Genomic DNA, 56,147 nt, shown 5'->3' on the forward strand with positions numbered 1-56,147 from the left:
TGAACTGAACCCTAAATGGTGGACACTTGATAAAAGACCCCATTCGGGGTTTTTTGTGTTCAGAGATATCGATATACTATATCTATTCAATTCATACGGGAGGACTATTTATGAACAGACGTACCTTTAATCCAGATCAAATCAGACAACTTGAAGCGAATCCCCACGTAGCCTCGGTATCGGATCGCACCATCCAATACAAGGGAGAATTCAAGATTTACGCTGTACATGAGAATTTAGCTGGGAAACGACCAATACAAATCTTTGAGGAGAGCGGCTTCGACTTGGTCATGATCGGTAAGCAAACGACGAACGAAGCGTTGAAGCGATGGCGGAAGACATATCGTATTTATGGGGAAGAAGGACTCCTGAATGAGAGACGTGGAAAATCAAATCTTGGTGGTCGACCGAAAAAAGACGATTCCATCGAACGACTTCTTGCGAAAGCTGAAGCACGGATCAAGTACCTCACGGCGGAGAACGAATTACTAAAAAAGCTAGAAGCTCTCGAAAGAGAGGCGAAGCACCGAAGCTAACAGCGTCTGAGCGCTATCAGGCAATTAATATTGTTGTAAGAAAATTATCGACGAGTCGGTTCGTCACAGATCTCTGCACGCTCGCTGAGGTGAGTCGCAGTGGTTATTACGCCTGGCTTGCGCGTACGGACAGTGACTCCCTTCGGGAAGAACGCGACTATGCGGACTACCTTCTTCTAAAACGTGTTCACGACCGTCACGACAAGAAGATTGGCTATCGTGGTCTTTACATGGAAATGCTTGATCTTATGGGGGGGCCGATGAATCATAAGCGTATTCTTCGTATCATGAGAAAGTTTGGGATCGTGACGAAAATCCGCAGGCAGAACCCCTACCGTAAAATCGCCAAAGCGACATATGAACATAAGACTGTGCCGAACCACTTGAACCGCCGGTTCAAGCAAGTAGAGCCAGGTAAAGTGTTCGTCACAGACATCACCTATCTCCGAATTGGGTCTGGTCAAACTGCCTATCTCTCTTGCGTGAAGGATGTCGCTACACGTGAAATTGTGGCACATCATGTATCAATGAGCCTCCGGATGGAACTCGTCCTTCATACGACGAATAAACTCGCAGAACGACTTCAAGGGAATACACATCCGGAAGCCATGATACACTCCGATCAAGGTTTCCATTATACGCATCCTGCTTATCAAGCACGGATTCGTGAGATGGGGATGGTTCAATCCATGTCACGTCGAGGAAACTGCCTGGATAATGCCCCGATGGAATCATTCTTTGGGCACTTGAAAGATTATGTCGATTATCAATTAGCATCTGACCTCGATGAGGTCTGCGCTATGGTCGATGTATACATTGACTATTACAATAGCGAACGAAGACAATGGAAACTACAAAAGATGACTCCGGCACAATACCGAAGCCATCTCATAGCAGCTTAAACAATAAAGGTGCTTTTATTAAATTGTCCAAACTATAGGGCGCAGTTCAGCTGACCTTCGAACTTCCTTGTTTTTTGATGATTACGATTTGTTTACTTATTCTTTCTTACCGCGTCACACAAGGTAAAATTTCAGGACGACGCTTTAGTTACTGGATGTTACTTTCCGTTTATCTTGCCGGCGTCGTGTCACTTACGTTATTCCCATTACCCGTTCAACGAAGTTTGATTGATGAAGTAATTCGTGAACAGCATGGGGAACATCATAACTTCCTTCCGTTCAAACTGCTGCTTGATACGGTAAATTCAGGACAAGGCGAAGCTTTTTTGATCCAGGTCATGGGAAATGTTCTTTTGTTTGTACCGTTAGGAATCTTTTTGTTAGTTCTCTATCCGATGATGAAGCGACGGAACGTCATCATGCTGGGCTTTATGATGAGTATAGGCATTGAATCGACTCAAGCGATAATAGGTCTGTTCATCGGCTACAACTACCGTAGTTTTGACGTCGATGATGTGTGGTTGAACACATTAGGAACGGCGTTCGGTGTGCTAATCATATCTGGAATATTGAAAAGGATCCGTGCCGCTAACCAGAAAAATAGAAACACCGACGATTCAAGAAAGGTCATTGACAACTCCTCTTCCTGACCAGTATAGTGAGTAAGTCGAAATAATAAGTAGTGCAACTATTTATCGGAAAGAAGGGGAAGCATGTGAAGGAAGTCGATTGGTCGCTTGGCATGCAGCTGTCGCGCAGCTATCATTCATTTAAACGGGCGGCGACGAAGCGGATGGACGTGCACGGTCTGACACCGGAACAACTCTCTGTCTTAAGTGAATTGCATAAGCAAGAAGGTGTTTCCCAAAAACAGTTAGCGCTCGTGACGGAACGGGATCAAACGACAGTTGGGAAGATTCTTGATAAGCTTGTCAAAAAAGGGTTCGTCATGCGAACGTCTGATCCGAGAGATCGCCGTGCGTTCATTCTTTTGACAACAAAAGAGGGTGTCCACGTGCTTGAATTGCTTGAACCGACGCTTGATGCGTTGCAAGAACAAGCGTTTCAAGGGCTGACGAAAGCGGAGATTGAACAGTTCATTCGGACGCTTGAAACCATTCACAAAAATGTGACGTGAGTGGTTTTCTTTTTTGGTTTAATAGTTGCACATGCTATTATAAGCAATGCACATAAAAAGGGGATACAAAAATGAAGACAATGAAAGACGTATTTGCAATCACACAAACGAAAGTCGGGCTCATGTTCGCCCTCGTCGTACCGGTTCTCTTCCTCGTCGTCTGGATGACAGGGTACCAGGGTGCGACGGAACGACTGGATCAATTACGCGTCGCGGTCGTGGCGGATCAAGGCTCGGCAGATTTCTATCAACAGTTCAAAGCTGAAAGTCCATTTACCGTCTCGCAAGTCAATTCAACAGAAACCGGACTGAAGCAACTTGACCAGGGTGATGTCGAAATGGTCCTCGTCGCGGATTTGACGAATGAACAGCGCTTGACGTTCCATGTCAACCAAGCCAATGCAGAGTTTGCTAATGGAATCTTGAAACAGGGAGCGGGACAAATCGTCAATCAACTGAATGGAGACGTCCCGTTCACATCCGATATCATCATCGAACATCACGTGTCAGAATTCTCGACGTCGATGTTACCGATCATCCTTGGCTTCGTCATTTACATCGCTGTCATGACGATGGGGATTCAGTTTAATCTCGTGACACAAACTCTTCAGAAGCAACATCAAAAGTGGTCGCTCTTTTGGAGTAAACAATTGTTGCATGGCATCGTTCTTGTCGTCGTGCCACTTGTCATGGTGACGATTGCCTTCTTGTTCTCGGATAGTGCAGCATCCTTTTTAAAAGTCTGGGGATTCCAAGTCTTATTAACAGCAGCCTGTATCAGTGTCACGCAAATGAACTTTGCGATATTCGGACCAATCGCACCGCTCGTCAACGTCGCGTTGATTCCGTTCCAGTTGATGACGGCAGGAAATATCGTGCCACCATCGATGCTCGCACCGTTCTATCAGTCGCTCGGTCAGTTTCTTCCCGTCCCGAATGCAGTCGCAGGACTGACACGATTAATTTACTTTGATGGAGATATCTCGCAGTATGCCTTTAACCTGGTAATGATCTTAATTGTGACGTTAGGCGTTACGTTGATTGTAACGGCAATCCGTCGCGAACAAGCACACATCGTTGAAGTGAAACAAGCGTCATGAAAAAACGAGTGACCTCCGGAATCGGGGTCGCTCGTTTTTCGTTTTATGCAAATACGTCAGCGATGGGTGTATCGCCTTCGAGGAGTGTAATTGTTTGACGGGATGCCGTTTCTTGTCCGATTGAAGCAACGATGACGGCTGCGACATCTTCACGGGCAATCGATTTTGTATCCGCATCAGACGGGTCGGTCGTGACGGCACCTGTTCCGGCATCGTCTGATAAACCGCCGGGACGCAAAATCGTATAGTTGAGTTTGCTGTCACGTAACAACCGGTCGGCATAGTGTTTTGCGACATAATACGGTTTCATGCTGTCAGACCAAGTTTCCGGCGAGTCGGCGTTCAAGGCACTGACCATGATGAATTGTTTCGCTTCTTGTTGCTCTGCTGCCGCGATTGATTTAGCGGCACCGTCTAAGTCAATCAACATCGTCTTATCGGCACCGGTGTGTCCGCCGGATCCCGCTGTGAAGATGACGACGTCGCTATCTCCGAGTGCGTCCTGGATCGATGCCATGTTCTGCTCGAGATCAAGCAGGACAGGAGTCAGTCCGAGTGCTTCAAAGTCAGAAAACTGGTCAGGTGACCGCAGACCGACGCGGACTTCATGAGTTGAGTCACTCAATTGTTTGGCGACGTGCCGTCCTACTTTCCCGTTCGCTCCAATAATGAATACTTTACTCATCTTACATTCCTCCATTTCGCTAATCGATTCTTTCCTATTATGAAAGAAACGCATCGTCAAATGCAATCGAGAGGGCTTCGCACGAAAAAACGTTGAAACACGATTTGACGAAATAATCAAAAAAATCTTTTAGAACGGACAGGGATGTGATACTCTTTTGAGTACTATACAAAATAGAACGAGATAGAGAGAGGATGCGAGCTAGGTGAATAAACTGCAGGGAGTCGTGCTTGGAGGAAGTCTTGTTATTTCGAGTTTGTTCGCGGTGACGCGGTTGCGAGAGTTTGTTTCCCCAAAGAAAGAGGAACGGACACGTGATGTCTTTTCCGATAAAAAAATCATCGTCGGGACGACGGGGGATTATAAACCGTTCACCTACTTGAACCGTCAGACGAATGACTATGAAGGGTTCGATATCGAGGTCATCCGCTCGTTTGCAAAAACAGCAGGACTTGAAGTCGAATTCGTCCCGACGACGTGGCCGACGTTGACGCGCGACTTACGTGCCGGTAAATTCGATATGGTTGTCGGCGGCGTGACAAAAAACATCGAACGCGAAATCATTGGTGACTTCACGAAAAGTTACTTGTCTTTCCAAAAGACACCACTCGTCCGCAAAAGTGACTTAAACCGTTTGACATCAATTGCTGCCATCAATCGTCCGGACATTACAATCGGTCTGAATCCGGGGGGAACGAACGAGCAGTTCGTCCGTCAGACGTTCGATCGTGCCCGTATCGTCATGTACACGGATAACTTAGCCATTCCGGCAGCCGTCGCGACGGGTGAAGTCGATGTCATGATTACCGATACGGTCGAGGCTGTTCACTATGCTTCACTCGACGAACGACTCGGGGCACCGAAAATCACGGAAAAATGGATCCCTGCTGAAAAAAGTTATCTCGTCCGGGAACGGCAACCGGACGTTCTCGATGTGATGAACTTGTGGATGAATTCTTATGAAGGCAGCCAGGAAATCGATGCCTTGAAGGAAAAATGGTTAGTCGCATCGTAACTACAATAGAATGATTTTTTCAGACTGCACTGTTCTCTTTTAAAAAGAGCGGTGCAGTTTTTTTCGCTTCATTGTCATCAAAACAGGGGAAATAAATTAAAATCGCTTCTTTTTAGGTGGAGAGGATGGATGACGATGATCGATGTGCAGGATTTGACGAAGGAATACGACGGGAAAAAGGTTGTCGATGCAATTTCCTTTCATGTGGACAAGGGCGAAATCTTTGCTTTTTTAGGACCGAACGGCGCTGGGAAGTCGACGATGGTCCAAATGTTGACGACACTGATTACGGCGAGTTCAGGCAGTGCGACGATTAATCAATTTGACATTAAGCGGGATGAAAAGAAAGTTCGGCTCCAAATCGGTGTTGCACTCCAGGACACAGGGATTGATGAAGATTTGACCGGATACGAATTACTCGTCCTCCAAGGTAAGCTGTTTGGTTTTGAAGCGAAGGAAGCGGAACGGCGTGCGACAGAGCTGCTTGAACTCGTCGGGTTAAGTGGCGACGGCAAGCGACGATCCGGTACTTACTCCGGCGGAATGAAGCGACGGCTCGACTTAGCGTTGACGTTAGTCCATCGTCCACCCGTCCTGTTTCTCGATGAGCCGACGACCGGTCTTGATCCGTCCAGTCGCCTCCAGATTTGGACGGAAGTCCGACGCTTGAATGAAGAATACGGAACGACGATTTTCCTGACGACACAGTATCTCGAAGAAGCCGATCAATTGGCCGACCGGATTGCCATTATCAATGAAGGAAAACTGATCGCAGAAGGGACAGCTGCTGAGCTGAAAGCGACGAGTGGGGAAGAGCGGATCGAAGTCGTCCTCGACGATGAACACGCGATGCGTCGGCTCAGTGAGAACTTCGACGGTCGGGTCGAAAAGGCGACGGTCATCTTACCGTCGAGCGGGACGGAAAGCTTAAAAAATGTCGTCCGTTATTTGGATGAACACCAACTGACGGCGAAATCATTACTCGTCAAGCAACCGTCGCTCGACGACGTCTTCATTCAGTTGACCGGTCAAGTCTATAAGGAGCGTGATTGAGATGTGGCGTGAAACCTTGATTTTGACGAAACGGAGTTTGCTCGTGACACTTCGTAATCCATTCTCCTTCATCCCAAACCTGATCATCAGTGTGTTCTTTTTGCTCGTCTACACGAGTGGTTTATCCGGCATCTCGAGCTTACCTCAGTTCGGGGGCGTCGATTATTTGAACTTCATCTTACCCGTCTCGATCGTTTCTGGTGCCGTCGGTGGAGCAGGGGGCGCGGGACAAGCCCTCGTCAAGGATATCGAAAGTGGATATTTTGCACGACTGCTTTTGACACCGGTCTCGCGGACGGCGATCGTCCTCGGCCCGATGATTGCCGGGATGTTGCAGTTGTTCGTCCAAACACTGTTGATTTTCGGGATGGGCTTTTTACTTGGATTATCGATTCCTGCCGGAGCTGCCGGTTTTTTCCTGACGATTGTCCTTGCGCTTGGCTTCGGACTCGCCTTTGCCGGCTATTCGGTCGGGGTCGCCTTGAAAACACGCAATGCACAGGCGGCACAAGCCGGAACGTTGTTGTTCTTCCCGTTGATTTTCTTATCGACGACATTCGTCCCGAAAGAATTGATTGAGGCGGAATGGTTAAAGATAGCTGCGACGATCAACCCGACGACCTATATCATGGAAGGGATGCGGGCCGTTTTGCTACGTGAGACGATTGACTGGAGTGTCTATACGCAAGGGGTGCTTGTCGCGGCTGTTCTCAGTCTTGCGATGGTTGTGTTTGCGGCACTGAATGCACGGGGAGCGTTAAAAAAATGATTTGATTAGCAAAATATAAATCTCGCCTACATCGAATAAATATTTATTCGATGTAGGCGAGATTTTTTATAAAAATTAACATCAAATGTACGTTTTTAAAAAATTAGTATACTAAACCCATAAATGCCTTTAAAATAAATTAATGTCAGTAATAATTAATTGATAAAAATTTTCAGGCTGGGAGATACCTTATGAAGAAATATGGTTTTTCATTACTTATTTTGATTGCTCTGTTAACTTGCTCTATTTATGTATTGCATGTATCGAATGAAGAATCAAGAATTTCAATTTCAGCTATACTAGTGTTGCCTGTTTTAGTATTAATGACTGCACTAAATGGACGGAAAAATTTTGTGATTCTTGTTACTTATGTATTGTCGCTAGGTTTTGTTTATCTTCTTATTACCTGGTTTGTAAAGTCTTCAAATGAAACTCAGCTTTTTTATATTTTTGAACATCTTTTATCCTCTATAATCGTGTTTTTATATTGGTTATTGCTTCGACAACTGAGAGGGGTCTTCGAAGAAAATCAAGTACTAGAAAACCGTGTTAAAATTCTTGAGGGTTATTCTGAAACACCTCAACTCCTGTCTTATAGTGAATTTTTAGATAGAACGGATTTTTTAATTACTGGAGCAAATCGACGGAATGAACTAAATTATTTAATCCACATCCACCTTAATCCTTCCACTTTAAATAAGAAAACGATTATCCAAACACTAACAGTTGCCGGATTAAATGTATTTCGCGCAAATTATGATGTAATGTCACAACGTAACAAAACAGAGTTTATTATATTTTTGCAAAATACTACGGAAAAAGGTGCTACTATTGCCTGGTCACGTTATTTAGAAAACCTCCGTACCGATTTTACCTCGATCGAATATCCGTTCGAAGCAAAAATTATTCTAGTCGAAGAATCTGTGGAGAGTTCATTGGAAAAAATTGAGGTGGCGCAATGAATCTTTTATTAAACGGGATTATGGCTATTTTTTGGTTGATGCTTATTTATTATTCTTTTTTAACAGTCGCCGGAATTGTTGATAGATTTTCAAAATCGAAAGTTAAAACCATGACAGACTATCCCTCTGTAGCTATCTTAATTCCTGCACACAATGAGGGAATTGTAATGAGACAAACACTAGAAGCGATGATGACAATTGATTATGCAGGTCAACTTGATGTTTTTCTGCTCGATGATCAATCAACTGATGATACGAAGACTATTGCTCTAGAGTTTACTCAAATGTTTAGTCGGATTCATTACATTCCTGTTCCTAAAGGTGAACCGATTGGTAAATCAAGAGTATTAAATTATGGATTAAAAATCACTGACTCGGAATATTTTTTAATTTACGATGCTGATAATCAACCTAAACCAGATGCTGTTACAAAATTAGTAGAGGCTGCCTTTCAAACTGAAGGTGCCTGTGGCTCAGTAGGTGTTGTAAAAACGATTAATGCGAATACGAATATACTTACAAGAATGATTGCCATAGAGTTTCAAGTATTTCAATTAATTATGCAAAGCGGCCGATGGAAAGCTTTTAATACCGGTTCACTAGCCGGGACGAACATGTTATTAAAAAGAAGTGTAATTGAAGAATTAGGTGGATATGATCCGTATGCACTAGCTGAAGATGCAGAATTAACTATGCGGATAACAGCACTTGGTTACAAACTACCTGTCGTATACGAGTCAGAGACATGGGAGCAAGAACCTGAAAACTTGAAAGTGTATATGAAACAACGAACACGTTGGATGTTAGGGAATATATATTTATTGGAAAAAGCATTTGTGACTAAAGAATTTTGGAAGGGACGTACACTTGTCCATTCATTGCAACATATCTTGACCTACCTTTTATTTATTTTCTTACTGCTTATTTCAGACACAGTCTTGATACTAGGGTTGTTTGGCTACGCTTTTGATGAAGTGAGCACCCCATTAATCATGTTTTGGTTTATGACTTATTTAGTCTATACTATTCAAATTTTAGCAGCACAAGAATTAGAAAAAACTGCGACACCACTTAATGTATTGATTGGCCTGATAATGTATTTTACATATGCTCAATTATTTGTCGTACTTTTATTCCGAGGTGTTTTTGCATATGTGAAAAGTAAGCTCAATAATGAAGTGATTGTATGGGATAAAACGAAACGTGTCAAAGTAGAGCAATCATGAAACGAATTATCTTAGGTGTTATCGTAATTATACTGTGTATAGCTGCTGGAGGCGTTTACTTTACTATGAAAAATCAAGATGAAATCGTGAATCAAATTGAAAATTCCTACATGGAAAAAGGTCTGATTCGTGATTATGATAAAGTCGAATCTATGCATCTCGCTGAAAGTATTGGACAGTATATGACTTATTTAGTTGAAATCAATGACGAAAAACGATTCGAGGAACAGGTGAAAGTATTAGAAAACAATTTCTTTGTTAACGAATCAGATAATCTATTTATTAAGTGGGAATTAAATAATACAACTTCAACTAATGCCATCGTAGATGATTTTAGAATAAGTAATGCATTACATTTAGCTGCTAAAGTGTTTGAAAAGCAAAAATATAAAGAAATTGCTACAAAGATTGACGATAGCGTTAAAAAAAATATGATTCGGTCAAACGTTTTGATTGATTTTTACGATTGGAAGTTTCAAGAAAAGGCGAAAACGCTCCATATTAACTATTTGGATAGTCAATCAGTAAAACGATTGGGTCAATTTGATGAAATGAAAAAAATTCTTCTAGAATCTAAAAGAAGTGGACCATTTTTTTCGGAAATATATTTTCCAGATAAACAAATATATCAGTTTGCGAATGATGCTGAAGTTAATATGATTGATCAAGTTTTAATAGCAATTGCTTATAAGGAACTGACTGGTAGGAAGGATAAATCTTTCGATCAATTCATCAGTAACGAATTATTAAAAGGTAAAATCTATACGCGTTATGATTTAAAAACAGGAGCTCCAAAATCTAATGATGAATCGAGCACAGTATATGCAATGTTGCTTTCGTATTTAGACGGTGACTTAAAAAATAAGACTGAGCAACGTCTGAAAACAATCGACTTAACCAATGCTAAAACTACACATGTATTTGATTATTTAAATGCTGCGATTGAATCAAATCGTTAATCAAAAGTACCTCGATGACTTCAAATCATCGAGGTACTTTTTTACGCGTCAAAAATCATATCACTTAATGCGCCTGTATAAAGGCGCGTTTCTGTCGTTAAGACGATTTGGTTTTTGCGCATCTTGATGGTTCCGGACAAGCATTCATCCTGCTCCGACATGAAGGACATCTGTCCTTGCTCGACATACTGTTTTCCTTGTTGCTGTAAGACGTGGGTCTGCGTATTATCCGTCGAGACGAGATAGTCCTTATAAATAGCAAAATCTGTGAACGGCCGTTTCGGTGCGTGGAACGCCTGACTCGTTCCTCCTTGCAGTTGAACGATCCGGTAGTCGGAGTAATAAAAGAACCAGACATCATTCGCAGACGAGACGTTCATTGCATAACAGTTATCGATGGGATAGTCGCGATTTTTAAAGACGACTTTCCCCTGGTCGTTAAAAGCGACGAGGCCGAACGACCCAACTGAATTGGTCGCGGCGTCAGCAAAGACGCCTTCATCGAAATAACTGACCCAAATGTGGTCACGCTCATCGACTTGGACATTTTGAATTCCGTCATCTAGACAATAACTGTCAATCAGATGACCGACTTGATCGTAAATAAAAGCATTCGGTAACCATGATCCGTCGACATCGTCATCACAACGCGAGGCGACGAGCAGGATCCGTCCGTCGGAAAACGATTCGACATAACTGAATTCAACGTCTTCCTGGGCGATGATGATCGTATTGCGCCACTGGTCATGAATCCGATGGACATGCAAGAAAGGACGGTGCCGTTTTTCATCGTAGATTTGTTCGACGAGTAGAATATGACCGGCAATCGTCAGTCCCGTCGCGATATGCGTTCCACGGATATGTGAGGCAGTGACACGATCCAGATGCATGGTTACGGTTTTTGATGTCTCCAATAGAAATCACTCCTTTTAAAAAAAGCCTGTCGCAGTAGGACAGGCTGTAAACGGATTACGTCGTACGTTGGCGTTTCTTGAGGGCGACGTACAAGACGATCATGACGACCGCTGCGATTAAGATGCCGTTCGTATAGGGAGCGGCGACGTCTTTAATCGAGCGCCAGTTCGTTCCGAGTGTCTCACCGAGATAGAGAAATAAAATCGACCACGGGATGATCGCGAGAATCGTGTAGATTGAGAACTTTGTTTGATCCATTTTGGCGAGACCTGCCGGAATGGAGATCGCATGGCGGACGACGGGGATGAATCGTGCCCCGAAAATGACACCTTGTCCGTATTTGACGAACCAACGTTCCGCGAGATCAAGATGGTGTTCCGTGATCAATACATATTTTCCGTACTTCAAGATGAGGGGACGACCGCCGTAGCGGGCGAACCAGTACAAAAACAATTGCGAGAACAATCCACCGATGACGGCGGCGACGATAGCGAGTGGCCAGCCGATCGTCCCTTGAGAAATCATGAACCCACCATAGGATAAGACGATCTCACTCGGGATGATTTCAATCATCAAGCCAAGCGCGATTCCGACATAACCTAAGTCGGCTAAATATAGTAAGACGGTATTGACGACGCTAGATAACACGTTCCACACTCCTTTAATTGCACTTCATCCCTTCATTTTAGAGAAGTCCACGCAAAATGGAAAGAAAAAAATCACCCCGTCGTTAAAACGAGATGATTTCTTCATTAAAGAATGACGGCAGCAATCGTACCGAAAATCAGCAATGGTAAGTTGTAGTGTAAAAATGTCGGAATGACCGTTTCACGCATGTGATCGTGTTGTCCGTCAGCATTCAATCCGCTCGTCGGTCCGAGTGTCGAATCACTTGCCGGACTACCGGCGTCACCGAGTGCACCGGCTGTACCGATGATGGCAATCGTCGCCTCGAGACTGAATCCGTACTGGATGCAAAGCGGCACGAAGATGGCGGCGATGACCGGAATCGTCGAGAAACTTGAACCGATTCCGACAGTGACAAGTAATCCAATCAATAGCATGACGAAGGCAGCGACGAGCTGCGAATCGCCCATTAACGATTTTGAGTTTTCAACGAGTGGTTCGATATCACCTGTCTCACGTAAAACGTTTGAGAAGCCATTCGCTGAAATCATGACGAATCCGATGAACGACATCATCCGCATACCGCGTGTGATGACATCGTCTGCTTCGCTGAAGCGGACGAGTCGTAACACGAGGAAGAGCAGGAGGCCGGTCGTCGCGGCGATGATCATCGATTCCGTCGTCAATTGGACGACGAGCGTCGCGATGACGACAATTGAACTCAGTAATAATTTGGATTTCGTGACGACAGGAATCTCGTAATCGTCCGGTGCGATGTTCCGCATCTCATATTCACGCGGTTTCCGGTAATTGTATAAACCGAGTAACAATCCGAACAACATCCCGAGCGCCGGAATCGCCATCGCTTTGATGACTGATGCGCCAGCGGTGTCCATCCCGTTTTCTTGTAAGTTCGGTAACAGAATCTGATTGAGATAGATATCACCGAAACCGATTGGTAAAAACATATACGGTGTGACGAGACCAAACGTCATGATGATGGCCATCCGGCGCCGGTCAATTTTCAAATCATTAAACAGACCGAGTAACGGCGGGATGATGATCGGAATGAAGGCGATGTGAATCGGCAAGACGTTTTGTGAACTGATTGCGAGTAATAAAATCGCGAACATGATGAACCCTTTTAACTTCTTGACCGACGTCGCATCGGCACTTCCTTTTGAGCGAGCAATCAAGCTATGTGCGAGGGCGTCCGGCAAACCTGTTTTCGACAGGGCGACGGCGAACGCACCAAGCAAGGCATAACTGAGGGCAATTTCTGCGCCGGCTCCAAGACCGCCTGAGAAACTTTCGATCGTTTTCGTTAAACCAAGACCGCCGAGTAAACCACCGGCGAGAGCGCTGATGACCATCGCGAGGACGATGTGGACACGGAAGATGGCTAAGACAAATAAAAGGATAACGGCTAAAACAACAGCATTGAACATAACTATAAAACCACGCTTTCTTTTGGTATCACTGTACTATACTAAAGTATCATACAGACCGTTCTTTTTGCTGTCAAGAAAAAAACATAAAAAGGCACGACCGGTGTCGGTCGTACCTTCTTTCTACTATATAAGGACAAGTTTAGCAATCGACGCGGTCGAGTTTCCCTGTTCCCGGGTCGATGACGAGCCCGTGGACGTTCGTGCCCGGTGGTAATAATGGATGGTTTTTAATCAGACCGACGGAATGACTGACGTTTTCTTCGACTGACGTGAACCCGCGTAACCATTGTTTCAAGTCGACGCCGGATGCTTCGAGTGTCTTTAGGACTTGTTGATTGATGCCGCGTCCTTCCATCTCGGCAATCATGTTTGCCGGGTCGATCGTACTCATGCCGCAGTCATGGTGACCGATGACGATGACTTCTTCCGCCCCGAGTGCGTATAAGGCGACGAGGATCGAGCGCATGACGGAACCGAATGGGTGTGACAGAACGGCCCCGGCATTTTTAATGATTTTTGCATCGCCGTTTTTCAGACCGAGCGCGTGCGGGAGGAGTTCCGTCAAGCGGGCATCCATACATGTTAAGATTACGACCTTTTTATCTGGGAATTTATCCGAGATGAATTGTTCGTATTGTTTTTCTTCGACGAATTGTTCGTTGAACGCAAGCATTTGATTGACGATTGTCATGAAACTTCCTCCTTCAAAACAAATAAATATGTATCTTTTAATAGATTACACGATGTTTTGTCCGTCAGACAAGCAAAGAAAATAGGTGCTGTGAGAAAAGTCACAGGCAAGGGATTCAAAAAGGATGCCTTGTCCGACAACACCTTTTGAGAATGAGAACGTTTTCAATGATGTGAAATAGTTCACAGGATGGTCATGCACAAATCATCAAAAAGGCGGTATGATTGATTTGTGAAGGAAAGCACAAACTATTGAATATCAGCTTGGCATTCCTAACATTTAGTAGGGAAATGCAGACTCAGATTCGTTCCAAAATAGGGAGGAAACCTAACATGGCTGTCAAAGAAAAAATCAAACAAGACGTATCACCTGTCGAACAAACGATCAATAAAATCGTTGCAAAAGGTCAAACTGCATTACAAGAATTATTAACATTTGATCAAGAGAAAATCGATACGATTGTCCGTGACATGGCGCTTGCCGGTCTCGAACGTCACGTTGAACTGGCACGACTCGCCGTTGAAGAAACAGGACGTGGTGTCTTTGAAGATAAAATGATTAAAAATATGTTTGCGACGGAATATATCTATAACAGTCTCCGTGAAGAAAAAACGGTCGGCGTCTTAGAAGAAGATGTTCAAAACGGCATCACCTATATCGCAGAACCGGTCGGTGTCGTCTGTGGCGTCACACCTGTGACGAATCCGACATCAACGACGATGTTCAAAGCGTTGATCGCGATTAAAACACGAAACCCGATTGTGTTCGCCTTCCACCCGTCAGCGCAAAACTGCTCACTCGAAGCAGCGAAAACGTTACGTGACGCGGCTGTCAAAGCCGGCGCACCGCGTGACTGTATCCAGTGGGTCGAACAACCGTCACTCGAAGCAACAAAAGTCTTGATGAACCACACGGATATCGCGATGGTCCTTGCGACCGGCGGAGCCGGCATGGTCAAATCAGCCTATTCAACAGGTAAGCCGGCACTCGGTGTCGGACCGGGGAACGTCCCGTGCTACATCGAAAAAACAGCAAAAATCAAACGTGCCGTCAGTGACCTTGTCCTCTCCAAAACGTTTGATAACGGCATGATTTGTGCATCGGAGCAAGCAGTCATCGTCGATCAGGAAATCTACGCGGAAGTTCGGGCGGAGATGGAAGCACTCGGTTGCTACTTCTGTACAGCAGATGAGAAAAAACGTCTCGAAGCGCTCGTCATCAAAACCGATACATGTGCCGTCAATGCCGACATCGTCGGGAAACCGGCAACCTGGATCGCAGCAAAAGCGGGCATCGACGTTCCGAGCAACACCGTCATGCTCGTCGCAGAACTTGAAAAAGTCGGCTCAGAAGAACCACTCTCACACGAAAAACTAAGCCCTGTCCTTGGTGCGTATAGCGTCCAGTCAACGGAAGATGCGTTCCATGTCGCCGAACGGATGCTTGAAATCGGTGGCCTCGGTCATACGGCAGTCATCCACACGACGAATGACGACTTGATGACGACATTCGGAATGCGGATGAAAGCCTGCCGGATTCTCGTCAACAGCCCGTCAGCACACGGTGGGATTGGTGATCTGTATAACGAATTGACACCATCACTGACACTCGGTTGCGGCTCTTACGGGAAAAACTCCGTCTCTGAAAACGTAACGGCGAAACATCTACTCAATGTCAAGAAGGTGGCGAGACGACGCGTGAACATGCAGTGGTTCAAAGTACCGGAAAAGATTTTCTTTGAAAAAAATTCAGTCCAATACTTGAAATCGATTCAAGATGTCTCACGTGCGTTGATCGTCACCGATCAAGCGATGGTCGAGTTCGGCTACGCGGATAAAGTCATCCGCAACTTACCGGCAGGCGTCAGCTACCGGATCTTCGACCAAGTCGAACCGGATCCATCGGTTGCAACGGTTCAGACAGGAGCGCAAGCGATGCGCGACTTCAAACCGGACTTGATCATCGCCCTCGGTGGCGGATCAGCGATGGATGCAGCGAAAGGCATGTGGCTCTTCTACGAGCAACCGAACGAAACGTTCTCGAACTTACGTCAAAAGTTCCTCGATATCCGGAAACGGGCCTATAAATTCCCGGCGCTCGGTAACAAAGCGAAGTTCGTCGCGATTCCGACGACGTCCGGAACAGGATCTGAAGTCACACCGTTTACCGTCATCACGGACAAAGAGAAAAACGTCAAGTATCCGATTGCTGACTATGCATTAACACCAGATGTCGCAATCATCGATCCGGAATTCGTCATGACGGTCCCGGCATCAATCACGGCGGACACCGGAATGGACGTCTTGACACATGCGACAGAAGCCTTCGTCTCCGTCCTCGCGAACGACTATACGGACGGACTGGCGCTAAAAGCGATCAAGATGATCTTCGACTACTTGCCACGCGCTTATGCGAATGGTGACGATGCCGAAGCACGCGAAAAAGTTCACAATGCGTCAACGATGGCCGGAATGGCGTTTGCCAATGCCTTCCTCGGGATTAACCATTCGATCGCGCACAAAATCGGTGGGGAGTTCCACACGCCACACGGTCGCACGAATGCGATTCTGATGCCACACGTCATCCGCTACAATGCAGCGAAACCGACGAAACTCGCTTCGTTCCCGAAATATGAATCATTCATCGCTGATGAACGGTACGCAGAAATCGCGCGTTATCTCGGACTACCGGCAGCGACGACGGAACAAGGTGTCGAGTCACTAATCCAAGCGATCACAGAACTCGGACAACAGTTGAACATCAAAATGTCATTCAAAGCCCAAGGCATCAAAAAAGCCGACTTTGAAGCAAAACTCGACAAGATGGCCGTCGATGCATTCGAAGATCAATGTACGACAGCGAATCCAAAAATGCCGCTCGTGACGGAACTTCGGAACATCATGGAGCTTGCGTACGAAGGCGTATAACAGAGAAAAAAATCATGGCAATTCAAAAGAGCCTTGCTTCCGGTCGACGGAGGCAAGGCTTTCGTTTGTAATCAGAAGAGACACCGATAAAACTGTCTTGTCATTATTGACAGATATTTCTAAGACCGCTAAAGTGAAGGTAACTTGAATAGAATCACTAGGGGTGTTGCTAAACTGAGATGAGTAGATACTCAAACCCTTTGAACCTGAACTAGTTCGTACTAGCGTAGGGAAGTGTAGACTCTAATAAACCAGCGAAGACCAGTCTGTCGGTTTTTTGCTATGTGATTATTTAGACGTGCGCAACTTTCCTTTTGGAGAGTTGCGCTTTTTTTGTTTACGACTTCGCTATTTAAGTTGCAAAAGACGATGAAGGAGTGGAAGACAGTGAACAGAACGGTAGTAGTGACGGGAAGCAGTCGGGGACTTGGCGCGACGATTGCAAGAGTATTGGTGAACAATGGGTTTAAAGTTGTGATTAATTATTATAAGAGCAAGGATGCGGCAGAGGAACTCGTAAATGAGCTCGGTGCAGAACATGCCATTGCCCTGTATGCGGATGTCACGAAGCGAGAAGACGTCGAGACATTGATGCAGTCAGCGACAGCTCATTACGGACAAATCGATGTCGTGATCAATAATGCCTTAGTCGATTTTAAGTTCGATCCGCGCGCTCAAAAATCATTCATCGATTTGGAATGGGAAGATTATCAAAAACAGTTGGATGGCACGTTGAAAGCAGCGTTCCACGTCGTGCAAAGTGTCCTGCCGCAGTTCATTGAACGAAATAGCGGCACCATCATCAGCATCGGCACGAATCTGTATCAAAACCCGGTAGTTCCCTATCACGAATATACAACGGCAAAAGCAGGGTTGATCGGCTTTACGCGTAATCTTGCATCAGAGCTAGGACAGTACGGCATAAACGTGAATGTCGTCTCCGGCGGCTTGTTAAAAGTGACAGATGCCAGCGCTGTGACGACCGCTGAAGTATTCGATTTAATTGCTCAATCAACTCCGTTAAAAAGAGTGACGACGCCGGAAGAGGTGGCGCAATTGGTCGCCTTTTTAGCGTCAGAAGCCGCCTCTGGCATTACCGGTCAAAATCTAACCGTAGATGGCGGATTGACGATGAACTGATGTCAGCGTTCAGGAGAAAGGAGTCAGGGAACTAGAGATGACGAAAACAAAGCAGTTAAACGTCGGTGTTTTATTGTACGGCTGTGGCCATCATCAAGCGGCATGGTTAATGCCGGATTCTGCGATTGAAGAAATCGGGGAGAGCGGTTATTATCAGCGATTGGCTCAACTAGCGGAAGCGGGTTGCCTGGATGCTGTATTTTTTGCTGACAATCAATCTTTTCCTGCTGCAAACGCAACTGAACTACCTGCCTTTTGGCTCGATCCTGTAATCAATTTAACCGCTATTTCTCAAGTAACCCATCATATCGGGTTAGTTTCAACGATATCGAGTACGTTTTCAAATCCGTATACAGCGGCGAGACAACTGTTAAGCCTTGATCACGTGACGAACGGGCGTGTCGGCTGGAACCTGGTGACGTCGATGACGGACTGGGAAGCGTTAAACCATAGTATGGATAGGCTCCCTGCAAGGGACGAACGGTATCAAAAGGCGGATGAATTTGCATCTGTAATGGAAAAATTATTTTTATCCTGGGATCGAGCTGATTTCCTTTCGAGCCGGACGGACAACCGGTTGATTGATCCTGAAAAGATTCAACCATTCCATCATAGCGGGACCTACTTCAACGTAAAAGGTCCTTCGTCTACACCGCGTAGTCCTCAAGGGAAGCCGGTGGCAATGCAGGCGGGTGCATCTGCCCAAGGGATTGCACTTGCATCGAAGCACGCGGATGCCGTCTATTCGGTGTCGTGGAATGTAAAGCAAGCGAAAGCATTCCGGGAAAGTCTACAGACACAAATCAAAGAAAGTGAGTCACCGGAGCGGCAGATTAAAATCTTTCCAGGATTGGTTACATACGTCGGTCGAACACGGGAAGAGGCGCTGGCGAAGAAAGCCGAACTGGATGAAAAATTACCGGTCGCGAATGCCTTGAAGCAACTGAGTTTCTTTTTGCAACAGGACTGTTCTGATTGGGATCTTGACAAAGCGGTGCCGTCCTTACCGCCTGTCGATGCGTTTTCAGGACCGGTCGGACGCTATAAAACGATTCTTGAAATCATCGATGATACAAAGCCTACACTAAGAGAACTGTTAGGTTATCTGGCAGCTGGTGGGGGACACCTGACACTGATAGGTACACCGGAAGAAATCGTCGATCAGATGGAGCTGTGGTTTGAAATGGGTATCGCAGACGGATTTAATCTGATGCCGCCGTCACTCCCATCAAGCTTAGAGGATTTTGTAGACCTGATCGTTCCTGAACTGCAAAAAAGAGGGTTGTTTAGAGAAGCCTATCAAGGGACTACGCTTCGGGAACATTTTGGTTTAGCTCAGGTGGGGGAGTCGGACGTGAAAAAATTCGTAAACTAAGCGTTCCTGCCAATCAGAGTCGGAGTCAGGGAAGTAGCCCGTTCGTCATGGACGAGCTACTTTTTGTATTTAATGCAGAAGATTCGTTTTCAAATCACCCGGAACAGGAATAACTATACAAACAATCTAGTCAAGGGGAGGCGCTTTTATGGAGCGGAGGCAACAGCGAAAGGAACGCTCGCATATGTTACGCAATATCTTGTTTGGTATAGGACTCGCTTGTATTGGTTTTCTCGTCCTGTTCGGTGTCATGACCGTTCTCGTCCAACAAATCGAGAAATCTGCCGATTACCAGGCGTTCGTGGAACTGATGCAGGACGCGGACGTCTCGTGGACGACACTGGAATTGACCCTCGTGTTCCTCCTGTTTTTCATCAGCGGAATGGCTGTCACGTTGCCGGAAGCCGTCAAAGAGGGATTGACGAATCAACTGATTGGCGCAAATGATACGGGGAACATCTTATCGGTTTTCGGAATCGATCTCAATCAAGTCTTGGAACCCCTGTCCTTCCGCGCCGAATATGGGAGTCCCTTCTTATCGATTTTCGGAATCGGTCTATTCCTAATCTTATTCTTAGTTTTACGGATCGGTGCAACGCGTGTGACCTGGACGATTCGAACAATCAGCTTTTTAGCGGCGAGTTTCGTCTTGTTTGCATTTACGTTCAATACAGGACTCGGGATTGATGTGCTGACAATTGATCAAGCGACCGTCTGGAATGGAATCTTCATTTTACTCTTTTTGACAGGACTGTTTTATCTCGCGTTTTATCCACGACAACTGTCCGGTGTGTCAGCCGCCGCCCGTGCTGCGATCATTATTCTGATGGTCGCAAGTAGTGCACAACTGTTCTTTACGGTGACGGATGAAGCGAAATATGAGGGGGACGCCTCGACCCGGACCTGGTTGACTGTTTCGAGTTTAAACGCAGGCAGTGACGGCTGGTATGATTTGATGCACGGCAGTCAAGTGACCTACAAGGCAAATGTCCTTGGTGCAAGATTAAATGTCCCGGTGACGTTTTTGAACGGGGAAACCGACGTGACGCGGTTGAAACAATCGATGGAGGACGTCGTCAACCGAATCGACGCCGAGCGCGTCACGAATCAATTGTTGACTGTCATCGGGGGAGAACGTCCCGATTTATCGAATACGCGTTTGACGCTTGACGCAGTCGATTACGGGACGGCACGAAATGTCGTCCTTGCGATGGACGCTCGGTCGGCCGGGCAAACGGCGGCCGCTGATCAAGTCGAACAGGACAAGCCGTTCCCGTTTTGGCTGTTTCTGATTGTCCCGTTCGTCGTCTATCTCCTTGTCAGCATCCGGGCCTTTAAGAAAATATACGATCCCGTCGTTTTCGCTGTTGCGACCGGTTTGATTAGCTGGTTCATCTGTTCGCTGACGGGGACATCGTTTGCACTCTTATGGCAGGACGATGCTCTCGTCCGGTTCAGTCAAGAGACGGCGACGGTGACGACGATTCTCTATGCGACGGTACTGGCACTGATTGCCGGTTTCATCGGTTACGCAATCAAACGACAGCATCATGGTGATAGATGAAGGGTGAAAACCGTTTCCCGTAAGTTCGGGGAGCGGTTTTCTTTTTTACAAGTAAATTTGTAAAGGTTCAAGGTTAATGTAAAGCCAATTTGTGGAATTAGTTAAGAAGGTTAAATAAGACGGATGTCCGACCTATTCAAAGAGGCTATAAGCTACAATCAAAGCGTGTTAAATTAATTGAGCAGTCATTTATATCTTAGGGGGAAACCAGATGAAACAGGCTACAAAAATTATTATCGCTACCACGTTGATCGCACCGATGTTAGCACCCGTCATCCAAGTCAAAACACTCGCAGCAGATGACAGTGTCGTCAAACTACGTTTTCTAGAAACAACAGATTTACATACAAACTCGATGAATTATGATTACTTCAAAGACGCGCAAGATGAGTCGATCGGTCTCGTCAAAGCAGCGACAGTCATCAAACAGCAACAAAACGTCGTCGGCGAAACGAACAGCTTCCTGTTCGATAACGGGGACACACTCCAAGGCACGCCGTTCGGGGATTATGTCAAAAATCAGTACGATCAAGGCAACAAAGGCAAACACCCGATGTATGAATTAATGGAATACCTTGGTTACGACGCCGTCACGCTCGGTAACCATGAGTTCAACTTCGGACTCGACTTCCTGAAGTCAGCGATGAGTGCTTCAAGCGGTTCAATCAAGTTCGTCAACTCAAACGTCCTCGACGCCGTGACGAAACAACCAATCGTCGCGGAATACAATGAAGACGGAAAAGACTATCAAATCATTGAACGGCAAGTGATGGATCAAAACAATCAACCGAAAACAATCAAAGTCGGCGTCTTCGGTGTCGTCACACCACAAATCATGGCGTGGGACGCGGGGAACTTGACCGGTAAAGTGACGGCGGAAGCCATCATCCCGGTCGCTAAAGCGACGGCGAAAAAACTAAAAGACGCTGGTGCAGACGTCGTCGTTGCGTTGGCCCACTCCGGAATCGGGGATACGATCGACCAAAAAGACGGCGATGAGAACGTCGGGTATGCTTTATCGAAACTGGCCGACATCGATGTCTTGATGACCGGTCACCAGCACGGAAAATTCCCGGCAGCTGACTCGGCATTCAATAAGTTACCGAACGTCGATGCCGAAAAAGGGCTGATTAACGGAAAACCGGTCGTCATGGCGAACACGCAAGGGAAAAATGTCGGTGTCATCGATCTGCAATTAAAACAAGTCGACGGCAAGTGGACGATCGATACGTCATCTGCGAAACTCGCTGACGTCACGAAAGAGACGGTCGCTGATGCCGGTGCGGTCAAGCTGATCGAGAAGTCGCATCAAGGAACACTCGACTATATCCGTCAGGAAGTCGGAACGATCAACGACGATATCCAAAGTTTCTTTGCACTCGTCCAGGATGATGATTCCGTCCAGTTCGTCACGAACGCTCAAAAATGGTACGTCGAAAAACAGTTAAAAGACAATGCGGAACTCGCGAAATATAAAGATTTGCCACTCTTATCTGCCGGTGCACCATTCAAAACAGGCGGACGGAATCAAGTCAATGCGGCAGACTACACGTTGATTAAAAAAGGCCCGATCGCACTGAAAAACGTCGCTGATCTATATGTCTATCCGAACACGCTTGAAGTCGTCAAGGTGACGGGCAAAGACGTCAAGAACTGGCTCGAGATGTCGGCCGGTCAATTCAATGAAGTATCAGGCGAACAAACCGATTTATTGAACAAGGATTTCCGCAGCTACAACTTCGATATCCTCGACGGATTGACGTATGAAATCGACATTACGAAACCCGCGAAGTATGACTACAACGGCGTCGTCGTCAACGCGGATGCCAGTCGTGTCCAAGACATCAAGTACGAAGGCAAGGAAATCACGGAGGAGCAGGAATTCCTCGTCGCGACAAACAACTACCGTGCAGGCAGTGCGTCGTTCCCGGGTCTTGGTGGCGGAAAAAACATCGTCTACAAGTCAGCGTACGAAACACGGAACGTCATCTCAGACTTCATCCAAGCCAAGCAGCCGGTCGACTATAAGGCCGATGCGAACTGGTCGCTTGTTGCCAGTAAACCGATGACGGTCAACTTCGATTCAGCGGAAGCGGCAGCAGCATATACGAAACGTTACGAAGGGATCACGAATACAGGCGTGACACGTGCCGGTGAAACGGGAACGTTCCTGAAGTTCGAAATGAACGTGCCGATGAAAAACTTTAATGTTAACGTTGCAACCGTCAAACCGGGAGCGAAAGTCGTCACAGGAACAGCTGTTGCCGGAGCGAAGATTACCGTCAAACTCGGATCAACAGTTCTCGGAACGGCGACTGCTGACGAAACAGGAAAGTATGCGGTAACGGTTCGTCCGGTCAAGCTCCGTGACAAACTGACGGTCGTCTCGGAACTCGGATTCATGAAAAAATCAGCAACCGTCACGGTCGGAACAGGCTTCGTCGCGACACCGGCGATCGATAAAAAATCAGCCGTCTACGGTTCGACGGTCTTGACGGGTAAAGCGACAGCAGGACTTGATGTCACGCTGTACAAAGGGTCGACAAAAATTGCCAAAGCAAAAACGACAGCGAGCGGCTTTAAGATTCCAGTCAAAAACGGTTTGACGACAGGGACATACACGGTCAAATCGACGGATATCTCGCACAAAGTCACGAAAAAAGCATCATTCACGATTAAAAACACCTACCCGGTCAAAAAATGGACAGGTAAAAAGACGTTGACGGGCAAAGTCGAAAAACGTCAAATCGTCCGTCTGTTCGAAAAAACGAGCAGCGGCTATCGATTGATTGCTCAAGACGTCGCCGACAACCACGGCAACTACGTCTTGAAAATGCGGACGGGTCTTGCGACAGGTTCGTACAAGATGAATGTCTATACGGCATCGGATCGTCTCGATCAATCCCGTTACTTCATCACGAAAAAATAACCGAACGAAAACGACCTCGCACGCGTGAGGTCGTTTTGTTTTGCTTAAAGAACTGGCATACTAAATAACAAAGGAGAGGATTGGTATGAGACAAGTCATCGTTACACCGTATCAAGAGGTATGGGCAGAAATGTTTGAAACGGAAGCGGCACAACTGCGGGCGATTTTCGGGCAACGGTTGCGTGGCATCCATCATATCGGCAGTACATCGGTCGCGGGACTGTCGGCAAAACCGATCATCGACATCTTACCGGTCGTCGATACGCTGGGTGAGATTGAGTCGTTCGACACGGCGATGGAAGCACTCGGTTACGAAGTCATGGGCGAGTTCGGCATGCCGGGACGGCGTTACTACCGCAAGGGCGGCGATGCGCGGACGCATCACATCCATCTCTATGCGGACGGCAGTCCGGAAATCAGGCGTCATGTCGTCTTTCGCGATTACTTACGGCAGCATCCGCAAGAAGCGACAGCTTACAGCGACATCAAGGAACAACTGGCGAAGCAGCATCCGGTCGACATCAGTGCCTACATCGCCGGTAAGGATGCGTTCGTCAAAGAAATGGAACACCGTGCGCTCGCGTGGTGGTCCCGTGGATGAGTGGCAACAGGCGTTACAACGGCACGTCGCCGTTGGTGTCCGGACGACAAGCCGATTGATGGAACGGATTCGACAGGACGATTGGCAGAAGCGACCGATTGCGGGGAAGCGGTCCGTATATGAAGTCGCCGCCCATCTTGCCGTGTTGCTCGAAGCGGATTTGCGGATTGCGACCGGCGCGACGGCAGAGGAGATGGCGCAGTTTTATGCGATTCCGGTGCCGACCGGTCAGCTTGTCGACCGCTTGGACCAGTCATGGCAGTACTATCAAGACCGGCTGGCGGGTGGTTTTGCGACGGAACCGACCTACTGGGGCGTCAGAGACAGTTCGTCCGGTTGGTTGGTGGAAGCAGCCGTCCACTTGTATCATCACCGGTCACAATTGTTTGATTACTTAAATCTGCTCGGGTACGATATCGAGCTGGCGTTATTTGAATAAGGGGGGATTAAAGTGGAACGGATTGTTGAGACGGTTGACGGACGGTTTGACACCCGCTTGACGGGAACGGGCGAAGTCACATTCATCCTTGATCACGGGATGATGTCGAACCACCACCAGTGGGGCTGGTTGCGCGGCGAGTTATTGCAGCTCGGACGCGTCTTTGAATATTCACGGCTCGGGTATGGCAAGTCCTCGCGCGGCAAAACGAAACGATTTTTTAGTCAACAGGCGGCTGAACTCGGACGCGTCCTGGATGTACTCACAATCGACGGACCGTTTCTGTTCATCGGTCATTCGCTCGGTGCCTATATCTCGCTCGAACTCGGGCGCCGTCGTCCGGACGAGACGGTTGGCATCGTCTTGCTCGATCCGTCACATCCGGAAGTCGATGTTGAACTACCGGACTGGTATGAGCGGATGCAGGAAAAGTGGAACCGTTTTTTGTATGTCCTCAGTCATATCCGTCCTCTCACCTGGTTGATTCCGGACAATCTCGGGGCGCGGATGTTCAAAAGCCTTCCGGAAGCGGACCGTGTCCCGCTGTGGCGACAGTTGAGCCGGACGCATCACTGGCGGGGCACGCTTGACGAGTGGGACACCGTCGCACACAACAATCAGCAGATTCTGCAGCTCGTCCCGCATGTGACGCCGCCGGTTCTTGTATTGTCAGCTTCCGATTGGGCGGGCGGGATGCCTGAAAAATGGCTGAACAAAGATTTGACGAAACGGATCAATGCAGCTCATGAACGGTTTGCCGATAGTTTGCCGGATGCGAGATTCCATCTGATTGCGAATACGAACCATTACACGATTGCCGGTTTTTCAAAAGAGGCTGCCGAAAGAATCGTCCAGTTGATCCGGACGACGTTTTGTGATTGAACGGACTGTCGTTGTCGTGACTTTTTTTATTTTTCGGGACTTGACAGTCTAAATCGGAATCGTTACTATTTAAAACGTAATCATTACGATTTATAAAGGAGACGATTTACATGTCACGCATTCCGATCACGGTCCTGTCCGGTTATCTTGGTGCAGGAAAAACAACAGTCTTGAATCACTTATTACATAATCGGGCAGGGCGGAAGCTCGCCATCATCGTCAACGATATGAGTGAAGTCAATATCGATGCGGCATTGATTGAAAAGGCCGGCTTTTCACGGACGGAGGAGTCGTTCGTGACGTTATCGAACGGTTGCATCTGTTGTACGCTTCGTGATGATCTATTAGTTGAAGTCCGTCGCCTCGTCGACCAAGGCGATCTGGATGGCATCGTCATCGAATCAAGCGGGATCTCGGAACCGATTCCGGTTGCCCAAACGTTTACGTACGTCGATGAAGACAGCCGAATCGATTTGACGGACGCGACGAAAATCAATGCGATGGTGACGGTCATCGACGGGTACAGTTTCCTGAAAGATTTTGAGTCCGGCGAATCACTAATTGAACGGCAACAGGCAGTTGATGAACAGGACGTCCGGGAAGTCGTTGACTTGCTCGTCGACCAGGTCGAGTTTGCGGATATCCTTCTCTTGAACAAAGTGGACCGACTGACGGCGGAAGAACGTATCGAAGTCATTCGTTATTTGAAAGCACTGAACCCGGTGGCGAAACTGATCGAGACGACCTACGGACAAGTCGACCCGGCAGCAATTCTTGACGTCGATTTATTTGATTTTGAGCAGGCGGCAGGAAGTGCCGGTTGGATCCGTGAGCTCAATGCCGAGGAACATGTCCCGGAGACGGAAGAATACGGGATTCAATCCTTTGTTTATCGGCGGGAGGTACCGTTTCATCCGGAGCGCCTGCTTGCGTTGATTGAGACGTGGTCGGAAACAATCGTCCGCGCGAAAGGATTTTTGTTCCTCGCGACACGACCGGAAGTGGCACTCTTGTTTCATCAAGCAGGATATGCGTCGAATATGGAATACGCCGGACGGTTCGAGACGCAAGCGGATCGCCGGACGGAACTCGTCCTGATCGGGATTGGTTTGGATCAAAAACGGCTTGAAGCACAATTCGATGCCTGCCTCGTTCAGCGGGATGAAACTGATTGGGCCTCGCTCGCCGATCCGCTTCCGGGTCGCGCGATGTACGATGACGTTTTTTAAATTCAGGTCAACTTTTGAAGAAATCACATCTGTGGTTTCTTTTTTTGCTATATTTTTAAAGGGAACAGGGAAATGACGATAAGAGAGTATGTTTCATAGAGGGGGAAGTAAAGTGCGCAATCGGGTTTTACAGTTCGCGCTCGTGTTTTTAGTCGCTGGAGGTATCATTTGGACATTGTATCAGTTGGATTACCTCTATTTTGTATTAACGATTTCCGCGGTCGTCGTGCCGCTCGCCGTCATCATGATCATCTTCATCGAAAATCGGACGGCAGAATCGACGATTGCCTGGTTTCTAGTCTTAATCTTTTTACCGATTCTCGGGGTCATCATCTGGATGATGTTCGGTCGGAACCCGCGTCGCCGTCGCCGGAACCGCCGGTCGCATGATGAGCGGATGTTACTCAAACAAGCGACCCGGCCGGTCCGTTCGCTCGCCGTCAGTGAATTGCCGGCAAATCACCTGAAGCTCGCCAACACGATTCGAAACTTCGGTGGCGGTGGGGTCGATGTCCATACGGCAAGTAAAATTTTGACGAACGGAACGGAGACGTTCCCGGCGATTCTTGAGGCGATCCGGAGTGCGAAGCATCACGTCCACATCCAGTATTACATCTACCGCAACGATGAGACGGGGAAGGCGATCCGTGAAGCATTGATTGAACGGCTAGAAGCCGGGGTCGAAGTCCGCTTCATGTACGACGGGCTCGGCAGTTATATGCTCGGGGAAGGCTTTTTACGTCCGCTCCGTGACGCCGGAGCAAAAATCGCCGCTTATGATCCGATTTCGAGTCCCTTGTTCATCTTCACGGCAAACTTCCGGAATCACCGGAAAATCGTCGTCATCGACGGCAAAGTCGGCTTTACCGGTGGATTGAACGTCGGCGATGAATACGATGGTAAAAACAAGAAATTTGGATTTTGGCGCGATACGCACCTTCGACTCGAAGGGCGTGCCGTCAAGGAGTTGCAGGCGACGTTTTTGGATGATTGGATTTATGCGCATCTTGAAGGGACGGATACATGGGAGACGTTCGGTGGCGAGGACGGATTAGCACGCTACTTCCCGAAACATGACGCTGAGACGGACGGGGCGGTACAAGTCGTCACGAGTGGACCGACGTCAAAAGATCCGGCGATCCGTAATGCCCTGATTGCAGCAATCATCTCTGCCCAGCGCTCGATTTGGATTGCGACGCCCTATTTGATTCCGGACAATGAAACGATGACATTGCTGCGGCTTGCAGCACGGGCCGGGCTCGACGTCCGGATTTTGACGCCGGGACGAGGGGACAGCTTCACGTCGTATTACGGGACACGGTCTTATTTCGGACCCTTGCTCAAAGACGGAGTGAAAATTTATACGTATAACCGTCATTTCATCCATGCGAAAATCGTGTTGATTGATGGCAAGATCGGCGTCGTCGGGACGGCGAACATGGATATTCGCAGTTTCGTCCTCAACTACGAAATCATGGCGTTTCTCTATGATACGGAAAGTGCATCGAAGCTTGAGCGGGACTTCATCGATGACTTCGAAGTTTCGATTCAGTTGTCGTCCAATGATTATGTCAAGCGATCGCTTCGTTTTCGTCTGTTCGAATCATTCTCGCGGCTGATTTCCCCCTTATTATAAAAAGCAGAGTTCGTAGTCCCGTCGATAATGCATTGGCGGGACTACTTTTTTTGAATAATGGATTAGTTGGAACTTGAAACGGGAACAAACAGTTTTATACACTTAGGGTGTACATCGGTTGCACTACTTACTTTTTGGAAGGAAGTGAAAAGGACGATTTCGTCCTGATCCCGTATGCGAACAATTGACGAATCCCATTTCTATACGCGAGACATGAAACCACTGGCACGACCGGAAGCGATCATTCAAGGTGATCATTACCGCTTCACGATTTTGACGAGTCGGATGATTCGGATGGAATACGCGGAGGATGGTCGCTTTGAGGACCGGCCGACGCAAACGGTCTGGAACCGCGATTTTCCCGTCCCGTCATTCCGAATCGTTGAAGACGATACGGAATTGCAAATTATCACGGAACATGTGCACCTCCACTATACGAAAGGTCCGTTCGCTGAGAATACGTTATATGTCGACGTGCTCGGGAACTTCAGTACGTACTACAGCCGCTATACATTCGGCGGACCGCTCCGGACGCTCAAAGGGACGGCGCGGACACTCGACCATGCGGACGGGGAGATTCCGCTCGAAGAAGGAATCATCTCCCGCCAAGGGTACGCGGCGATTGACGACTCGGCTTCGTTCGTCCTGACGGAAGATCATTTCGTCGAGCCGCGCCAAGCCGGGGCAAAAGATATTTATTACTTCGGTTATGGTCATGACTATAAACAAGCGTTGAAGGACTTCTATCATTTAACAGGACCGACGCCGATGCTGCCGCGTCAAGTCCTTGGGAACTGGTGGAGCCGTTACTGGCGCTATAACGAAAAAGAGTACAAAGACTTGATGACACGTTTCAAAAAAGAAGACGTCCCGTTTTCCGTCAGCGTCATCGACATGGATTGGCACGTGACCGACATTCCGGAAAAATACGGGAGCGGCTGGACCGGCTATACGTGGAACCGCGACTTGTTCCCCGATCCGCGAGGCTTCCTGAAATGGTTAAAGGATGATGACCGGATGGTGACGCTCAACCTGCACCCGGCGGACGGTGTTCGCGGGTTTGAAGAGGCCTATGAAGCGATGGCTGTCGCGATGGGACTTGATCCGGATACGGAAGACCGGATTCCGTTTGATTTTTCGGACAAGACGTTCATCGAAAACTACTTCACGAAACTGCATCACCCGCATGAGGCGGACGGCGTCGACTTTTGGTGGATCGACTGGCAACAGGGGGCGAACTCGAAGATTAAAGGGCTCGACCCGCTCTGGATGCTCAATCATTACCATGCGCTCGATATCGCCCGTGACGGCAATCGTCCGTTAATCTTCTCACGCTACGCAGGACCCGGCAGTCACCGTTATCCGGTCGGTTTCTCCGGTGACACGATCATCTCCTGGGCATCACTCAAGTTCCAGCCGTACTTCACGGCGACGGCGTCGAACATCGGCTACGGCTGGTGGAGTCACGATATCGGCGGACACCAGCGCGGTGAAAAAGATGATGAATTATCGACGCGCTGGCTCCAATATGGCGTCTTCAGCCCGATCATGCGTTTGCACAGTACGATGAGCATCTTTAACGGGAAGGAACCGTGGCGGTATTCGGTCGAGGCGGAACAAGTCATGAAACGGTATTTACGGTTGCGTCATCAACTCGTCCCGTATATTTACACGATGAATGCCCGCAATCATTTTGACGGATTGCCGCTCGTCTCACCGATGTATTATGAGCATCCGGAAGACGAACTTGCGTATGCCGTCCCGAACCAGTATTATTTCGGAACGGAAATGATGGTCGCACCGATCGTCGAACCGATGAATCAGAAATTACACGTCGCGGCGACGACGGCGTGGTTGCCGGACGGGGAATGGTTCGATTTCTTCTCCGGTCACCGTTATACAGGCGGGAAACAAATGCGTCTGTTCCGAAAGCTTGACGAACAGGCGGTTCTCGCGAAAGCAGGCGCGATCATTCCGCTCGGTCGACATGTCGAGCACTCGAACGCCTTGCATAATCCGGAACACCTCGATGTTCACGTATTCCCTGGCGCCTCGAACCAATTCACGCTGTTTGAGGATGACAGTGTCGGTGTCGCCCACCGGGACGGGGAAAACGTCGAGACATCGTTCGAACTCGACTGGGTCGCCCGGACGATGACGATCGCAGCACCAATCGGAAAACAGGAACTGTTGCCTGAAAAACGGGTCATCACTGTGATTTTACGTGGTGTCAACGAAGGGTATATCGTCCGTGACGGAGAAACGTTACCGGGCGAATATGACCCGAAAAAACAATCGTTGACGGTTTCGCTCGGTGAAGTGACGGAAACGGTCACGTTATCGCTCCAAGTCGAAATGTCAACGAACGATAATCGGATGGAACGCTTATATGAGTTCCTCGATCAGGCGGAAATCGGCTACGACTTGAAGGACCGTCTCTATCGTCTGTTGACGCAACGTCTTGAGCCGATCAATTTGATGCATCAGCTCCAGGCACTGGATCTTGAGAAGGATCTCGTCGACTGTTTACTTGAATTGATGCTGTACTGACGCGAAAATGAACGACAGGATGAATAGTATTCAAATAATTTTAGCGATTTTTCTCAAGTGAGTCATAAGCCTGTATGCATGGATTTTTAAAAAATCTGTGAATGCAGGTTTTTTTTCTTGGATAGGACGGCGTCTCACTTTATAATGTCTACAGTAGCTAATACGACCTGCTCCTTAAAATGTTATAGCCATAAACAAGTTTGATTTAAATCATTATAATGGTTAAATACATTTAAATGGGTTAAGGTTAAAAAAACATCTTAAAGGAGACATGATCATGTTAAATTCAGATTTAGATATTCGTTTAGAACCGCGCATTCAAGAATTATATCGATTACATAAGGAACGCTCTGCACATATCGACTGGAGCTATCACGAATTCATTCCTTGGGACAAGGCGATGTCATTTAAACGGGTTCCTTGGGAGGAAAGTCAAGTCACGCTTCCGGAAGGTGTCATCGTTGCGGTGGAAACGGCCTTGCTGACAGAAGTGAATTTACCTTGGTACACGTCGCATTTGGATTACACCTTTAAAAATTCGATGGAGGTCATCAATGATTTCGTCCGTACGTGGACGGCGGAGGAAGATCAGCATTCGAGCTTACTCGAAACGTATTTACTCGTGACACGAAACGTCAATCCGACCCGGTTGCATCAATTAAGAAGACGCGTCGTTGAAAGTGGTTGGTTCCCGGACTTTACGAATCCTTTAGCAACAATGGCCTATACGTCGTTGCAGGAGCTTGCGACACTCGTTTTCTATAACAACGTCGCGAGAGTGGCAGGGGCGCATGACAAAGACTTGGCGACGCTGCTTCGCCGTTTGGCGAAAGACGAAGCCCTTCACTATGCGTTCTATCGCGATACGGTAAAGGCACACCTTGAGCTCGATCCGAACTTCATCGTGTTCTTTGAAGATGTCATCATTAACTTCTCGATGCCGGGTGCCGTCATGCCGGACTTTACCGAGCGCATGAAAACCATCGCCGTCGATACGAATTACGGACCACTCCAATACTTCGACCAAGTATTAGATGTCGTCGTGAAATACTGGGATATCGAGAACTTGGAACCGACGAGTGAAGAAGCCAAACAATCACAAGCGAACATCATGAAATATCATGGACGTCTAAAACGAATCAAAGAACGCCAATTAGGAAAAAGTAAGCAAGATGTCTGAAAAGGGGAGCGGAATGAACATGACGTGCGAAATATGTGGAAAAGAAACGAATAACCAAGTCAGTTATCTGGAACTGGAGACGTGGGAATTTAAATCTTTGAAGACAGATGAAAAAGACTTTCATGCGGTTTGTTACAGCTGTTTTGATAAGCATACGAACCAGTTCATCGATCAAGAAATGGATCTTGAATTGAGAAAAAAACGTTCGCAGATGGTGAATAAAGAAGTCGAAGCAGAAATCGAAGCTATTCTGGAAGTCGAAGTCGAAAAGTGATTCGAACCGCTTTACCGATGAGACAAGACAGCATCCAGACGTAAATGCTTTAATCGTCCTAAAAAAAGGTGTTCTCCCGTGTGTAAGAACCGGGAAGAACACCTTTTTGTTGACGGATTATTTACGCCGCAGTTTTTTCGCTTTTTGTTGCATCTCACGATACGTGATCATCGGGCTGTCGTCGACGGTCAGACGCAAGTGGTTCGGTTCGCCTTTAGACGTGATGCCGGAGCAGTATAATATGTCGGCATATTCGTTGAATAAATCTTCGAATGCAGGCAAGTGGTGCATCAAGCGACCGGGGGAGCCCCATCCGCATAAGACAACACCATTTTTCGCCCGGACTTGCTGTAACGTCTGTTCGACGAATTGGTAGTTGATTTCGTCATAGCTCGCCTGGGCGAACGGTAAATCTTCACTGACGAGTAAATCAGGCATCAAGCTGATGATATCGTATTGTTTGACGGGAGCACTGACGTGTTTCTTCATCAAGTTATACGCCCGTTGTGTCGTCGTCCCGGACAAGAAGGCGTCCGTCGTCCGCGGTGTATAAATCATCGCGGCGACGTGCGTCCCTTCCTCGATATCGTCAAAGATGTAGCTTCGCAAATAACGTTTCGTCTTGTCTGCATCAAATGTCGTCTTGACGCGGATCGACGATTCCTCGATCTGAAGTGATGAAAGATCGGGTTGTGTCATGGTGGTGCCTCCTTTAATTGAGTAAACGTGAGCTGACGCGAAGAAGTAGGGCGAGTGTCTTTTGTTTGAAGTCGAGGTCGTTCGCATCAATCGTCTCGACTTGCTGTTGGTAATTATCGTATTGTGCGAGGACGTCGACGACATATTGTTCACTGCGATTGTATTCAAACAGTGCGGACTCGAGCGTCTGGCGTTCAGATGTTTTCGTGACGTCATGCTGGTTGAGGTACTTCGCTGCCGTATGGGCGCTATCCGTCAGGTTTGTCGGATCGGCTTTGCCGTCCTGGTCAGCATCGACCCCAAGACCGCCATACTTTTCAATTGCTTCCGGATCCGTTAAATCAATCCCGTCGTGCTCGATGTCACCGAGCGACGTACCACCTTCATATCCCCAACCGACCCATGTTTTCGGCATGAATTGGAATGGACCGATGGCGCCGACGGACGACTGCATCGCGGAAGAGTTCGAAAAAATCGTCTCGACCCGATGGATTGCTGCTAACAGCTTCCAATCGATTTCATAACGGTCACCGGCTTGTTCGTAGATGTCGATGTTCTCGGCAGGGACGCCGTATTGCCCGTAATAGGTACGATACAATTCATTTTGGACACGTTCCCGATTCTGCCAGTAGACGAAGCTGCCGGCGATGAGGACGAACAGTACGAACAAGATGCTAACTCGTAAAAACTTTCGCATAATGTTCTCTCCTCTTTCGATGATTCCACTGAATGGTATCACATTTTTAGTGGGGCTAGTAGCTATTTCTTTACGGGACGGATGGTGTCGCAGGATTCGATCATTTTTTGCCGATTTGCGTCCAAGCGGTTAAAAAAAGCAAGACACGGGGAATGTTGTTAATTACTGACATCGTCAACAGCGGAAAAGTTTGTTAGACTAAACGTCAGACGAAGGCATCGTTCAGTTTCATTAGTTTGTCACTTGCACGAAAGGTCAATCGGCTTGTAGAATAAGAGAGTAAACGCTTACACATCAAAGGAGATGGACGAAACCATGCGAACGATCACTTCCACTGGCGAACGAAAGAAAACGAGTTGGATTTTGAACATCGGTAGTCAGCCAAAGTTAAAGACGGACGGAGTGATTGAAACGTCGATGGATCATGAACGACGCATCCTCTTTCAGCAATGGTCGATTCCGACGACGGAGACGTTAATTTTTCGGTTTAAGCAACAATTCCCGAACCATCTCTGCGAGAACGGGTATGATGTGTATGGAGCGGCTGCTTTTGATGAGCAGGTCGTAGAACTGATTTCGAATTGGTTCGTCGAACTCGTCACGGTCCTGACGGCGATTCAACGGACGAAAGGGATTCATCATGTTCATATTAAAGGCGGCGTCGCGAAACGAACGGACTTTTTACCGACGATCCGCAGAACGTGTCGGGCCCTCGAGTCGACGCTCGACATCACTTAATTTCAAAATGCCGCTACCTCGAAGTAAGTGTTCGACGGTAGCGGCATTTTTTTGTTTCGGAAAATCGGTTTCATTTAATAGGTATTTCATGCGTGAGAGTCGAAAGAGGTTACGTACGCGAATCGAGATTCTTCTCGACGGAGCGGCAGGCACGGAGTAACGCGTCCTTGAAGAAGCGATCTTCCTGTGAAGCCAGTTGGCGTGTCGCATCTTCGTCGCCACGCAATGACTTGCCGAGCATTTGGATGACTTTGACCCAGCGGCGGACATGGTCGAGTTGTGGACGGCCCATTGCGACATAGACCGTGAACCAGTCATTTTGATCGCGGCGGATCATCCGTTGGAACAAGGATTTCGCTAAATCGACTTCTTCTGTCGAAGGCAGCTCGTTCGTTTCGAAAAACTGACGTAAGCCCCGGATTGCTGTCACGTATGCCGCGAGGACTTCAGCCGACGGTTGGTGTTTTCCGTAGTCGGAAGTCGACAAGTGGATCAAGGCCGGTTTTTTCTCGATGCCCGTCACCCAAGCTGCTATCGTTTTACTGCCTTTGAGCGCTTGGCGGTTCGCGACGGGAAGTTTTGCCGTGACTTGTCCGACTTTCCCGACGACGGTCACTTTACTGTTGCGTTCCTGAATCTCCGTGACCTTCATCTCGACGGTGTCACCCATCTCGAACGGGATTGCTTTCGGTTGGAGCTTCTCTCCGGCAGAGAGGGGAGAGCGTTTACGGATCATCCGTAATGCTTCCTGCTCCATCCGGTCGTCGAGCGACCATAAGTGTTCCGGAGGGACGTTACGGAAACGGCGGCGCCGCACCTTGATGTATTGATCAAGCGACTCCGCTGCTTGTTGACGGGTCGCGTCACCGGTCGCGACCGGTCCGATGATGTCTCGGAGCGTGATCGACTCGAGTCGTTCCATAATTCCTTCGAATGGAATCAGTTCCATTACATAGAGACTACAGACGACGAGTTCGCATTCGCGAGGGGTAAGAGGGCGTTTGGCCATAAATTGACTTCCTTTCCAGCTGGTTGATAACACTAGTATACCAAAAAAAAGTCATCATCACCTCAATCGGTGATGATGACAACTGGTGCGTGTTAGAGGACGTAGGCGGATTCCGAGCTGTTTTGCAGTTCGGCTTCACGCAATTTGATGATGCCGTTATAAAACGGATCGTGTGCGACCATCAAGTTGCCGAGGGCTTTGACCTCAGCGACCGTCGTGTCTGCTTTCGCACCGGATAACCGAAGGCGAAACGGTTTGTTCGTCGATGTGTCGAACGTCAATAAAATGGTATGTTCCATGAGAATCCTCCTTTAAGATTAGGCGTTGAGTAGGGCGTAGTCACGACTGATTTCACTGTGTGTGTATGTTCCTGTAATCATTGCGCCGATGGCTTGACCGATTGCAGCGACAGCTTCAGGAGCTAAGTCTGGACGGAGTCCGTTGAAGCGACGACGGGCGATGAGGGCATCTCCGTTCGGTGAAACTTTATCCGCTCGTTCGAAGACGACGACGAGACTCGTTTTGATTTCTTCCGCTTGTGTCATGTGTATCACCTCCTTCGCCCCTATTAACAGGGTGCGAAGAGATATTGTTCGAAAGGAAGTGAAAAAAAGAATGATTTGGTTTCGATTTTTACGAAAGATGTCCTTTTTAAAGATGCGGACGTTAGGCTATGCGTCGTTTTTCTTTGTGTTCGGCGTCGCCTTGCTGATGTATCTCGTCGAACCGGAGACGTTCGGCTCGTATTTCCGTGCCGTCTACTGGACGATGACGACCGTCGTCACGGTCGGATACGGTGATTTCTTCCCGAATACGGATTTCGGGCGGATGATGACGATTTTTGTATTCATTTTCGGGATCGGGATCGTCGGGAGTTTAATTTCGAAGCTCGTCGACGGAGTCCAAGTGATCCGCGATCAAAAAGAGAGAGGGTTGTTGCAAGTGAAAGAGTCAGGCCATACGATTGTCTTCGGCTACAGCCGCCGGTCGAAACATGTCATCGAGGAACTGCTCGAGACGACGGATGTCATCCTCGTCGATGATTTGGAGCGGGAACCATTCAGTCACGAACGGTTCCACTATGTCAACGGGGACCCGGCACTCGCCTCGACGTTACAACGGGCGAACGTCAAACAGGCGGCGCGTGCAATCGTCCTCGCCGATCATTCAATGCCACCGGCGCTGGCGGACGGCCGGACGCTGCTGATTGCTTCAAGTATCGAACGCGCGAATCCGGACATCTATACAATCGTCGAGATGATGCTTGAAGAACATCTCGACAGCTTTGAACAAATCAAGGTCGACGAAGTCATTCTCGGGGACGAAACGATTTCCCGGATGGCGATTCTCGCCTCCCATCACCCGGGTGTGACGAAAGTCGTGACGAACTTATTGACGAAACACGGGGACGGGATGTTCTCGATTCCGGTACGACCGGAGTGGACGACGTACCGTGAAGCGTTCCATGCGATGCTCGAAGAAGGCGTGACGATTTTGTCCGACGGAAAGCGACTTGACCTGAACCGGCGACTCGACGAAACGATTCCGCCCGGCTCATTGTTGATCGTGTTATGTGGAGAAGAAACAGCTAAACGGATTGGTGCTTTTTAAAGAAGAGGATTACATTTATTTCTTTTCGGGTATAGTAAATAAATTTACTATGTAGAGGAGAATTTATTATGACGAACGAACAACCAGAGTGGATTCAAGAATTATTTGAGACTGTCGATCAAGGAGATTTGAAAGATGTCCCGAAATTACTTTATATGGCGCTAACATTAGAACCAAGTTATTTCACAAAAGCAGTCAGTCGACTCAACCAGCGGCTGGAAGTCGAAACGCTCCGTGACATATCGGAGCTGTTGACGGTGTATCGTCAATTCTTCATCTCGGCGAACCCGTCGGAAGAATATTGGACGGTCGCCTGGAATGAATTGATTCAAACGATGCACCACTTCATCGACCGGACGGAAGCACAACAACTCTTTAAAGAGCACGTCGATTTAATCGACTGGTGGTCAAGTGAATCGTTGTTATCGTTACCGAGCTGGTTGACGGTCCTCGATTTAGCGGAACGTATTGATGCGCTCGATCAATTCAGCAGCTATCTGCCGGACATTTTTGAAAGTTACGCTCTTGAGACGGCGAAAGACGAGCCGTTTGCGCGGCTTGCCTGGTACGCTCTCGCAAGTCAGCAACAAGCGTTGCTTGAGCCACACCGGGCGCGCATCGCCGAGTCGGAAGCGACTGAAATCCGCTCGCTCCAAAAGTCTGATTTACTCGATCAAATTGATACGACGCGCGTCCATGTGTTAAAGTCTAAGAACAACGAACCGATTGAATTGATGTTTGATCGAAAATGGACATTATAAGGCAGTGAACAGCAAGTCACATCAAGAAACTACACGAATTTAATCCAAGGGGTGTAGTGATGATACACGTCAATGTACCGAGCGGTGACTACATCGTTCTAGTTGAAATCAATCGCGAAGTATTACTTTGTCAGACGTTAGAAGACGCGGATCAAGCTCAGCGCGACCGCTATGAACTGGTCGGGAGAATGAGTGAACGCCTCCCGGCAGAAGTAATCGGTCCCTCGATTGCGGATTTCGTCAGATTTTCAACGGGTTTCATTGGCGAATCTGTAATATGGAACGAGGACGAAGAAGCGTTTTTTTGTCAGCAGTTTGAGACATTTGACGGTTCTCCGCTCGGAGAAGACTTGACGGGGATTGACGCCGCGCGTTGGCGCGCCGTCCTGGCACGGTACTATGCGTATGTCACGATTGGGAAAATCACTTCATTTGAAGTCAGCGAAGAATCAGGTGGCACTGTTCCTTTTTAAGTCCGTTGAATCAGCAAATCAATCGAATCGGCGTGTGTTAACAGAAGGGCAGGGTCCATATGAAAAAGCAACTTGTATCACTCACTGTCGCGCTTGCGGTCGGTCTACCGACGACGGCATTCGCTAGTTCCCAATATGTCCAGTACGATCCGACGTTCACTGACCAACAAAAACAAACCTGGTTAAAAGACCAAGGCTTAAAAGAAGTACGTCCGCTGAAACAGGACGGATTTTCGCTCGTCGAGCCACTCGCACACCTCGATGCGGATGAAGTCAAAGTTGACTTGATTCCCGTCACGGATGTCGAGAAGGCGACCGATTCGGCACAATTGCAACAAACATATCTTGATCAATCACGCATCCCTACTTACTGGAAGTACAGTCATGGGAAATCAGATATCCGCGTCGCAATCATCGATGACGCGATTGATACGAAACACTCGGAATTCAAGAACGTCATCTATAAGACGACGACGATTTCCGGAATCCGTAAACCGGATGATCACGGGACGCATGTCGCCGGAATCGTCGCAGCTGCAGAAGACGGAAAAGGCATCGTCGGTGTCGCTTCCGGTGTCAAGCTGATCGGCGCGGACGTCTTTGACGGTGATTATGCCAGTTCGATTGATATCGGTGACGGGATTTTATATGCGATCGCGCAAGGCGCGGACGTCATCAATCTGTCGCTCGGTCAATATGAATTTGATCCGTACATGGAAAAAGCGATCAAGAAGGCGGAAGCGAATAACATCATCGTCGTCGGCGCTGCCGGCAACGACGGTCGCAATAAATTGCTCTTCCCGGCGTCGATGTCGTCGGTCGTCGCCGTCGGCTCGGTCGGAACGCTCGGTCGGGCATCGACATTTTCGAACTACGGACGTGGACTGAACATCATGGCACCGGGGGAAGGCGTCTATTCGACGATCGTCGGGAACAAATACGGCTACCTCGACGGAACGTCGATGGCGACACCGATCGTCAGTGGCGTCATGGCGCTTGCGAAGTCAAAGAACCCGTTCATTTCGAACCATACGCTCCGCAGTAAGCTTTATGCGGCCGCATCGAAAAAATCAGGCGATACGTCGCTTCATTACGGGAAAGGCCGTCTGAATGCCGGGATGCTGGCGAAAGTACCGGCTCCGATTTCGAAAATCTCGTTGCCGTCCGTCATTAAACCGAACCAGACGTTTTCGTTCTATTTTAATGAGTATTCGAGTGCGTCGACCCGGACCCGTCTGTATAAGGACGGTGCCGTCGTCAAAACGTTTTCCGACTCGAACTTACGCAACGGGCTTCACAAATTTTCCTACAAGCTAAAGGACAAAGGGACGTACAAACTCGTCTTCACGACGTCTGCCGGCCGCCACACACGAACGGTCGAACGTGTCCTGACGGTCAAATAATCAAATAAAAAAAGCCAATTCCTCATGTGAGGAACTGGCTCGAAGAAAGGACTCAAAGATCTTGCTTTGGGTCTTTTCCTTTTTTATAAACGGGAGTCGGCACAGTGAGTGTCTCACCTGTCCACTCGATTTTAGCTTCCATTTTATACCCGGTATCATCCTCATGGACAAACGAGAGGCGTCCCGAATCAATTAGTTGATACAAACCGAATTCAACCTGTTCCGCCCATGAGCGTAATGTCATCGCTTCATCATAGAGTGGAATTTGTTGTGGGAATCGTTCGTTCATCAAAAGAATATCGTGTTGGTCGAAATGATAGCTTCGTTTTGATAACGCATCCGGTTGTTTGACGTTAAATGGCTCGAACGCATGGATGAGTTCTCCTTTACGATAAAAGGCAAAGATGCCGTTGCGGAGATGCAGCGCCTTGATTTCATCGATTTCGATCAAGAACGTCAGCTTCCGGACGGTACGCTGGTTCGTACCAGAGCGTCGTTTTTTCATAGTACATGCCCCCTTCTGAACCATTGTACTATACCGCGAAATCACGTGAACACGCAACTTTTTCGATTGCCGTTTCTGAAAATAAACCTTGCGGGAAACAGGGGAGTACGCTACACTGTTAAGCAGTGACTATGTTGGTTCGGACAATTGCGGGGCACTTCGGTGCTTTGAGGAAAGTCCATGCTCGCACAACCTGCGATGGTTGTAGTGATCGTGCTACACGAAAAGATAAGTGTAGGCAGCGTCGTGCTGACGGCAGAAGGAACGCCTAAGTCTTCGGATACGGCCGAAACTTCTTGAAAGTGCCACAGTGACGGAGCCTTACTGGAAACAGTAAGGGTGGAACGAGGTAAACCCCACGAGCGAGAAACCCAAATTTGGTAGGGGAATTTCCGGAGCGGAACTGAACGCGAAGGAGAGCGTATGTAAATACGGAGATAGATGATTGTCGCCCACGTGTGAGGGTCAAACCGTTTGCAACACTAGGGAACAGAACATGGCTTACAGGACCACATAGGCTGTTATTTTTACTTTGAACGAGAGTCCAGGTCCAACTGGGCTCTTTTTTTATTGAAATGATTTTGGAAAACTTAAAAACAGGTAGGAGCGTGAACAATCATGGCAAAACGTTTAGTCATCGCGACGGCAGCGATGGGCATTGAGGCATTGGTCGCAAAAGAAGTCCGCGATTTAGGATATGAGTGTACGGTCGAAGACGGAAAAGTTTACATCGACTGTGAGATGGAAGACATTCCACGTTTGAACTTGTGGCTCCGGACGGCAGACCGAGTCAAACTGGTCGTCGCGGAATTTAAGGCGACGTCGTTCGAAAAATTATTTGATCAAGTCAAAGACCTCCCGTGGAGTGAACTGCTCCCGTGGGAAGCGAACTACGTCGTCAACGGCCGCTCGGTCAAATCGAAGTTGTTCTCGATCCGTGACTGTCAGAAAATCACGGAGAAAGCAATCGTCTCGCATATGCAGGAAGCGTACAACAAAGGGGACGAGTGGCTGCCGAAAACAGGAGCGAGCTTCCCGATTGAAGTCGCGCTCTTAAAAGACATCGCGACGCTGACGATCGATACGTCAGGCGACGCCCTCCATAAACGCGGCTACCGCGAGTTCCACTCGGCGGCACCACTGAAAGAGACGATGGCAGCGGCGATGCTGATGCTGACGAACTGGAAGCCGGACATGCCGCTCTATGACGTCTTTACGGGTTCCGGAACACTGGCAATCGAAGCGGCGATGATCGGACGCAATATCGCACCCGGGATCAACCGTGAGTTCGTCTCGCAGGAATGGGCAGCGATTCCGAAAAAAGCCTGGTTCGACGCAATCAAGGAAGCAAACGAAAAAGCCGAGTGGGACAAGCCGCTCAAAATCTATGCCAACGATACCGATCCGGAGATGGTCAAGCTCGCGAAACAAAACGCTGAGCTCGCGGACGTCCGGGACGCGATCAACGTCATGCAACGCGACGCGGCCGACTTCAAGCCGAAGGAAGACTTCGGTGTCATCATCGGCAACCCGCCGTACGGGGAACGTCTCGAGGATGCACGTGAAGTCCATCAGCTGTACCGGAAAGTCGGTAACGCCTTTAAGGAATTCCCGTATTACAGTGTCTATATGATCACGTCATACGTCGAGTTCGAAAAAGCGTTCGGCCGCCCGGCGACAAAACGCCGTAAGCTGTATAACGGGAACATCGAAGTTCAGTTTTATCAGTACTACGGATTGCGCCGGAAACGTCCGCAAGCGTAAGTCGCTCCTGTTGTTTTATTGAAATTTGACTGATATAAGTCAGTCTAAAAAATATGTTTGTGACGGACGTTTCCGCCATCCTCGCTTTCCATGGGCGGAAGGTAAGCCGCGACAGCCCGCATTTGGATGCGGTCATGCCGGGTCTTCCCTCTTCCTGACGGAAACGCGAATCACGTTTCCTTTTCCCATAGGAGTCGAGGATGAACGTTTCCGTCCTCCATCAATCAAATGGCCGATAATCCCACTTTTCACGGGAATATCGGCCATTTTGGTACAAATTCGTAGTGTTCATAACGGTTTAGTCTGTGACTGAATCACGCACGAAAAAAACACTGATTCGTTTTAATCGATAGATACCCCACATATGAGTCAGCCTCAAGAATTTCCCCGCGAACTGCTCAACAGAGCGTTTTTTGTGTATTCAGTTAGGTATTGTGTTTAATCATACAATTCGTCATACAAAATAAGCCGTCAAATCGACGGCTGAGATGTTACCATTCATATCCTTCTTCACTATAAGATCCATCCGAATTGAAGAAGCGTTCTTCTGCTTTACCGCTTGACGTATTCGTATAGATGACATATACATCGAGGTCATCGTGCTGATCCGCCATTTTTTTAGCAGCTTTACGAGCATCGGCTTCATTCGTAAACGTTTCCGTCATAGTTGCCTTTTGATGCTTCTCTACACCATTTTCCTCATAACCTTCGACTGTCCAGACTTTTTTTGATGACATAATAACCAACATCCTTTCATTGCAGAGCGAGTTGTGTAACGCTTTGCTGTTTATCATTATGCTTGGTTTCATTAAAATTAGTCAAATCATTATCTTTATACAGATAGAGAACAGCATCCAGAGGGGCTAGAGATTGAAAACGAAAAGCGATTTTTCTCGTTTAAGAGAAGAATCGCTTTTTAGTTTTTCTCCGTTTAGGTATTCACTTACATTTTTGTAATCAACAGAAATATCGAACGATAATCGGGTTTAATATGGTAAATTATTGATGTTAGCAAATGGTTGAAGAAACCAGCCTGTATGTATGAAAAAACTTTTGACGATTGAAGATTTTAAAATATGCTCGATTAGGGGAGGAAGAAGAATGGATATTCTGTTGAAAGGTTTACTTTATGCAGCTGTGCTCGGAGCGCAGTATCTATTATCGAGTCAAAAGAATGTGTACGTAGGGGCAGTTGTCCCGTTGCTTTTTGTAGTGGGAATGACTTGGCGGTATGTTAACGTCGAGTCGGTTAGTACAATGCAATACTTGCTAATCACAGGGCTTGGTTTGCTTTTTTTGGTAGCGGAGTGGGGGAAAGGCCGAGAGGTGTTTCGAAAAAATCAAGAAAAAGAGTTGGAGCGCATGAGCATACAGGATTTGAAGTGACATGCATCATGATTCGAGGTTAGGATTCTTTTTCTATTCTATATTTTCAGCTTGGCTGATTTATTTGCCGTCGTTAAATAAAATACTTGATCTTAAAAATAAAATGTAAAACATTCGATTAATTGTCGAAAGGAAACACGATAAGGAAAGGGGAAAAGGTGTCATGTGGCTACTGTTTGGGATACTTGCCATCTTCGCGACGGCGGTGAATCTGATTTTGTACTTCATCGGCAAGGACTATAAGCTGGCAATGGCTGCCGGGTTATCGCTTACGGCGCTCACGCTGTGTGCGGAAAACAGTCAAATTGCGAACTGGGTCGAAGCGGAGGACTGGGCGGCCTTGGCAGACGTTGTTCCCGGAATGGAACGCGTCTGGTGGTTCTTGACGATTGTGTCGATTGGACTGAATCTGGCACCACTGTTGCTCGAATATCGAAAAAACCGATCTTAATTGAGGCGTGAATGGATTTTAAAAGGGGATCACATGATGACCTATACCTATTTACCACTGACACAACGTCAGGCGGAACAAATTGCGTATGACTGGAAATACGAGGGTGACTTTGCGTTCTACGATATGCCGAACGACCAAGAGGACTTGGCAGAATTTTTGGATCCGGACAAACGGACGGAACATTACTATGCGGTGATGGATGGTACACAACTAATTGGATTTTTTGTGTTCGAACCCGGATAGGACAGCCTTGAATTGGCGTTAGGGATGCGACCCGATTTGACGGGACGGGGAAACGGAACGGCTTTTTTGGAATCCGGTCTTGCCTTTGCGATCAAGCAGTATCAACCGCGCCACATTGAATTAGCCGTCGCAACGTTTAACGAACGGACAATCCGGTTGTACACTAAAAGCGGTTTTGAGCCGATTGAACGGTTTCAGCAAGAAACGAACGGTGGAAGCTTTGAATTCGTCAAAATGCGTCTGCATACAGGAGTGATGAAATGAATATCGAACAGCAGTTATTTGAGGCAGCAAAAGAATTAATCGAAACGAGGTATCCGAGCGGATGGGGCGGAGCGGCAGCGATGGCGACCGATGACGGACGGATCTTGACGAGTGTCGCACCGGAAGTCGTGAATGCGTCGACGGAATTGTGCATCGAGACTGGTGCCATCCTCGAAGCACACAAGTTGAATTGTCGGATCACACATACGATTTGTGTCGTGCGGGACGATGAACAGGCACCGTTCAAGATTTTGAGTCCATGCGGTGTCTGCCAGGAGCGCCTATTTTACTTTGGAGCGGACGTCAAAGCTGCCGTCACAAATCCCGAGCAAGCACTGGTCTTTAAAGCACTCCATGAGTTGCAGCCGTACCATTGGTTAAAAGCCTATTGAAGCTGAGTAACAAGTGAAAGAAGAAGAACTAATGTTAGTATGAAATTGGCACTGATTATAGGTTATCAGGTAAAGAAGGTGAGGTTGAATTTGCTACATTTATCAAGTTTTATAGCCTTAGTGCTAGGTATCGGATGTGGTCTGATTGCTCTTGCTGTCTACGTCCTAAAGAAGAATTTGAAGAACTGAACTTTCGAGTAGTTCTACTTTAATAATGAAAATCAGCTTGATTGATAAAAAGAGGAGTGTACACATAAACTGGTTCCCACTCCTCTTTCGTACGTTATGTGCCGTTAAATAAGATTCGGCTATGTAGAAAATCGTCATCGGTATTTTCCGTTCCTAAATAAAGACAATCAGCGAAAATCCAATCAGGATGTTGATGAAACTGAGGACATCCGTTGTTTTGGTAAAGGACGATCGTCCCGTTTTCTTTGCTCTGTCATTGAAAAACATCAAAATGATGGCAAACAGCGTTGTTAAGCCGAGCGGGGCGTTAAGGAAACTGTCGGAATACGTGAATGAGTTAATCACGAGGTAAAGACTGTTCAGTACGGAAAGATAGAATAATGTTTTTTGCATCCAATCACATTCTGTTGGGTTTATTATATGATTATACATTTTTACATAAAATTGCCAACTTGGGAAAGGGAGTCTTAAATGTTTTTACCTGTAACTATTTAAAACCACGAACTTAAAGTCATAAAAAGAGCCAAATCCCTTCTTTGTTAGAGGTGAAGGCACTTTGCTCCTTTTCATCATACGTATGAATAATGGTTAAGTGATGTTTGCAAAAACAGTCGTTAAAAAGAGAAACGAAGATGTTTACTTATCCGTGGGTCTTAGCTTCCTTATTTATAGATATCCCGACGATGGCCAATCTCAAGAATCAAGATCACGACTTTGTCCTCTTGGATGTCAGCAATCAGACGATAATCACCGATGCGATACCGCCATTCACCCGAACGATTCGAGACCAGACCCCTTCCATGACGACGCGGATCATCCGTCCCGACCAGGTTCTTCTTGATCCAGGACATGATGATCCGCGATTGTTGAGGATCCATCTTCTTAAGGGACTTTTGAGCTCCGCGCTCAAACTCGACTGTATATGCTGTCATTCTAAATCAAGTGCCTTCATCATATCATCAAACGAGATTGCTTCTGATTTTTTGCGGTGTGCTGCCATGGAATCATGATAGAGTTGTAAATCAATCTCATCTTCAATACGATCGAGAACGGCATCGCGAACAAGTGTAGAAATCGTGATGTTTTTTGCTTTCGCATATTCTTTAATCAGTCGCGTATCCTGATCGTCGAGTCGAATAGAAATCGTACTCATCCTTATCATCTCCTTTGTAATACATTGTAATACATATTTAGATGTTAGTATAGATACGAGTTCGTTCTCACTTCAATCTATTTTGATTAAGAGAGCAAACTGACCATCACCGTTCTCCGACCATCTTGCTTGAAGTTCATATGCGTACGTTCCACTCTTTTTTGGTATTACGAGTTGCTTATTTTTTAACGTAACCGGGTTACTTTTTTCAGTCATGTGCAGACCGTCTGCGTAGATTTTGTCGACGCATTGACCTCTAAACATGCCACTCCAGCAAAATTAAAAAAATCAATCATATTTTTAATCAGATAATCTAATATGAGTTAAACTGAAATGTGGCTTAAACTGTATATCAACTTCCGTTTTTCCTGAATCGCCTTTGATTTTTAAACACTCACTTTCATTTCTAATTGATTCTATAAAATATAGTTCAAAATCGAAGATCGTCCACCTGTATTCATCATTACTTAAGCTGACGTCACATTTATGTTCATATTGTGAGATATACAGTAATAGCTGAAATCCGAGTTTGTCGACCTTTTTATACATATAAAAACCGGCACCTTCTTGATAAAGTTCTTCAGGTTCTGATTCGAACAATTCAAGCAGTTCGTACTCATCATAAAACATGTTTTTCTACTCCTTCCTTTTGTATGTGTTGTTTATAGGTAGGTATCGCGGTAATGACTTTCATGAGGATTTCGTCCTTATTGTTTAGAAGTAGGCAGATTTGTGGCTAGTTTTGATAAAACTAATGAATCAAGCAAGGTTTCTTTGCTTGACTCATTCTGGAGGTTCCAAATGACAATCGAAGTAATTAAAAATATAAGGGTGTTGTTTCGCGAAGAAGCGAAACGACCAGTTCCATTGTTGGACTATCTTGAACTAAACGATTTACGAATCGATGAACTTCTGAAAGAGGAAGATCGGAATGGTGAATTTATTATTGAATTCGAGCTGGAACAAGACACCATCACGTTGTCTTACGAAATGCATGAGCGGGAAGAAACATCACAAGTCGAATACATCGTGTATTTCATCTGTAAGTGGAAATGGATTTGGCAATGGTATTCGAAACGATTTTTAGAACACGACATACCATTTGACGTTTATCCGACAATCATCGATTACGCGAAAGCCCGCATACGTCCACTCGAATTAATGGAAGAAACGGTTCAAGAATTAGAGGGATATACAAAAGAAGGCTTACTCTTTTATTATGGGTCGGGACCGTTCGATGACTTTGAGGAGTCCGATGAAAATCTGGATCAAATTTTAGAATATGATGAAATGAACAGCAAAGAAACCATGCGAGAACAGGGACTTTATTTTGACCCGGAGATGGAAAGATGGATTCAGATTCCGGCTTCTCTCGACATCATCGAAAAGACAATTCGGCCATTATCAAACGTAATGTAAGGACGGACTTGACGATTAAGAAAGCATCCTGCAACGATATTTTTTTTGTATTCACCGAACCTGACTCAATTGAATCTTTGCTCTTTTCACTACTATTTTGCTTATTCATCATTTGAGAAGATCCTGATACTTGTAGCCTTTTAAGATGTCATCATTCTCTTCATACGTCCATGCTTTGACGGCGAGATCAGGGTTTGCTTTCAGGTGATGCGTCAAGATATCGCGGCCTAAAGAATAGCGGCTCCATAAAGGGATGTCTTTTTCAGTGTTTCCCATTGTAATCTCCTGATAATCGGCTTCGCCGTTCCCAATCAGACGCGCTACATGTTTCTTCGCTGCCTCATCGATTGGTTTATCCCAGGGCGGCTTGACATCTTTAATGATGCGATCGGCAAAGGCATCGGCTTTCCCTTCGAAGATGACAGAGTCGAGGGACGTATCGATTGAACTTAACTCGGGTGTGTCATTCAGGACCAGGTGATGGTATTCGTGTGCGACCGTATAGGCAAGCACGTCCTGATCGAAGTCGGGATTTAGATTAAAGAGGATGGAATCTTTAAAAGCGGCTCCACCGACTCCTCCTAACGGATCAATCATCGACCAAAATTCCGGATTGGACGGTGCGATGAAAATCGTGCTGTTTTTTTTAGGGAGAACCTTATGGGAAGCGAGGTAGCTGTTCGTAATGATTTCTTTGATTTCGTCATTCCGTTTCGCCAATTCATTCGTACGATCGAGCAGATCCTGCTCATTGATTGTTGATTGCAACAAGAAAAAGCTCTTTAGGCTGTTTGTATTGAAGTTCTCCTGTTCCCCGATCTTGTCAATGTAGCCGAGGACATATTCTGCATAATTTTTTACGTCCATCGCTGAGTCGTCTTTCTTAAGCGATGCCTTCAAATATGTTTGATACGGCGCGTACAGCGGTACGATCGTCAGTTCGCTGTCCTTGCCGATTTTTATAGTTTCTGGTTTGAAAGCTGCAGACTCTTCATGAGTCACTGCTTTTTCTTTTTCATCTGAACATGCCGATAACAGAAGGAACGGGACACAAAGCAAAGGAACGATTACTTTTTTCAAGGGGATGACCTCCATCAGTGTTTATTATTTTGTCAATATGTAGGAATGAATGCTTCAGTGAGCGTAAGTTCAATGTAGTGAAGCGACATCACTTTATACGGGAGACCGTTGCATAAGGTTTCGATAATTCCTTTTATTTACAAAAAATATCACGTATCAAATTGTTTTGAATACTAATCGTATAAGAAATTACCGAAATCGTGAAACCTGCTTTGAGAAGAAGAAGTAGAAGAGAGCAAAGGGGATGATGAGATGGTACGCTGTACAAATTGTGACTACAAGTGGAAGACGAAAGATGTACTCGCTGTCGGTTTTGCGAAGCATGGCAAAGCATGCCCGAATTGTGGCGAGAAGCAGTATCTTTCAAAAGATACGCAGCATTATCTGTCGCTCGGATACGTCAGCCTGTTTTTTTTACTGATCATGCCGTTCGTCATCAAGCTGAGTGATCGGGAAGAATCTGTCTGGTAAGCAGCTCGCCGCGTGTTCAAAAAAGACGGAGTTTTTCTAACGGTGTATACTGACGGAAAAGGGGGCGCGACGGGATGCCATCGCTTTATGAGATTGAAGTACAGGATGCAACCGGACAGACCGTTTCATTACAAGATTATGCGGGAGAGGTACTTCTCATCGTCAATACAGCCAGCAAATGCGGGCTCGCCGGTCAGCTCGGAGACTTGCAACGGTTGTACGACACGTATGCCGAGCAAGGCGTTCAGGTGCTTGGTTTCCCGTGTGATCAGTTCAACCGTCAGGAATTCGCCAATCAAGAGGAAACGATGCAGTTTTGTCAGCGGAACTACGGCGTGACGTTCCCGATGTTTCAGAAGATTGACGTCAACGGCCCGACGGAACACCGGTTGTATACGTACTTGAAACAGCAACAGGGAGGACTGCTTTCGTCAACCATCAAATGGAACTTCACGAAGTTTCTCGTCGACCGTCAAGGGCGGGTCGTTAAGCGGTTTGCCCCGGTCGATTCAATCCAGACGATTGAAAAAACACTGGCGCGCTATGTATAATGAAACCACGTCCTGTCCGGCGCAAGCCGTCGGACAGGCGTATCGTATCACCCTACCTTTGGCGAGGTAGGGCTTTTTTTATGTCAACTCTGCTTTGGCAGATTAAAAGAATGTCTGACGGTAAAATCACTCATCTTGTGACCAAGATCCGTAAAGACCGGCGGACGCGGGGACAGGACATGAAAGTCTTGTTCGAATGCCCGGATGGCGTAGTGGGTCCAGTCGCGCGACGGATCCCGCTTCAAGCCCATCCAGGCCGTCGCAAAGGTCAGAAGTGCCGAGTCCTGATACAGGGTGAGCGGAACCGTACTGAACTCCAGTCCGTCATCCAGTTCATGCAAATCCGACGACCGGAGTAAGACACAATCTGCTTCAAACAACAGTTCAAAATAATTGCAGGAATAGTCACCGATGAGCACCATGATTTCGTCCGTATGGCCGCGAAAATAAAGTGCTAACCGATCGCTGTTTTTCTCATCTATGACTAAGTGATCAAGTGCAATCTGATAGTCTTCCCGGTACAACAGTTTCTCAAATGTAATGTGCATGACTAATCCCCCTTAAGAGTGTTTCTCCTTGGCGAGTTCGAGGATATCCGGCTGTCGCACCCGTCGTGACGACCAGATGAGTAATCCGATGCCGCAAAATAAAAGTAAAATGCCGACCCACGACAACAGACTGAGCGTTTCCCCGAGGACAAAGATTCCAAGTAATGCAGCGGTCAACGGTTCACCAAGCGACAGCGTGACGGCAGTCGAAGACGAGACATACGCGAGCCCTTTTGCGAACAAGAGGTAGGCAAGACCGGTCGCAAAAACTCCGAGATGCAGACTGATACCGGCACCGCGTAGACTGAAGACCCATGACAGGTCGAACAGGAACAGGAGCGGCGACAACAAGAGAGCGCTGAGTGTAAAGACGACGGCGACGACCGACAGCGGCGGATGGGTTTTCACCAGATTCCGGCTGACGAACGTGTAGGCGGCAAAGGAGAGTCCGGCACCAAGAGCGAGCAAAATGCCGAGCGGATTGACCGAGACGGCCGCTTGATTCATGACGAGCAGCAAACAACCAGTAATCGAGAGTAACGTCGACAGCCACCAAATCGTACCGGGACGGTTTTTTAGGACCAACCATTCAAGCACTCCGGAAAAAATCGGCGCACTGCCGATCGCGACGACCGTTCCGACGGCGACACCGGTCATGAGGACCGCAGAAAAAAATAACGGCTGATAGGCGGCCATGCTGAGGGCGGCTAGAAAAACCGTGAGCAGGGGCCAATCTTTTAAGGTCAACTTTCCCGTCAGTAAGACGAGGCACAGTAAAAAGAATCCGCCGACTGCTAAACGGACGGCACCGATCGCAATCGGATGGGCCGTTTCCGGCGCAAAGGCTTGCGACGTGCCGGTCGTGCCCCACAGCATCGCGGCCAGTAAAATCAGCAACATCGACGATTGTTTCTGCATGGTCCACCTCCAAATTAATTGATGACTGATGTGATACAGGCACCGTTATGATTAGAAAAAGAATACCACAGAAACAGGAAAGACGAATCACCCAAATTATTGGTAAAATGGTAGAATCGAGGAGGACGTATCAGTAAGCCTTAGATAGAGATACAAAAAGGATGGAGATCATGAATCAAATCGCAGTTGTCCTAGATGGACTCAAACAGAAAATCAGCATGGATCGACGTTCATTCAACGGAAGTATAACGAAATCGGTCAAGCAAAATTTAATTTGCTCGAACCGATGAACGCCTAGTTATTGGTCATGCTCTTTACCGGGCTGGGAATAAGCAAGAATCACGTTTAAAAAGGAGCATCATGAAATGAAAAAATTACTCATCGTCCCGTTATTGTTCAGTTTAGGCGGATGCATGTCCCTCGATACGAAACCGAGCAGTACAACAGTCGAAAACCGTATTCAAGGCAGTGTCAAAGAGGGATTTACGTTTGAATACAAACTGTCGAATACAGGTGATTATCCTATAAAAGTCGCCTCCCGTGCCGGACGTTTGTTGAACGTGCAAGTGCGCAAGCACGATACGCAAAAAATCGTCTACGATTCGTACCAAGAAGTCGAGCCAAAACGATTGTCAAAAGAAGTTCAACCGCATACAACGGTGACACTGAAGAAAACCGTTGAAGCCGGTGCCATTCCAGCGAGTGTGTACGACATTGACTACATCGTCCGTGACAACATAGGGGAAGCTACAGCCGGTGACGGCGAAATTCGATTAAAATAATTCAATCCAGGAGGAACACCTATTGAAGAATCCGAATTATCGTTACGGTACGTGGGCATTGATTGTCAGCTTTTTCTTGTTTTTCATCGTTCAACTATTCAGTGCCTATATTGAACTTTCACCGGATTATGCAAGTGAGGAACTCGGGGCGTACCATTTGATGTACTTCCCGGTCACTGCCCTTGCTATTGGCAGTTTCCTGTTGATTAACGGCTGGTGGCAAGAAGATGTAAAGCGGCAGGCAAAAAAGCAGGAACAACTGGAATCAAAAAAGACGATGAAGAAAATTTAATTTCTTAGACGGGTGAAATGAATAGATAAGGAATGTCCGATGTTTAGGGAGGATAACAGTGGCTGAAATTGTATGTAAGAGTTTTTTCAAATACTGAAATGATTCCATTTCCAAAAAACATCTTAACACTTGTAGGGCGATGATTGGTCAATTTAGTGAATCCCAATCGTGTGCTGCAGTCTTTTAGAAAAGTAAGCGAGAGGAAAGACACGCAACATTACCGCGAGTTTTCCCTGAATAAAAATTCAACTTAAAGGGTACTTTCTATAAAAGCATTTTTTTGCAAGAGAATTTTTAACGATAGGAAGTGAACTCATGACGAAACAAAATCAGCATGTCACACCACATCCGGATGGTGGATATCAAGTCAAAGCGGCAGGGGCCTCCAAAGCCACAAAACGTTTTTCGACGCAAAAAGAAGCTATTGCCGCAGGTCGTGAAATTGCGAAGAAGCAGCAGGTAGAATTAATAATTCATAACAAAGAAGGTCAAATCCGCGATCGGGATTCGTACGGAAACGATCCTTTTCCGCCACGTGGATGACGAACGTTTGGTAGAACTGCACAATAAAGCACGTCCATACAAACTGGACGTGCTTTATTGTGCAGTATTTTTCGTGTGTGAACTCCTTTGAGTGCGCCACTTAAAGTTAAGAAATACTTCAAAGATGAGAGCTCATGGTGCATGAAAGGAGAATTACTTTGTTAACACGGGTGAAATGACTGTAGACACCGTATCTAGTCCTTCAGCCGTCACCCGAAGTCCTTTGACGTTCGTGACGTTGATTTCAAAATCGACAGGGTCTGCACCAAATATATTCGTATATCGACCAAGTTCTTTACCATTATTATCAGAGAGCACAACGCGTGAAGCTCGAGTGAAAGTGGGAGATGAATCGCCACCCTCTCTTTCGGGTATATACGTTGCAAGGAGAGGAACATCATGTTGACACACAAGGCCTACAACTTCAGAATATACCCGACAAAAGAACAGGAAATCCTGATCGCGAAGACCATTGGTTGTTCGCGCTTCATCTTCAATCACTTCTTATTGAAGTGGGATGAGACATATTGAAGTGGGATGAGACATACAAAATGACAGGAAAAGGACTGTCTTACGGTTCTTGTTCGGAAGAAATTCCGATGTTGAAGCAGGCGTTCGACTGGTTGAAAGAAGTTGATAGCACGTCTATTCAAACGAACGTCAAACATCTTGACGGTGCTTTTGACCGCTTCTTCAAGAAGCTGAACGAACGGCCACGCTTCAAGTCAAAGTGCAACCCTGTTCAATCGTATAGGACGAACATGCAGGGCAAGTCTCAACTTCCCGAAGACGGGCTCATCCGTCGGCGTCGATGTCGGACTCAAGACCTTCGCCATCCTGTCGAACGGCACGGTGTACAAGAATGACCGTTTTTTTTCGTTCGCTTGAGAAAAAGCTGGCGCGTGAGCAACGCAAGCTTTCTCGTCGTCAACGGTTGGTCTTGGACAAGAAAGGAAAACTTTCCGCATGCTCGAATACAAAGCGGAATGGTACGGCAAGACCTTAACCTCTAAGCGAAGCGTAGGTAGAGGTAGTTCAATTTGAGCCTTTCCACGACAGACTGAACTAACGGTTCAGTAGCATGAAATTTTGAAAAGACAGGGGATGACTAAATGTTTTCAATAACAATAGAGAGTTTTATACGCATTACCACTGTAGGATTTTTAGCTTATATCAGTCTAATAATTTTTTTACGAATTTCTGGGAAGCGGACATTAACTAAGTTGAACGCTTTCGATTTAGTGATTACAGTCGCACTTGGTTCTACTTTATCTACTATTTTACTTAGTAAGGATGTCAGTTTATTAGAAGGATTGACTGCACTTACTCTATTAATTTTAATGCAATTCATAATGACATTCATAGCTGTTCGTTTTGAAAAATTCAATAAACTCATTAAGTCAGAACCACGATTGCTATATTTAAGAGGCGAATTTCTTGAAAGGGCTATGAAAAAAGAAAGAATCAGCAAGAACGAGATCTTACAAGCTATGCGTAATAAAGGAATCGGGGGATTAGAGGAGGTGAAAGCTGTGGTTCTTGAAACAGACGGTAGCTTATCAATTATTAAAGGAGAACTAGAGGATACTTTATCAAATGTACAGTCAAATATAGCGAGCCGAAACAAGTCTTGAAATTTAAGTTAAAAACGATTTTTTTACATTCTATATTAAGAAGACACACGTAAAGCCTTTGCTATGCAACTCTTTTTCTTTTGTATGTATTCCTTTTCTTTATCAAGTTCATTGTTGATTTTTTTCAGCTAGATGTAAGGATAGAAGGAATGAAAAGTAAAATATTTCCTCCGTAAATCCTCACTAAAGGAGTGTAATTTCAAAAGAAGCAGTTGTCGTAACTTGTCCAATTCCCCCACTTGGATTCATAAAAAGGGAAAAATAACTGGGAAATTAATATGGAGAAGGTTTCTGTTGAAGCGATGATGCGTGAACTGGTTAAACTGGAGTTGGCCGAGAACTGTCTTTTAGACATCCGGTCGTTTATTGAATCAAAATCAGAATGGACGATTGAGTACTTTAAAGGACTCGAGCAGGACAATCCCGATTTACAACAAGGGTTGGTGGAACTGGACGAGTTGTCGGCTTATCTGGTGCGGCTGGACATTGCAGACATGTGCCGGTTTAATCCGTTCCTTGCACGTGTTCTTGAGGTCTATACGGGAACGATTTACGAAATTTTCTTGGAGGACGGGACGATCCGCTCGAGCATCGGCAGCGGAGGCCGGTATGATAATGCGATCGGTAGACTGTTGAAATCCGGACAGACGTTTTCGACCGTCGGTATCTCGTTTGGTCTGGATGTCATCTTGTATGCTTTTGAACAATCGGGGGGCGTCGGAAAACGAGCTTCAAAACGGGTTCTTTGACATCAAAGACATGGCGAGCGGTGCAACGACACGTGTCAAATATCACGTCCCCTTATGTGATGAGAACGAAAAAACGCAGATGCTTTGTTCTTCCGTGAACAAGATGCTCTGCGTTTTTCACATGAAAGTCTTTCGTTTGTACATTTTCTCTTCGATTCGATTCCAAATACGTGTAGCAACATACACATTTGGAATCGTACTAAGTAAGAGGAGACCGAGCATGATGATGCCATTCTTATCAACAGCGAGGAGCGGTTGGAAGATGGTAAAGACCGCAGTCAACTGTAATGGTACGGTAAGGTTGAGCCAAACAGAAAAAAACAACACGGGTTTCCACATATAATTCATCCTTTCATCATTTATTTCTTCTTTTAGTATATCAAAATGCGTACCGGATACTAGAAAAAATGGAAAGCAAAGGCAAGGTTCGTTATGCTTAAAAGAATAGAACGATACGATGATGGGGTGAAGAGAACAAAATGATAGAAGTCCTTGTTATAGAAGAACCTGTCAGTGAAAATTTCATAGAAGATTTAGTGCATCCCCATCGGTTTGACGGAGGTTTACCTGTTGTGCATCGTTTAAGCGGAGAAGGGCATGTCGAAGAAGGTCGAGAATTTTTAATGGCATTTTTAACACATCAAGCGGTCTTTCCGTTGTATGT

General features: G+C 46.8%; 63 protein-coding genes, 1 other RNA gene, 1 pseudogene and 1 riboswitch (1 of these 66 running past the window's edge). Of the genes and pseudogenes, 45 read left to right on the top strand and 20 right to left on the bottom strand.

Annotated elements, in window-relative coordinates:
- Nucleotides 1–110: 110 nt before the first annotated feature.
- The 4 genes from A0126_RS16335 (at nucleotide 111) to A0126_RS16350 (ending at nucleotide 3,676) form a co-directional block, all read left to right on the top strand.
- Nucleotides 111–1,438 (top strand): IS3 family transposase gene (locus A0126_RS16335; protein WP_369834825.1). Its coding sequence is split into 2 segments (ribosomal slippage): nucleotides 111–480 and nucleotides 480–1,438, totalling 1,329 coding nucleotides; the frame shifts between segments, so codons are not numbered across the junction.
- Nucleotides 1,439–1,593: 155 nt separating this feature from the next.
- Complete coding sequence (locus A0126_RS16340) at nucleotides 1,594–2,088, top strand: VanZ family protein (RefSeq protein WP_157898468.1); 495 nt, start codon at nucleotides 1,594–1,596, stop codon at nucleotides 2,086–2,088.
- 65 nt (nucleotides 2,089–2,153) lie between these two features.
- Complete coding sequence (locus tag A0126_RS16345; protein ID WP_088836853.1) at nucleotides 2,154–2,576, top strand: MarR family winged helix-turn-helix transcriptional regulator; 423 nt, start codon at nucleotides 2,154–2,156, stop codon at nucleotides 2,574–2,576.
- Nucleotides 2,577–2,647: 71 nt separating this feature from the next.
- Nucleotides 2,648–3,676, top strand: coding sequence for an ABC transporter permease (locus tag A0126_RS16350; RefSeq protein WP_088836854.1), 1,029 nt, complete (start codon nucleotides 2,648–2,650; stop codon nucleotides 3,674–3,676).
- Between the two features lie 43 nt (nucleotides 3,677–3,719).
- Here A0126_RS16350 and A0126_RS16355 read toward each other — a convergent pair whose 3' ends face one another.
- Nucleotides 3,720–4,361 carry an SDR family oxidoreductase gene (locus A0126_RS16355; protein WP_088836855.1) on the bottom strand — a complete coding sequence of 214 codons (642 nt, stop codon included), beginning with the start codon at nucleotides 4,359–4,361 and terminating at the stop codon, nucleotides 3,720–3,722.
- Between the two features lie 205 nt (nucleotides 4,362–4,566).
- Between A0126_RS16355 and A0126_RS16360 the strand changes: the two genes are divergently transcribed.
- From A0126_RS16360 to A0126_RS16385, 6 genes are all read left to right on the top strand, one after another.
- Nucleotides 4,567–5,376: a transporter substrate-binding domain-containing protein gene (locus tag A0126_RS16360; RefSeq protein WP_088836856.1), complete on the top strand. Its 810-nt coding sequence runs from the start codon at nucleotides 4,567–4,569 to the stop codon at nucleotides 5,374–5,376.
- A gap of 129 nt (nucleotides 5,377–5,505) precedes the next feature.
- Nucleotides 5,506–6,429, top strand: a complete 924-nt coding sequence (locus A0126_RS16365) for an ATP-binding cassette domain-containing protein (protein WP_239456869.1) — start codon at nucleotides 5,506–5,508, stop codon at nucleotides 6,427–6,429.
- A 1-nt stretch (nucleotide 6,430) separates the two neighbouring features.
- Entirely contained in the window at nucleotides 6,431–7,198 is a 768-nt protein-coding gene (locus A0126_RS16370) for an ABC transporter permease (protein WP_088836857.1), read from the top strand.
- Nucleotides 7,199–7,389: 191 nt separating this feature from the next.
- Complete coding sequence (locus A0126_RS16375; protein WP_088836858.1) at nucleotides 7,390–8,160, top strand: hypothetical protein; 771 nt, start codon at nucleotides 7,390–7,392, stop codon at nucleotides 8,158–8,160.
- Nucleotides 8,157–9,386, top strand: a complete 1,230-nt coding sequence (locus tag A0126_RS16380; RefSeq protein ID WP_088836859.1) for a glycosyltransferase family 2 protein — start codon at nucleotides 8,157–8,159, stop codon at nucleotides 9,384–9,386. Before A0126_RS16375 ends, A0126_RS16380 begins: the two co-directional genes overlap by 4 nt.
- Nucleotides 9,383–10,345: a glycoside transferase gene (locus A0126_RS16385; protein ID WP_088836860.1), complete on the top strand. Its 963-nt coding sequence runs from the start codon at nucleotides 9,383–9,385 to the stop codon at nucleotides 10,343–10,345. The genes A0126_RS16380 and A0126_RS16385 overlap by 4 nt, the downstream gene beginning before the upstream one ends.
- Before the next feature lie 41 nt (nucleotides 10,346–10,386).
- Here A0126_RS16385 and A0126_RS16390 read toward each other — a convergent pair whose 3' ends face one another.
- The 4 genes from A0126_RS16390 to A0126_RS16405 form a co-directional block, all read right to left on the bottom strand.
- Complete coding sequence (locus A0126_RS16390) at nucleotides 10,387–11,259, bottom strand: hypothetical protein (protein WP_088836861.1); 873 nt, start codon at nucleotides 11,257–11,259, stop codon at nucleotides 10,387–10,389.
- 55 nt (nucleotides 11,260–11,314) lie between these two features.
- Entirely contained in the window at nucleotides 11,315–11,908 is a 594-nt protein-coding gene (locus tag A0126_RS16395; protein ID WP_088836862.1) for an undecaprenyl phosphate transporter UptA, read from the bottom strand.
- A gap of 104 nt (nucleotides 11,909–12,012) precedes the next feature.
- The gene (locus tag A0126_RS16400; RefSeq protein WP_088836863.1) at nucleotides 12,013–13,335 is read right to left on the bottom strand and encodes a Na+/H+ antiporter family protein; all 1,323 of its coding nucleotides are present in this window, start codon (nucleotides 13,333–13,335) and stop codon (nucleotides 12,013–12,015) included.
- Between the two features lie 142 nt (nucleotides 13,336–13,477).
- Nucleotides 13,478–14,029 (bottom strand): beta-class carbonic anhydrase, encoded by a 552-nt coding sequence (locus tag A0126_RS16405; protein WP_088836864.1) that lies wholly within the window; start codon nucleotides 14,027–14,029, stop codon nucleotides 13,478–13,480.
- Nucleotides 14,030–14,361: 332 nt separating this feature from the next.
- Here A0126_RS16405 and adhE point away from each other — a divergent pair, with 332 nt between their 5' ends.
- The 13 genes from adhE to A0126_RS16470 all read left to right on the top strand — a co-directional run bounded on the left by adhE (nucleotide 14,362) and on the right by A0126_RS16470 (nucleotide 32,755).
- A complete protein-coding gene (gene adhE, locus A0126_RS16410) occupies nucleotides 14,362–16,956 on the top strand; it encodes a bifunctional acetaldehyde-CoA/alcohol dehydrogenase (RefSeq protein ID WP_088836865.1) in 2,595 nt (864 codons plus the stop codon).
- 149 nt (nucleotides 16,957–17,105) lie between these two features.
- Nucleotides 17,106–17,206: riboswitch (TPP riboswitch) on the top strand.
- A gap of 119 nt (nucleotides 17,207–17,325) precedes the next feature.
- Entirely contained in the window at nucleotides 17,326–18,096 is a 771-nt protein-coding gene (locus A0126_RS16415; RefSeq protein ID WP_369834761.1) for a 3-oxoacyl-ACP reductase, read from the top strand.
- A gap of 37 nt (nucleotides 18,097–18,133) precedes the next feature.
- Nucleotides 18,134–19,471 carry an LLM class flavin-dependent oxidoreductase gene (locus A0126_RS16420; protein ID WP_088836867.1) on the top strand — a complete coding sequence of 446 codons (1,338 nt, stop codon included), beginning with the start codon at nucleotides 18,134–18,136 and terminating at the stop codon, nucleotides 19,469–19,471.
- A 148-nt stretch (nucleotides 19,472–19,619) separates the two neighbouring features.
- Nucleotides 19,620–21,035: a hypothetical protein gene (locus A0126_RS16425; protein WP_088836868.1), complete on the top strand. Its 1,416-nt coding sequence runs from the start codon at nucleotides 19,620–19,622 to the stop codon at nucleotides 21,033–21,035.
- A gap of 211 nt (nucleotides 21,036–21,246) precedes the next feature.
- Nucleotides 21,247–23,964 (top strand): bifunctional 2',3'-cyclic-nucleotide 2'-phosphodiesterase/3'-nucleotidase, encoded by a 2,718-nt coding sequence (locus A0126_RS16430; protein WP_088836869.1) that lies wholly within the window; start codon nucleotides 21,247–21,249, stop codon nucleotides 23,962–23,964.
- An 85-nt stretch (nucleotides 23,965–24,049) separates the two neighbouring features.
- A complete protein-coding gene (locus tag A0126_RS16435; protein WP_088836870.1) occupies nucleotides 24,050–24,565 on the top strand; it encodes a GrpB family protein in 516 nt (171 codons plus the stop codon).
- Nucleotides 24,558–25,004, top strand: coding sequence for a DinB family protein (locus A0126_RS16440; protein ID WP_088836871.1), 447 nt, complete (start codon nucleotides 24,558–24,560; stop codon nucleotides 25,002–25,004). Before A0126_RS16435 ends, A0126_RS16440 begins: the two co-directional genes overlap by 8 nt.
- 12 nt (nucleotides 25,005–25,016) lie before the next feature.
- Nucleotides 25,017–25,886, top strand: a complete 870-nt coding sequence (locus tag A0126_RS16445) for an alpha/beta fold hydrolase (protein ID WP_088836872.1) — start codon at nucleotides 25,017–25,019, stop codon at nucleotides 25,884–25,886.
- Between the two features lie 110 nt (nucleotides 25,887–25,996).
- Nucleotides 25,997–27,115, top strand: a complete 1,119-nt coding sequence (locus tag A0126_RS16450; protein ID WP_088836873.1) for a GTP-binding protein — start codon at nucleotides 25,997–25,999, stop codon at nucleotides 27,113–27,115.
- 112 nt (nucleotides 27,116–27,227) lie between these two features.
- Nucleotides 27,228–28,751: a cardiolipin synthase gene (locus tag A0126_RS16455; RefSeq protein WP_088836874.1), complete on the top strand. Its 1,524-nt coding sequence runs from the start codon at nucleotides 27,228–27,230 to the stop codon at nucleotides 28,749–28,751.
- A gap of 174 nt (nucleotides 28,752–28,925) precedes the next feature.
- The gene (locus tag A0126_RS16460; RefSeq protein ID WP_088836875.1) at nucleotides 28,926–31,301 is read left to right on the top strand and encodes a glycoside hydrolase family 31 protein; all 2,376 of its coding nucleotides are present in this window, start codon (nucleotides 28,926–28,928) and stop codon (nucleotides 31,299–31,301) included.
- A 277-nt stretch (nucleotides 31,302–31,578) separates the two neighbouring features.
- Nucleotides 31,579–32,481, top strand: a complete 903-nt coding sequence (locus tag A0126_RS16465) for an acyl-ACP desaturase (RefSeq protein ID WP_088836876.1) — start codon at nucleotides 31,579–31,581, stop codon at nucleotides 32,479–32,481.
- Between the two features lie 13 nt (nucleotides 32,482–32,494).
- Complete coding sequence (locus tag A0126_RS16470) at nucleotides 32,495–32,755, top strand: hypothetical protein (RefSeq protein WP_029333470.1); 261 nt, start codon at nucleotides 32,495–32,497, stop codon at nucleotides 32,753–32,755.
- A 117-nt stretch (nucleotides 32,756–32,872) separates the two neighbouring features.
- Here A0126_RS16470 and A0126_RS16475 read toward each other — a convergent pair whose 3' ends face one another.
- Together A0126_RS16475 and A0126_RS16480 are read right to left on the bottom strand one after the other, a co-directional pair.
- The gene (locus A0126_RS16475) at nucleotides 32,873–33,454 is read right to left on the bottom strand and encodes a DUF1643 domain-containing protein (RefSeq protein ID WP_029333471.1); all 582 of its coding nucleotides are present in this window, start codon (nucleotides 33,452–33,454) and stop codon (nucleotides 32,873–32,875) included.
- Between the two features lie 13 nt (nucleotides 33,455–33,467).
- Nucleotides 33,468–34,151: a lytic transglycosylase domain-containing protein gene (locus A0126_RS16480; protein ID WP_029333472.1), complete on the bottom strand. Its 684-nt coding sequence runs from the start codon at nucleotides 34,149–34,151 to the stop codon at nucleotides 33,468–33,470.
- Between the two features lie 315 nt (nucleotides 34,152–34,466).
- On the opposite strand from A0126_RS16480, the gene A0126_RS16485 reads away from it, so the two are divergent.
- Nucleotides 34,467–34,889 carry a hypothetical protein gene (locus A0126_RS16485; protein WP_088836877.1) on the top strand — a complete coding sequence of 141 codons (423 nt, stop codon included), beginning with the start codon at nucleotides 34,467–34,469 and terminating at the stop codon, nucleotides 34,887–34,889.
- A 109-nt stretch (nucleotides 34,890–34,998) separates the two neighbouring features.
- On the opposite strand, the gene A0126_RS16490 is transcribed toward A0126_RS16485, so the two are convergent.
- The 3 genes from A0126_RS16490 to A0126_RS16500 all read right to left on the bottom strand — a co-directional run bounded on the left by A0126_RS16490 (nucleotide 34,999) and on the right by A0126_RS16500 (nucleotide 36,443).
- Nucleotides 34,999–35,898, bottom strand: a complete 900-nt coding sequence (locus A0126_RS16490; RefSeq protein ID WP_088836878.1) for a hypothetical protein — start codon at nucleotides 35,896–35,898, stop codon at nucleotides 34,999–35,001.
- A 92-nt stretch (nucleotides 35,899–35,990) separates the two neighbouring features.
- The gene (locus A0126_RS16495; RefSeq protein WP_029333475.1) at nucleotides 35,991–36,197 is read right to left on the bottom strand and encodes a DUF2922 domain-containing protein; all 207 of its coding nucleotides are present in this window, start codon (nucleotides 36,195–36,197) and stop codon (nucleotides 35,991–35,993) included.
- An 18-nt stretch (nucleotides 36,198–36,215) separates the two neighbouring features.
- On the bottom strand, nucleotides 36,216–36,443 hold the full coding sequence (locus tag A0126_RS16500) for a DUF1659 domain-containing protein (protein WP_029333476.1): 228 nt from the start codon (nucleotides 36,441–36,443) through the stop codon (nucleotides 36,216–36,218).
- A 70-nt stretch (nucleotides 36,444–36,513) separates the two neighbouring features.
- Here A0126_RS16500 and A0126_RS16505 point away from each other — a divergent pair, with 70 nt between their 5' ends.
- The 4 genes from A0126_RS16505 (at nucleotide 36,514) to A0126_RS16520 (ending at nucleotide 40,146) form a co-directional block, all read left to right on the top strand.
- On the top strand, nucleotides 36,514–37,509 hold the full coding sequence (locus A0126_RS16505) for a potassium channel family protein (protein ID WP_236549986.1): 996 nt from the start codon (nucleotides 36,514–36,516) through the stop codon (nucleotides 37,507–37,509).
- Nucleotides 37,510–37,577: 68 nt separating this feature from the next.
- A complete protein-coding gene (locus A0126_RS16510) occupies nucleotides 37,578–38,270 on the top strand; it encodes a hypothetical protein (RefSeq protein ID WP_088836880.1) in 693 nt (230 codons plus the stop codon).
- A 59-nt stretch (nucleotides 38,271–38,329) separates the two neighbouring features.
- Nucleotides 38,330–38,743, top strand: a complete 414-nt coding sequence (locus A0126_RS16515) for a hypothetical protein (RefSeq protein ID WP_088836881.1) — start codon at nucleotides 38,330–38,332, stop codon at nucleotides 38,741–38,743.
- A gap of 59 nt (nucleotides 38,744–38,802) precedes the next feature.
- Nucleotides 38,803–40,146: a S8 family peptidase gene (locus A0126_RS16520; protein WP_088836882.1), complete on the top strand. Its 1,344-nt coding sequence runs from the start codon at nucleotides 38,803–38,805 to the stop codon at nucleotides 40,144–40,146.
- Nucleotides 40,147–40,198: 52 nt separating this feature from the next.
- On the opposite strand, the gene A0126_RS16525 is transcribed toward A0126_RS16520, so the two are convergent.
- Nucleotides 40,199–40,651, bottom strand: a complete 453-nt coding sequence (locus tag A0126_RS16525; protein WP_235195231.1) for a hypothetical protein — start codon at nucleotides 40,649–40,651, stop codon at nucleotides 40,199–40,201.
- 135 nt (nucleotides 40,652–40,786) lie between these two features.
- Here A0126_RS16525 and rnpB point away from each other — a divergent pair.
- Both rnpB and A0126_RS16535 read left to right on the top strand, forming a co-directional pair.
- Nucleotides 40,787–41,160, top strand: an RNA gene (gene rnpB, locus A0126_RS16530) — RNase P RNA component class B.
- A gap of 109 nt (nucleotides 41,161–41,269) precedes the next feature.
- The gene (locus A0126_RS16535; RefSeq protein WP_088836883.1) at nucleotides 41,270–42,415 is read left to right on the top strand and encodes a THUMP domain-containing class I SAM-dependent RNA methyltransferase; all 1,146 of its coding nucleotides are present in this window, start codon (nucleotides 41,270–41,272) and stop codon (nucleotides 42,413–42,415) included.
- Between the two features lie 491 nt (nucleotides 42,416–42,906).
- Here the strand turns inward: A0126_RS16535 and A0126_RS16540 are convergent, their stop codons facing one another.
- Entirely contained in the window at nucleotides 42,907–43,152 is a 246-nt protein-coding gene (locus tag A0126_RS16540; RefSeq protein WP_088836884.1) for a hypothetical protein, read from the bottom strand.
- Between the two features lie 364 nt (nucleotides 43,153–43,516).
- Here A0126_RS16540 and A0126_RS16545 point away from each other — a divergent pair, with 364 nt between their 5' ends.
- From A0126_RS16545 to A0126_RS16560, 5 genes are all read left to right on the top strand, one after another.
- Entirely contained in the window at nucleotides 43,517–43,801 is a 285-nt protein-coding gene (locus A0126_RS16545) for a hypothetical protein (RefSeq protein ID WP_088836885.1), read from the top strand.
- A gap of 163 nt (nucleotides 43,802–43,964) precedes the next feature.
- A complete protein-coding gene (locus A0126_RS16550) occupies nucleotides 43,965–44,252 on the top strand; it encodes a hypothetical protein (protein ID WP_088836886.1) in 288 nt (95 codons plus the stop codon).
- A gap of 36 nt (nucleotides 44,253–44,288) precedes the next feature.
- The gene (locus A0126_RS19910; RefSeq protein WP_369834762.1) at nucleotides 44,289–44,498 is read left to right on the top strand and encodes a hypothetical protein; all 210 of its coding nucleotides are present in this window, start codon (nucleotides 44,289–44,291) and stop codon (nucleotides 44,496–44,498) included.
- Between the two features lie 12 nt (nucleotides 44,499–44,510).
- Complete coding sequence (locus tag A0126_RS19915) at nucleotides 44,511–44,762, top strand: GNAT family N-acetyltransferase (protein ID WP_369834763.1); 252 nt, start codon at nucleotides 44,511–44,513, stop codon at nucleotides 44,760–44,762.
- Complete coding sequence (locus A0126_RS16560; RefSeq protein WP_088836887.1) at nucleotides 44,759–45,154, top strand: cytidine deaminase; 396 nt, start codon at nucleotides 44,759–44,761, stop codon at nucleotides 45,152–45,154. Before A0126_RS19915 ends, A0126_RS16560 begins: the two co-directional genes overlap by 4 nt.
- 342 nt (nucleotides 45,155–45,496) lie before the next feature.
- On the opposite strand, the gene A0126_RS16565 is transcribed toward A0126_RS16560, so the two are convergent.
- The 4 genes from A0126_RS16565 to A0126_RS16585 form a co-directional block, all read right to left on the bottom strand.
- A complete protein-coding gene (locus A0126_RS16565) occupies nucleotides 45,497–45,736 on the bottom strand; it encodes a hypothetical protein (RefSeq protein ID WP_088836888.1) in 240 nt (79 codons plus the stop codon).
- 269 nt (nucleotides 45,737–46,005) lie between these two features.
- Complete coding sequence (locus A0126_RS16570; protein ID WP_088836889.1) at nucleotides 46,006–46,275, bottom strand: type II toxin-antitoxin system RelE family toxin; 270 nt, start codon at nucleotides 46,273–46,275, stop codon at nucleotides 46,006–46,008.
- Nucleotides 46,272–46,496, bottom strand: a complete 225-nt coding sequence (gene relB / locus A0126_RS16575) for a type II toxin-antitoxin system RelB family antitoxin (RefSeq protein ID WP_088836890.1) — start codon at nucleotides 46,494–46,496, stop codon at nucleotides 46,272–46,274. The genes A0126_RS16570 and relB overlap by 4 nt, the downstream gene beginning before the upstream one ends.
- Before the next feature lie 300 nt (nucleotides 46,497–46,796).
- A complete protein-coding gene (locus A0126_RS16585) occupies nucleotides 46,797–47,126 on the bottom strand; it encodes a hypothetical protein (RefSeq protein ID WP_088836891.1) in 330 nt (109 codons plus the stop codon).
- Nucleotides 47,127–47,297: 171 nt separating this feature from the next.
- Here A0126_RS16585 and A0126_RS16590 point away from each other — a divergent pair, with 171 nt between their 5' ends.
- Nucleotides 47,298–47,915 (top strand): hypothetical protein, encoded by a 618-nt coding sequence (locus A0126_RS16590; protein WP_088836892.1) that lies wholly within the window; start codon nucleotides 47,298–47,300, stop codon nucleotides 47,913–47,915.
- A 108-nt stretch (nucleotides 47,916–48,023) separates the two neighbouring features.
- On the opposite strand, the gene A0126_RS16595 is transcribed toward A0126_RS16590, so the two are convergent.
- Nucleotides 48,024–48,995 (bottom strand): DUF2268 domain-containing putative Zn-dependent protease, encoded by a 972-nt coding sequence (locus A0126_RS16595; protein WP_088836893.1) that lies wholly within the window; start codon nucleotides 48,993–48,995, stop codon nucleotides 48,024–48,026.
- Between the two features lie 252 nt (nucleotides 48,996–49,247).
- On the opposite strand from A0126_RS16595, the gene A0126_RS16600 reads away from it, so the two are divergent.
- Both A0126_RS16600 and A0126_RS16605 read left to right on the top strand, forming a co-directional pair.
- Nucleotides 49,248–49,466, top strand: coding sequence for a hypothetical protein (locus tag A0126_RS16600; protein WP_088836894.1), 219 nt, complete (start codon nucleotides 49,248–49,250; stop codon nucleotides 49,464–49,466).
- 74 nt (nucleotides 49,467–49,540) lie between these two features.
- The gene (locus A0126_RS16605) at nucleotides 49,541–50,017 is read left to right on the top strand and encodes a glutathione peroxidase (RefSeq protein ID WP_088836895.1); all 477 of its coding nucleotides are present in this window, start codon (nucleotides 49,541–49,543) and stop codon (nucleotides 50,015–50,017) included.
- A gap of 83 nt (nucleotides 50,018–50,100) precedes the next feature.
- Here the strand turns inward: A0126_RS16605 and A0126_RS16610 are convergent, their stop codons facing one another.
- Nucleotides 50,101–50,565: a hypothetical protein gene (locus A0126_RS16610; RefSeq protein ID WP_088836896.1), complete on the bottom strand. Its 465-nt coding sequence runs from the start codon at nucleotides 50,563–50,565 to the stop codon at nucleotides 50,101–50,103.
- 12 nt (nucleotides 50,566–50,577) lie between these two features.
- Nucleotides 50,578–51,483, bottom strand: a complete 906-nt coding sequence (locus A0126_RS16615; protein ID WP_088836897.1) for an EamA family transporter — start codon at nucleotides 51,481–51,483, stop codon at nucleotides 50,578–50,580.
- Nucleotides 51,484–51,848: 365 nt separating this feature from the next.
- Here A0126_RS16615 and A0126_RS16620 point away from each other — a divergent pair, with 365 nt between their 5' ends.
- The 6 genes and pseudogenes from A0126_RS16620 (at nucleotide 51,849) to A0126_RS16645 (ending at nucleotide 55,483) form a co-directional block, all read left to right on the top strand.
- On the top strand, nucleotides 51,849–52,265 hold the full coding sequence (locus A0126_RS16620; protein ID WP_088836898.1) for a hypothetical protein: 417 nt from the start codon (nucleotides 51,849–51,851) through the stop codon (nucleotides 52,263–52,265).
- A 22-nt stretch (nucleotides 52,266–52,287) separates the two neighbouring features.
- Complete coding sequence (locus tag A0126_RS16625; RefSeq protein ID WP_239456871.1) at nucleotides 52,288–52,557, top strand: hypothetical protein; 270 nt, start codon at nucleotides 52,288–52,290, stop codon at nucleotides 52,555–52,557.
- 315 nt (nucleotides 52,558–52,872) lie between these two features.
- A complete protein-coding gene (locus A0126_RS16630; protein ID WP_088836900.1) occupies nucleotides 52,873–53,100 on the top strand; it encodes a DUF2188 domain-containing protein in 228 nt (75 codons plus the stop codon).
- A 399-nt stretch (nucleotides 53,101–53,499) separates the two neighbouring features.
- Nucleotides 53,500–54,034 (top strand): annotated as a pseudogene (locus A0126_RS16635) (helix-turn-helix domain-containing protein); the annotation flags it as partial.
- A 178-nt stretch (nucleotides 54,035–54,212) separates the two neighbouring features.
- The gene (locus A0126_RS16640; protein WP_088836901.1) at nucleotides 54,213–54,734 is read left to right on the top strand and encodes a DUF421 domain-containing protein; all 522 of its coding nucleotides are present in this window, start codon (nucleotides 54,213–54,215) and stop codon (nucleotides 54,732–54,734) included.
- A 278-nt stretch (nucleotides 54,735–55,012) separates the two neighbouring features.
- Nucleotides 55,013–55,483 (top strand): ATP phosphoribosyltransferase regulatory subunit, encoded by a 471-nt coding sequence (locus A0126_RS16645; protein WP_088836902.1) that lies wholly within the window; start codon nucleotides 55,013–55,015, stop codon nucleotides 55,481–55,483.
- A 117-nt stretch (nucleotides 55,484–55,600) separates the two neighbouring features.
- Here A0126_RS16645 and A0126_RS16650 read toward each other — a convergent pair whose 3' ends face one another.
- Nucleotides 55,601–55,822, bottom strand: coding sequence for a hypothetical protein (locus tag A0126_RS16650; protein WP_088836903.1), 222 nt, complete (start codon nucleotides 55,820–55,822; stop codon nucleotides 55,601–55,603).
- Between the two features lie 233 nt (nucleotides 55,823–56,055).
- On the opposite strand from A0126_RS16650, the gene A0126_RS16655 reads away from it, so the two are divergent.
- Nucleotides 56,056–56,147, top strand: partial view of a hypothetical protein gene (locus A0126_RS16655; protein ID WP_088836904.1) — the beginning only. It continues 505 nt past the right edge of the window; the window shows 92 of its 597 coding nt (coding positions 1–92); its start codon is at nucleotides 56,056–56,058; its stop codon lies off the right edge, out of view.

The organism is Exiguobacterium sp. N4-1P, assembly GCF_002214325.1.

What these genes read in the sequence shown, in the direction of transcription:
- A0126_RS16590 (WP_088836892.1), top strand. Translation starts at nt 47,298, where the DNA reads ATGACAATCGAAGTAATTAAAAATATAAGGGTGTTGTTTCGCGAAGAA.
- A0126_RS16365 (WP_239456869.1), top strand. Translation starts at nt 5,506, where the DNA reads ATGACGATGATCGATGTGCAGGATTTGACGAAGGAATACGACGGGAAA.
- A0126_RS16535 (WP_088836883.1), top strand. Translation starts at nt 41,270, where the DNA reads ATGGCAAAACGTTTAGTCATCGCGACGGCAGCGATGGGCATTGAGGCA.
- A0126_RS16640 (WP_088836901.1), top strand. Translation starts at nt 54,213, where the DNA reads ATGTTTTCAATAACAATAGAGAGTTTTATACGCATTACCACTGTAGGA.
- A0126_RS16375 (WP_088836858.1), top strand. Translation starts at nt 7,390, where the DNA reads ATGAAGAAATATGGTTTTTCATTACTTATTTTGATTGCTCTGTTAACT.
- A0126_RS16550 (WP_088836886.1), top strand. Translation starts at nt 43,965, where the DNA reads ATGTGGCTACTGTTTGGGATACTTGCCATCTTCGCGACGGCGGTGAAT.
- A0126_RS16470 (WP_029333470.1), top strand. Translation starts at nt 32,495, where the DNA reads ATGAACATGACGTGCGAAATATGTGGAAAAGAAACGAATAACCAAGTC.
- A0126_RS16515 (WP_088836881.1), top strand. Translation starts at nt 38,330, where the DNA reads ATGATACACGTCAATGTACCGAGCGGTGACTACATCGTTCTAGTTGAA.
- A0126_RS16570 (WP_088836889.1), bottom strand. Translation starts at nt 46,275, where the DNA reads ATGACAGCATATACAGTCGAGTTTGAGCGCGGAGCTCAAAAGTCCCTT.
- A0126_RS16450 (WP_088836873.1), top strand. Translation starts at nt 25,997, where the DNA reads ATGTCACGCATTCCGATCACGGTCCTGTCCGGTTATCTTGGTGCAGGA.
- A0126_RS16525 (WP_235195231.1), bottom strand. Translation starts at nt 40,651, where the DNA reads ATGAAAAAACGACGCTCTGGTACGAACCAGCGTACCGTCCGGAAGCTG.
- A0126_RS16430 (WP_088836869.1), top strand. Translation starts at nt 21,247, where the DNA reads ATGAAACAGGCTACAAAAATTATTATCGCTACCACGTTGATCGCACCG.
- A0126_RS16355 (WP_088836855.1), bottom strand. Translation starts at nt 4,361, where the DNA reads ATGAGTAAAGTATTCATTATTGGAGCGAACGGGAAAGTAGGACGGCAC.
- A0126_RS16560 (WP_088836887.1), top strand. Translation starts at nt 44,759, where the DNA reads ATGAATATCGAACAGCAGTTATTTGAGGCAGCAAAAGAATTAATCGAA.
- A0126_RS16370 (WP_088836857.1), top strand. Translation starts at nt 6,431, where the DNA reads ATGTGGCGTGAAACCTTGATTTTGACGAAACGGAGTTTGCTCGTGACA.
- A0126_RS16505 (WP_236549986.1), top strand. Translation starts at nt 36,514, where the DNA reads ATGATTTGGTTTCGATTTTTACGAAAGATGTCCTTTTTAAAGATGCGG.
- A0126_RS16385 (WP_088836860.1), top strand. Translation starts at nt 9,383, where the DNA reads ATGAAACGAATTATCTTAGGTGTTATCGTAATTATACTGTGTATAGCT.
- A0126_RS16610 (WP_088836896.1), bottom strand. Translation starts at nt 50,565, where the DNA reads ATGCACATTACATTTGAGAAACTGTTGTACCGGGAAGACTATCAGATT.
- A0126_RS16645 (WP_088836902.1), top strand. Translation starts at nt 55,013, where the DNA reads ATGGAGAAGGTTTCTGTTGAAGCGATGATGCGTGAACTGGTTAAACTG.
- A0126_RS16650 (WP_088836903.1), bottom strand. Translation starts at nt 55,822, where the DNA reads ATGTGGAAACCCGTGTTGTTTTTTTCTGTTTGGCTCAACCTTACCGTA.
- A0126_RS16460 (WP_088836875.1), top strand. Translation starts at nt 28,926, where the DNA reads ATGCGAACAATTGACGAATCCCATTTCTATACGCGAGACATGAAACCA.
- A0126_RS16380 (WP_088836859.1), top strand. Translation starts at nt 8,157, where the DNA reads ATGAATCTTTTATTAAACGGGATTATGGCTATTTTTTGGTTGATGCTT.
- A0126_RS16490 (WP_088836878.1), bottom strand. Translation starts at nt 35,898, where the DNA reads ATGGCCAAACGCCCTCTTACCCCTCGCGAATGCGAACTCGTCGTCTGT.
- A0126_RS16435 (WP_088836870.1), top strand. Translation starts at nt 24,050, where the DNA reads ATGAGACAAGTCATCGTTACACCGTATCAAGAGGTATGGGCAGAAATG.
- A0126_RS16425 (WP_088836868.1), top strand. Translation starts at nt 19,620, where the DNA reads ATGGAGCGGAGGCAACAGCGAAAGGAACGCTCGCATATGTTACGCAAT.
- A0126_RS16605 (WP_088836895.1), top strand. Translation starts at nt 49,541, where the DNA reads ATGCCATCGCTTTATGAGATTGAAGTACAGGATGCAACCGGACAGACC.
- A0126_RS16340 (WP_157898468.1), top strand. Translation starts at nt 1,594, where the DNA reads ATGTTACTTTCCGTTTATCTTGCCGGCGTCGTGTCACTTACGTTATTC.
- relB (WP_088836890.1), bottom strand. Translation starts at nt 46,496, where the DNA reads ATGAGTACGATTTCTATTCGACTCGACGATCAGGATACGCGACTGATT.
- A0126_RS16585 (WP_088836891.1), bottom strand. Translation starts at nt 47,126, where the DNA reads ATGTTTTATGATGAGTACGAACTGCTTGAATTGTTCGAATCAGAACCT.
- A0126_RS16465 (WP_088836876.1), top strand. Translation starts at nt 31,579, where the DNA reads ATGTTAAATTCAGATTTAGATATTCGTTTAGAACCGCGCATTCAAGAA.
- A0126_RS16405 (WP_088836864.1), bottom strand. Translation starts at nt 14,029, where the DNA reads ATGACAATCGTCAATCAAATGCTTGCGTTCAACGAACAATTCGTCGAA.
- A0126_RS16565 (WP_088836888.1), bottom strand. Translation starts at nt 45,736, where the DNA reads ATGCAAAAAACATTATTCTATCTTTCCGTACTGAACAGTCTTTACCTC.
- A0126_RS16350 (WP_088836854.1), top strand. Translation starts at nt 2,648, where the DNA reads ATGAAGACAATGAAAGACGTATTTGCAATCACACAAACGAAAGTCGGG.
- A0126_RS16500 (WP_029333476.1), bottom strand. Translation starts at nt 36,443, where the DNA reads ATGACACAAGCGGAAGAAATCAAAACGAGTCTCGTCGTCGTCTTCGAA.
- A0126_RS19910 (WP_369834762.1), top strand. Translation starts at nt 44,289, where the DNA reads ATGACCTATACCTATTTACCACTGACACAACGTCAGGCGGAACAAATT.
- A0126_RS16510 (WP_088836880.1), top strand. Translation starts at nt 37,578, where the DNA reads ATGACGAACGAACAACCAGAGTGGATTCAAGAATTATTTGAGACTGTC.
- A0126_RS16415 (WP_369834761.1), top strand. Translation starts at nt 17,326, where the DNA reads ATGAAGGAGTGGAAGACAGTGAACAGAACGGTAGTAGTGACGGGAAGC.
- A0126_RS16400 (WP_088836863.1), bottom strand. Translation starts at nt 13,335, where the DNA reads ATGTTCAATGCTGTTGTTTTAGCCGTTATCCTTTTATTTGTCTTAGCC.
- A0126_RS16600 (WP_088836894.1), top strand. Translation starts at nt 49,248, where the DNA reads ATGGTACGCTGTACAAATTGTGACTACAAGTGGAAGACGAAAGATGTA.
- A0126_RS16545 (WP_088836885.1), top strand. Translation starts at nt 43,517, where the DNA reads ATGGATATTCTGTTGAAAGGTTTACTTTATGCAGCTGTGCTCGGAGCG.
- A0126_RS16620 (WP_088836898.1), top strand. Translation starts at nt 51,849, where the DNA reads ATGAAAAAATTACTCATCGTCCCGTTATTGTTCAGTTTAGGCGGATGC.
- A0126_RS16495 (WP_029333475.1), bottom strand. Translation starts at nt 36,197, where the DNA reads ATGGAACATACCATTTTATTGACGTTCGACACATCGACGAACAAACCG.
- A0126_RS16540 (WP_088836884.1), bottom strand. Translation starts at nt 43,152, where the DNA reads ATGTCATCAAAAAAAGTCTGGACAGTCGAAGGTTATGAGGAAAATGGT.
- A0126_RS16630 (WP_088836900.1), top strand. Translation starts at nt 52,873, where the DNA reads ATGACGAAACAAAATCAGCATGTCACACCACATCCGGATGGTGGATAT.
- A0126_RS16475 (WP_029333471.1), bottom strand. Translation starts at nt 33,454, where the DNA reads ATGACACAACCCGATCTTTCATCACTTCAGATCGAGGAATCGTCGATC.
- A0126_RS16420 (WP_088836867.1), top strand. Translation starts at nt 18,134, where the DNA reads ATGACGAAAACAAAGCAGTTAAACGTCGGTGTTTTATTGTACGGCTGT.
- A0126_RS16485 (WP_088836877.1), top strand. Translation starts at nt 34,467, where the DNA reads ATGCGAACGATCACTTCCACTGGCGAACGAAAGAAAACGAGTTGGATT.
- adhE (WP_088836865.1), top strand. Translation starts at nt 14,362, where the DNA reads ATGGCTGTCAAAGAAAAAATCAAACAAGACGTATCACCTGTCGAACAA.
- A0126_RS16615 (WP_088836897.1), bottom strand. Translation starts at nt 51,483, where the DNA reads ATGCAGAAACAATCGTCGATGTTGCTGATTTTACTGGCCGCGATGCTG.
- A0126_RS16480 (WP_029333472.1), bottom strand. Translation starts at nt 34,151, where the DNA reads ATGCGAAAGTTTTTACGAGTTAGCATCTTGTTCGTACTGTTCGTCCTC.
- A0126_RS16520 (WP_088836882.1), top strand. Translation starts at nt 38,803, where the DNA reads ATGAAAAAGCAACTTGTATCACTCACTGTCGCGCTTGCGGTCGGTCTA.